General features: G+C 60.7%; 68 protein-coding genes, 1 tRNA gene and 1 pseudogene (1 of these 70 only partly in view). 23 read left to right on the top strand and 47 right to left on the bottom strand.

Going from position 1 to position 52,665, the window contains the following annotated elements:
- The 5 genes from JNB71_RS00350 to JNB71_RS00330 all read right to left on the bottom strand — a co-directional run.
- Positions 1-67, bottom strand: the start of a protein-coding gene (locus tag JNB71_RS00350) for a lysophospholipid acyltransferase family protein (RefSeq protein ID WP_220369897.1). The gene continues 776 nt to the left of window position 1, outside the view; the window shows 67 of its 843 coding nt (coding positions 1-67); the start codon lies at positions 65-67; its stop codon lies beyond the left edge, outside the window.
- A gap of 201 nt (positions 68-268) precedes the next feature.
- Complete coding sequence (thrS, locus tag JNB71_RS00345; RefSeq protein ID WP_220369896.1) at positions 269-2,257, bottom strand: threonine--tRNA ligase; 1,989 nt, start codon at positions 2,255-2,257, stop codon at positions 269-271.
- A gap of 117 nt (positions 2,258-2,374) precedes the next feature.
- A complete protein-coding gene (locus tag JNB71_RS00340; RefSeq protein WP_220369895.1) occupies positions 2,375-2,914 on the bottom strand; it encodes a DUF1697 domain-containing protein in 540 nt (179 codons plus the stop codon).
- Positions 2,911-3,300 (bottom strand): membrane protein insertion efficiency factor YidD, encoded by a 390-nt coding sequence (yidD, locus tag JNB71_RS00335; protein ID WP_220369894.1) that lies wholly within the window; start codon positions 3,298-3,300, stop codon positions 2,911-2,913. The genes JNB71_RS00340 and yidD overlap by 4 nt, the downstream gene beginning before the upstream one ends.
- Positions 3,301-3,302: 2 nt before the next feature.
- Entirely contained in the window at positions 3,303-3,752 is a 450-nt protein-coding gene (locus JNB71_RS00330; protein ID WP_220369893.1) for an iron-sulfur cluster assembly scaffold protein, read from the bottom strand.
- 341 nt (positions 3,753-4,093) lie between these two features.
- On the opposite strand from JNB71_RS00330, the gene folE reads away from it, so the two are divergent.
- From folE to JNB71_RS00315, 3 genes are all read left to right on the top strand, one after another.
- Positions 4,094-4,711, top strand: a complete 618-nt coding sequence (gene folE, locus JNB71_RS00325) for a GTP cyclohydrolase I FolE (protein WP_220369892.1) — start codon at positions 4,094-4,096, stop codon at positions 4,709-4,711.
- 23 nt (positions 4,712-4,734) lie between these two features.
- On the top strand, positions 4,735-5,187 hold the full coding sequence (gene hisI, locus JNB71_RS00320) for a phosphoribosyl-AMP cyclohydrolase (RefSeq protein WP_220369891.1): 453 nt from the start codon (positions 4,735-4,737) through the stop codon (positions 5,185-5,187).
- A 209-nt stretch (positions 5,188-5,396) separates the two neighbouring features.
- Positions 5,397-6,359: a patatin-like phospholipase family protein gene (locus tag JNB71_RS00315; protein WP_220369890.1), complete on the top strand. Its 963-nt coding sequence runs from the start codon at positions 5,397-5,399 to the stop codon at positions 6,357-6,359.
- Between the two features lie 227 nt (positions 6,360-6,586).
- On the opposite strand, the gene JNB71_RS00310 is transcribed toward JNB71_RS00315, so the two are convergent.
- A complete protein-coding gene (locus JNB71_RS00310) occupies positions 6,587-7,039 on the bottom strand; it encodes a CBS domain-containing protein (RefSeq protein WP_220369889.1) in 453 nt (150 codons plus the stop codon).
- Positions 7,040-7,275: 236 nt separating this feature from the next.
- Positions 7,276-8,010: a rhomboid family intramembrane serine protease gene (locus JNB71_RS00305; RefSeq protein ID WP_220369888.1), complete on the bottom strand. Its 735-nt coding sequence runs from the start codon at positions 8,008-8,010 to the stop codon at positions 7,276-7,278.
- 399 nt (positions 8,011-8,409) lie between these two features.
- On the opposite strand from JNB71_RS00305, the gene JNB71_RS00300 reads away from it, so the two are divergent.
- From JNB71_RS00300 to JNB71_RS00290, 3 genes are all read left to right on the top strand, one after another.
- Complete coding sequence (locus JNB71_RS00300) at positions 8,410-9,039, top strand: PAS domain-containing protein (protein ID WP_220369887.1); 630 nt, start codon at positions 8,410-8,412, stop codon at positions 9,037-9,039.
- A gap of 92 nt (positions 9,040-9,131) precedes the next feature.
- Complete coding sequence (locus JNB71_RS00295) at positions 9,132-9,740, top strand: PilZ domain-containing protein (protein ID WP_220369886.1); 609 nt, start codon at positions 9,132-9,134, stop codon at positions 9,738-9,740.
- Positions 9,741-10,386: 646 nt separating this feature from the next.
- Positions 10,387-10,995 carry a transglutaminase-like cysteine peptidase gene (locus tag JNB71_RS00290; RefSeq protein WP_220369885.1) on the top strand — a complete coding sequence of 203 codons (609 nt, stop codon included), beginning with the start codon at positions 10,387-10,389 and terminating at the stop codon, positions 10,993-10,995.
- Between the two features lie 162 nt (positions 10,996-11,157).
- Here the strand turns inward: JNB71_RS00290 and JNB71_RS00285 are convergent, their stop codons facing one another.
- Positions 11,158-11,481: a DUF6949 family protein gene (locus tag JNB71_RS00285; RefSeq protein WP_220369884.1), complete on the bottom strand. Its 324-nt coding sequence runs from the start codon at positions 11,479-11,481 to the stop codon at positions 11,158-11,160.
- A 140-nt stretch (positions 11,482-11,621) separates the two neighbouring features.
- On the opposite strand from JNB71_RS00285, the gene JNB71_RS00280 reads away from it, so the two are divergent.
- The 3 genes from JNB71_RS00280 (at position 11,622) to JNB71_RS00270 (ending at position 14,363) form a co-directional block, all read left to right on the top strand.
- Complete coding sequence (locus JNB71_RS00280) at positions 11,622-12,353, top strand: hypothetical protein (protein ID WP_220369883.1); 732 nt, start codon at positions 11,622-11,624, stop codon at positions 12,351-12,353.
- Between the two features lie 183 nt (positions 12,354-12,536).
- A complete protein-coding gene (locus JNB71_RS00275) occupies positions 12,537-14,021 on the top strand; it encodes a D-alanyl-D-alanine carboxypeptidase (protein WP_220369882.1) in 1,485 nt (494 codons plus the stop codon).
- 75 nt (positions 14,022-14,096) lie between these two features.
- The gene (locus JNB71_RS00270; protein ID WP_220369881.1) at positions 14,097-14,363 is read left to right on the top strand and encodes a hypothetical protein; all 267 of its coding nucleotides are present in this window, start codon (positions 14,097-14,099) and stop codon (positions 14,361-14,363) included.
- Between the two features lie 54 nt (positions 14,364-14,417).
- On the opposite strand, the gene JNB71_RS00265 is transcribed toward JNB71_RS00270, so the two are convergent.
- The 3 genes from JNB71_RS00265 to JNB71_RS00255 all read right to left on the bottom strand — a co-directional run bounded on the left by JNB71_RS00265 (position 14,418) and on the right by JNB71_RS00255 (position 18,809).
- Positions 14,418-14,855, bottom strand: coding sequence for a DUF1489 family protein (locus JNB71_RS00265; protein WP_220369880.1), 438 nt, complete (start codon positions 14,853-14,855; stop codon positions 14,418-14,420).
- 88 nt (positions 14,856-14,943) lie between these two features.
- Complete coding sequence (locus JNB71_RS00260) at positions 14,944-17,034, bottom strand: glycosyltransferase family 2 protein (protein WP_223215711.1); 2,091 nt, start codon at positions 17,032-17,034, stop codon at positions 14,944-14,946.
- A gap of 374 nt (positions 17,035-17,408) precedes the next feature.
- Positions 17,409-18,809 (bottom strand): L-serine ammonia-lyase, encoded by a 1,401-nt coding sequence (locus tag JNB71_RS00255; protein ID WP_220369879.1) that lies wholly within the window; start codon positions 18,807-18,809, stop codon positions 17,409-17,411.
- A 255-nt stretch (positions 18,810-19,064) separates the two neighbouring features.
- Here JNB71_RS00255 and JNB71_RS00250 point away from each other — a divergent pair, with 255 nt between their 5' ends.
- The 3 genes from JNB71_RS00250 (at position 19,065) to JNB71_RS00240 (ending at position 21,320) form a co-directional block, all read left to right on the top strand.
- Positions 19,065-19,757, top strand: a complete 693-nt coding sequence (locus JNB71_RS00250; RefSeq protein ID WP_220369878.1) for a DUF599 domain-containing protein — start codon at positions 19,065-19,067, stop codon at positions 19,755-19,757.
- 79 nt (positions 19,758-19,836) lie between these two features.
- Positions 19,837-20,844 carry a heparan-alpha-glucosaminide N-acetyltransferase gene (locus JNB71_RS00245; RefSeq protein WP_220369877.1) on the top strand — a complete coding sequence of 336 codons (1,008 nt, stop codon included), beginning with the start codon at positions 19,837-19,839 and terminating at the stop codon, positions 20,842-20,844.
- Positions 20,845-20,846: 2 nt separating this feature from the next.
- Positions 20,847-21,320: a methyltransferase family protein gene (locus JNB71_RS00240; RefSeq protein ID WP_220369876.1), complete on the top strand. Its 474-nt coding sequence runs from the start codon at positions 20,847-20,849 to the stop codon at positions 21,318-21,320.
- Between the two features lie 28 nt (positions 21,321-21,348).
- Here the strand turns inward: JNB71_RS00240 and JNB71_RS00235 are convergent, their stop codons facing one another.
- Both JNB71_RS00235 and mgtE read right to left on the bottom strand, forming a co-directional pair.
- On the bottom strand, positions 21,349-21,735 hold the full coding sequence (locus tag JNB71_RS00235) for a MerR family transcriptional regulator (RefSeq protein WP_220369875.1): 387 nt from the start codon (positions 21,733-21,735) through the stop codon (positions 21,349-21,351).
- Positions 21,736-21,899: 164 nt separating this feature from the next.
- The gene (gene mgtE, locus JNB71_RS00230) at positions 21,900-23,327 is read right to left on the bottom strand and encodes a magnesium transporter (RefSeq protein ID WP_220369874.1); all 1,428 of its coding nucleotides are present in this window, start codon (positions 23,325-23,327) and stop codon (positions 21,900-21,902) included.
- A gap of 257 nt (positions 23,328-23,584) precedes the next feature.
- Here mgtE and JNB71_RS00225 point away from each other — a divergent pair, with 257 nt between their 5' ends.
- The gene (locus JNB71_RS00225) at positions 23,585-24,085 is read left to right on the top strand and encodes a peptide deformylase (RefSeq protein ID WP_220369873.1); all 501 of its coding nucleotides are present in this window, start codon (positions 23,585-23,587) and stop codon (positions 24,083-24,085) included.
- A gap of 63 nt (positions 24,086-24,148) precedes the next feature.
- On the opposite strand, the gene JNB71_RS00220 is transcribed toward JNB71_RS00225, so the two are convergent.
- Positions 24,149-24,233 (bottom strand) — tRNA-Leu (locus JNB71_RS00220).
- Between the two features lie 197 nt (positions 24,234-24,430).
- Here JNB71_RS00220 and lipB point away from each other — a divergent pair.
- Entirely contained in the window at positions 24,431-25,174 is a 744-nt protein-coding gene (gene lipB, locus JNB71_RS00215; RefSeq protein ID WP_220369872.1) for a lipoyl(octanoyl) transferase LipB, read from the top strand.
- A gap of 157 nt (positions 25,175-25,331) precedes the next feature.
- Here lipB and JNB71_RS00210 read toward each other — a convergent pair whose 3' ends face one another.
- Positions 25,332-26,243: a DMT family transporter gene (locus JNB71_RS00210; RefSeq protein WP_220371098.1), complete on the bottom strand. Its 912-nt coding sequence runs from the start codon at positions 26,241-26,243 to the stop codon at positions 25,332-25,334.
- Positions 26,244-26,467: 224 nt separating this feature from the next.
- Here JNB71_RS00210 and JNB71_RS00205 point away from each other — a divergent pair, with 224 nt between their 5' ends.
- From JNB71_RS00205 to fghA, 5 genes are all read left to right on the top strand, one after another.
- Positions 26,468-26,863, top strand: coding sequence for a helix-turn-helix domain-containing protein (locus JNB71_RS00205; RefSeq protein ID WP_220369871.1), 396 nt, complete (start codon positions 26,468-26,470; stop codon positions 26,861-26,863).
- An 87-nt stretch (positions 26,864-26,950) separates the two neighbouring features.
- Positions 26,951-28,078, top strand: coding sequence for an S-(hydroxymethyl)glutathione dehydrogenase/class III alcohol dehydrogenase (locus JNB71_RS00200; protein ID WP_220369870.1), 1,128 nt, complete (start codon positions 26,951-26,953; stop codon positions 28,076-28,078).
- A gap of 153 nt (positions 28,079-28,231) precedes the next feature.
- Positions 28,232-28,702, top strand: coding sequence for a YaiI/YqxD family protein (locus tag JNB71_RS00195; protein ID WP_220371097.1), 471 nt, complete (start codon positions 28,232-28,234; stop codon positions 28,700-28,702).
- 26 nt (positions 28,703-28,728) lie between these two features.
- Positions 28,729-29,376, top strand: coding sequence for a DUF1345 domain-containing protein (locus tag JNB71_RS00190; RefSeq protein WP_220369869.1), 648 nt, complete (start codon positions 28,729-28,731; stop codon positions 29,374-29,376).
- A 29-nt stretch (positions 29,377-29,405) separates the two neighbouring features.
- Positions 29,406-30,239, top strand: coding sequence for an S-formylglutathione hydrolase (gene fghA / locus JNB71_RS00185; protein ID WP_220369868.1), 834 nt, complete (start codon positions 29,406-29,408; stop codon positions 30,237-30,239).
- A 52-nt stretch (positions 30,240-30,291) separates the two neighbouring features.
- On the opposite strand, the gene JNB71_RS00180 is transcribed toward fghA, so the two are convergent.
- Positions 30,292-30,603 (bottom strand): DUF1883 domain-containing protein, encoded by a 312-nt coding sequence (locus tag JNB71_RS00180; protein ID WP_220369867.1) that lies wholly within the window; start codon positions 30,601-30,603, stop codon positions 30,292-30,294.
- 186 nt (positions 30,604-30,789) lie between these two features.
- On the opposite strand from JNB71_RS00180, the gene crcB reads away from it, so the two are divergent.
- The 4 genes from crcB to JNB71_RS00160 all read left to right on the top strand — a co-directional run bounded on the left by crcB (position 30,790) and on the right by JNB71_RS00160 (position 33,737).
- The gene (gene crcB, locus JNB71_RS00175) at positions 30,790-31,167 is read left to right on the top strand and encodes a fluoride efflux transporter CrcB (protein ID WP_220369866.1); all 378 of its coding nucleotides are present in this window, start codon (positions 30,790-30,792) and stop codon (positions 31,165-31,167) included.
- A gap of 134 nt (positions 31,168-31,301) precedes the next feature.
- Positions 31,302-32,294 carry an RluA family pseudouridine synthase gene (locus JNB71_RS00170; RefSeq protein ID WP_220369865.1) on the top strand — a complete coding sequence of 331 codons (993 nt, stop codon included), beginning with the start codon at positions 31,302-31,304 and terminating at the stop codon, positions 32,292-32,294.
- Entirely contained in the window at positions 32,294-32,959 is a 666-nt protein-coding gene (locus tag JNB71_RS00165; protein ID WP_220369864.1) for an HAD-IA family hydrolase, read from the top strand. The genes JNB71_RS00170 and JNB71_RS00165 overlap by 1 nt, the downstream gene beginning before the upstream one ends.
- Positions 32,952-33,737 (top strand): ATP12 family chaperone protein, encoded by a 786-nt coding sequence (locus JNB71_RS00160; protein ID WP_220369863.1) that lies wholly within the window; start codon positions 32,952-32,954, stop codon positions 33,735-33,737. The genes JNB71_RS00165 and JNB71_RS00160 overlap by 8 nt, the downstream gene beginning before the upstream one ends.
- 72 nt (positions 33,738-33,809) lie before the next feature.
- Here JNB71_RS00160 and sugE read toward each other — a convergent pair whose 3' ends face one another.
- From sugE to tuf, 31 genes and pseudogenes are all read right to left on the bottom strand, one after another.
- The gene (gene sugE / locus JNB71_RS00155) at positions 33,810-34,124 is read right to left on the bottom strand and encodes a quaternary ammonium compound efflux SMR transporter SugE (RefSeq protein ID WP_220369862.1); all 315 of its coding nucleotides are present in this window, start codon (positions 34,122-34,124) and stop codon (positions 33,810-33,812) included.
- Between the two features lie 148 nt (positions 34,125-34,272).
- Positions 34,273-35,583, bottom strand: a complete 1,311-nt coding sequence (locus JNB71_RS00150) for a replication-associated recombination protein A (RefSeq protein ID WP_220369861.1) — start codon at positions 35,581-35,583, stop codon at positions 34,273-34,275.
- Entirely contained in the window at positions 35,580-36,938 is a 1,359-nt protein-coding gene (locus JNB71_RS00145; protein WP_223215760.1) for a DegQ family serine endoprotease, read from the bottom strand. Before JNB71_RS00145 ends, JNB71_RS00150 begins: the two co-directional genes overlap by 4 nt.
- Before the next feature lie 273 nt (positions 36,939-37,211).
- Complete coding sequence (rplQ, locus tag JNB71_RS00140) at positions 37,212-37,637, bottom strand: 50S ribosomal protein L17 (RefSeq protein ID WP_220369859.1); 426 nt, start codon at positions 37,635-37,637, stop codon at positions 37,212-37,214.
- A gap of 123 nt (positions 37,638-37,760) precedes the next feature.
- Entirely contained in the window at positions 37,761-38,771 is a 1,011-nt protein-coding gene (locus JNB71_RS00135) for a DNA-directed RNA polymerase subunit alpha (RefSeq protein WP_018328262.1), read from the bottom strand.
- A 100-nt stretch (positions 38,772-38,871) separates the two neighbouring features.
- The gene (gene rpsK / locus JNB71_RS00130; RefSeq protein ID WP_018328263.1) at positions 38,872-39,261 is read right to left on the bottom strand and encodes a 30S ribosomal protein S11; all 390 of its coding nucleotides are present in this window, start codon (positions 39,259-39,261) and stop codon (positions 38,872-38,874) included.
- Between the two features lie 232 nt (positions 39,262-39,493).
- Positions 39,494-39,862, bottom strand: coding sequence for a 30S ribosomal protein S13 (gene rpsM / locus JNB71_RS00125; RefSeq protein ID WP_220369858.1), 369 nt, complete (start codon positions 39,860-39,862; stop codon positions 39,494-39,496).
- Between the two features lie 231 nt (positions 39,863-40,093).
- Positions 40,094-40,690, bottom strand: a complete 597-nt coding sequence (locus JNB71_RS00120) for an adenylate kinase (protein ID WP_220369857.1) — start codon at positions 40,688-40,690, stop codon at positions 40,094-40,096.
- Complete coding sequence (secY, locus tag JNB71_RS00115; protein WP_018328266.1) at positions 40,687-42,027, bottom strand: preprotein translocase subunit SecY; 1,341 nt, start codon at positions 42,025-42,027, stop codon at positions 40,687-40,689. Before secY ends, JNB71_RS00120 begins: the two co-directional genes overlap by 4 nt.
- Positions 42,028-42,346: 319 nt before the next feature.
- The gene (gene rplO / locus JNB71_RS00110; protein ID WP_220369856.1) at positions 42,347-42,817 is read right to left on the bottom strand and encodes a 50S ribosomal protein L15; all 471 of its coding nucleotides are present in this window, start codon (positions 42,815-42,817) and stop codon (positions 42,347-42,349) included.
- A gap of 13 nt (positions 42,818-42,830) precedes the next feature.
- Positions 42,831-43,034: a 50S ribosomal protein L30 gene (gene rpmD, locus JNB71_RS00105; protein WP_220369855.1), complete on the bottom strand. Its 204-nt coding sequence runs from the start codon at positions 43,032-43,034 to the stop codon at positions 42,831-42,833.
- 13 nt (positions 43,035-43,047) lie between these two features.
- Positions 43,048-43,617 (bottom strand): 30S ribosomal protein S5, encoded by a 570-nt coding sequence (gene rpsE / locus JNB71_RS00100; RefSeq protein WP_018328269.1) that lies wholly within the window; start codon positions 43,615-43,617, stop codon positions 43,048-43,050.
- A gap of 134 nt (positions 43,618-43,751) precedes the next feature.
- Positions 43,752-44,114, bottom strand: coding sequence for a 50S ribosomal protein L18 (rplR, locus tag JNB71_RS00095; RefSeq protein WP_220369854.1), 363 nt, complete (start codon positions 44,112-44,114; stop codon positions 43,752-43,754).
- A 12-nt stretch (positions 44,115-44,126) separates the two neighbouring features.
- On the bottom strand, positions 44,127-44,663 hold the full coding sequence (gene rplF / locus JNB71_RS00090) for a 50S ribosomal protein L6 (protein ID WP_220369853.1): 537 nt from the start codon (positions 44,661-44,663) through the stop codon (positions 44,127-44,129).
- A gap of 43 nt (positions 44,664-44,706) precedes the next feature.
- Positions 44,707-45,105 (bottom strand): 30S ribosomal protein S8, encoded by a 399-nt coding sequence (gene rpsH / locus JNB71_RS00085; RefSeq protein ID WP_018328272.1) that lies wholly within the window; start codon positions 45,103-45,105, stop codon positions 44,707-44,709.
- A 12-nt stretch (positions 45,106-45,117) separates the two neighbouring features.
- Positions 45,118-45,423, bottom strand: coding sequence for a 30S ribosomal protein S14 (gene rpsN, locus JNB71_RS00080; RefSeq protein WP_018328273.1), 306 nt, complete (start codon positions 45,421-45,423; stop codon positions 45,118-45,120).
- A 31-nt stretch (positions 45,424-45,454) separates the two neighbouring features.
- Positions 45,455-46,015 (bottom strand): 50S ribosomal protein L5, encoded by a 561-nt coding sequence (gene rplE / locus JNB71_RS00075; RefSeq protein ID WP_220369852.1) that lies wholly within the window; start codon positions 46,013-46,015, stop codon positions 45,455-45,457.
- Positions 46,008-46,316, bottom strand: coding sequence for a 50S ribosomal protein L24 (gene rplX / locus JNB71_RS00070; RefSeq protein ID WP_220369851.1), 309 nt, complete (start codon positions 46,314-46,316; stop codon positions 46,008-46,010). The genes rplE and rplX overlap by 8 nt, the downstream gene beginning before the upstream one ends.
- A 12-nt stretch (positions 46,317-46,328) precedes the next feature.
- Positions 46,329-46,697 carry a 50S ribosomal protein L14 gene (gene rplN, locus JNB71_RS00065; protein ID WP_018328276.1) on the bottom strand — a complete coding sequence of 123 codons (369 nt, stop codon included), beginning with the start codon at positions 46,695-46,697 and terminating at the stop codon, positions 46,329-46,331.
- 324 nt (positions 46,698-47,021) lie between these two features.
- The gene (gene rpsQ, locus JNB71_RS00060) at positions 47,022-47,258 is read right to left on the bottom strand and encodes a 30S ribosomal protein S17 (RefSeq protein ID WP_018328277.1); all 237 of its coding nucleotides are present in this window, start codon (positions 47,256-47,258) and stop codon (positions 47,022-47,024) included.
- A gap of 12 nt (positions 47,259-47,270) precedes the next feature.
- Entirely contained in the window at positions 47,271-47,471 is a 201-nt protein-coding gene (rpmC, locus tag JNB71_RS00055) for a 50S ribosomal protein L29 (RefSeq protein ID WP_037133572.1), read from the bottom strand.
- Between the two features lie 12 nt (positions 47,472-47,483).
- The gene (rplP, locus tag JNB71_RS00050) at positions 47,484-47,897 is read right to left on the bottom strand and encodes a 50S ribosomal protein L16 (RefSeq protein ID WP_018239489.1); all 414 of its coding nucleotides are present in this window, start codon (positions 47,895-47,897) and stop codon (positions 47,484-47,486) included.
- A gap of 38 nt (positions 47,898-47,935) precedes the next feature.
- Entirely contained in the window at positions 47,936-48,649 is a 714-nt protein-coding gene (gene rpsC, locus JNB71_RS00045; RefSeq protein WP_220369850.1) for a 30S ribosomal protein S3, read from the bottom strand.
- Positions 48,649-49,038 carry a 50S ribosomal protein L22 gene (gene rplV, locus JNB71_RS00040; protein ID WP_018328280.1) on the bottom strand — a complete coding sequence of 130 codons (390 nt, stop codon included), beginning with the start codon at positions 49,036-49,038 and terminating at the stop codon, positions 48,649-48,651. The genes rpsC and rplV overlap by 1 nt, the downstream gene beginning before the upstream one ends.
- A gap of 2 nt (positions 49,039-49,040) precedes the next feature.
- Positions 49,041-49,319 carry a 30S ribosomal protein S19 gene (gene rpsS, locus JNB71_RS00035; protein ID WP_018328281.1) on the bottom strand — a complete coding sequence of 93 codons (279 nt, stop codon included), beginning with the start codon at positions 49,317-49,319 and terminating at the stop codon, positions 49,041-49,043.
- 15 nt (positions 49,320-49,334) lie between these two features.
- On the bottom strand, positions 49,335-50,171 hold the full coding sequence (gene rplB / locus JNB71_RS00030; protein WP_220369849.1) for a 50S ribosomal protein L2: 837 nt from the start codon (positions 50,169-50,171) through the stop codon (positions 49,335-49,337).
- Between the two features lie 11 nt (positions 50,172-50,182).
- Positions 50,183-50,476 carry a 50S ribosomal protein L23 gene (locus JNB71_RS00025; protein WP_018328283.1) on the bottom strand — a complete coding sequence of 98 codons (294 nt, stop codon included), beginning with the start codon at positions 50,474-50,476 and terminating at the stop codon, positions 50,183-50,185.
- Entirely contained in the window at positions 50,473-51,093 is a 621-nt protein-coding gene (rplD, locus tag JNB71_RS00020) for a 50S ribosomal protein L4 (RefSeq protein WP_018328284.1), read from the bottom strand. Before rplD ends, JNB71_RS00025 begins: the two co-directional genes overlap by 4 nt.
- Before the next feature lie 12 nt (positions 51,094-51,105).
- Entirely contained in the window at positions 51,106-51,786 is a 681-nt protein-coding gene (gene rplC / locus JNB71_RS00015; RefSeq protein WP_220369848.1) for a 50S ribosomal protein L3, read from the bottom strand.
- 155 nt (positions 51,787-51,941) lie between these two features.
- Positions 51,942-52,250 (bottom strand): 30S ribosomal protein S10, encoded by a 309-nt coding sequence (gene rpsJ, locus JNB71_RS00010; RefSeq protein ID WP_003507767.1) that lies wholly within the window; start codon positions 52,248-52,250, stop codon positions 51,942-51,944.
- Positions 52,251-52,539: 289 nt separating this feature from the next.
- Positions 52,540-52,665: pseudogene (gene tuf / locus JNB71_RS00005) on the bottom strand (elongation factor Tu); the annotation flags it as partial.

Genomic DNA, 52,665 nt, shown 5'->3' with positions numbered 1-52,665 from the left:
CGCGGATGAACCAACGCTTCAGCCGCCGATCATTCTCATTGGCGTAGGACAGTTCCTTGAACTGCACTTTGTCCCTCGTTCCGTCAAAGGCGCGTCCGGCGAACGCAGCACAGAAGCCTTTTTGAAATTTCGTCCGGCGGCGCGTATTCGGTGCCGCAGGCTGGAGCTCACTCGGATAGTCCTCGAGTGTTACAGTTTTCTGACAGGCGCCGGGGGCCTGCGCCAGCGCGAACCTCCCGCCCGCCATCGTTCGCGACGCGGCTGCGCTTCAGGCCGCGGCTTTTTTCCGCTGCTCAGCCTTCCGCTTCACATCCGGCGGCGTTGCCTCCGAGACGAGCGAGGCGATCGCCTCGTCGAGCGTCATCGACGTTTGCGCCTGCGACCCGAGCCGGCGGATGTTGACGGTGCGTTCTTCCGCTTCGCGCATGCCGCAGACGATGATCACCGGCACCTTGGTCACCGAATGCTCACGGACCTTGTAGTTGATCTTCTCGTTGCGGAAATCGGTCTCGACGTTCAGCCCGGCATCACGCAGCAGCTCGGCAACTTCGCGGCCGTAGTCGTCAGCCTCCGAGGTAATGGTCGCGACGACGACCTGCAGCGGCGAAATCCACAGAGGCATATGGCCGGCGAAGTTCTCGATGAGGATGCCGAGGAAGCGCTCCATCGATCCGCAGATGGCGCGGTGAATCATCACCGGCTGCTGCTTGTCCGAATTCTGATTGATGTAGAAGGCACCGAAGCGCTCCGGCAGGTTGAAGTCCACCTGCGTCGTGCCGCACTGCCATTCGCGGCCAATGGCGTCCTTCAGGGTATATTCGAACTTCGGACCGTAGAAGGCGCCCTCGCCCGGCAGGATGCCGGTCTTGATGCGGCCTTCCGACTGGGCTTCGATGGTCTTCAGCACCTCCATCATCACGCTTTCGGCGCGGTCCCACAGGGCATCGTCGCCGACGCGCTTTTCCGGACGGGTCGAGAGCTTGACGACGACTTCCTGGAAGCCGAAGTCCTCATAGACCGACAGGATGAGGTCGTTGATGCGCAGGCATTCCGCCGCCATCTGCTCGTCGGTGCAGAAGACGTGCGCATCGTCCTGCGTGAAGCCGCGCACGCGCATCAGGCCGTGCAAAGCGCCTGAGGGCTCGTAGCGGTGCACATTGCCGAATTCGGCAAGCCGGATCGGCAGTTCGCGATAGGACTTCAGACCGTGCTTGAAGATCTGGATGTGGCCCGGGCAGTTCATCGGCTTCAGCGCGAAGACGCGATCATCATCCGTGTCGTCGCCGGCGACCGTCACCTTGAACATGTTGTCGCGGTACCAGCCCCAGTGGCCGGAGGTTTCCCATAGCGACTTGTCGAGCACCTGCGGCGCATTGACTTCCTGATAGGTGCCGGCCAGGCGGCGGCGCATGTAGGCGACCAGCGTCTGGAAGATACGCCACCCCTTGCCGTGCCAGAAGACGACGCCGGGGCCTTCCTCCTGGAAATGAAACAGGTCCATCTCGCGGCCGAGGCGGCGATGGTCGCGCTTCTCGGCTTCAGCCAGAATGTGCAGGTACTGGTCGAGCTCCTCCTGCGTGCGCCAGGCCGTGCCGTAGATGCGGGTCAGCATCGGATTGTTCGAATCCCCGCGCCAGTAGGCACCGGCGACGCGCATCAGCTTGAAGGCGTTGCCGATCTGACCGGTGGACGCCATGTGCGGCCCGCGGCAGAGGTCGAACCAGTCGCCCTGGTAATAGATCTTCAGGTCCTGGTTGTCCGGAATGGCATCGACCAGTTCGACTTTGTATTTCTCGCCCTTGTCGGCAAAGACCTGGCGGGCCTTGTCGCGCGACCAGACTTCCTTGGTGAAGGGCTTGTTGCGCTGGATGATCTCCTTCATCCGCTTTTCGATCTTCGGCAGATCGTCGGGCGTGAACGGCTCGTCCTTGGCGAAATCGTAGTAGAAGCCGTTTTCGATCACCGGGCCGATGGTCACCTGCGTTCCCGGCCACAGCTCCTGGACGGCTTCGGCCATCACATGGGCGGTATCGTGGCGGATCAGTTCCAGCGCGCGGGCGTCCTCGCGGGTGACGATCTCAAACTTGCCGGTCACAACCGGATCGGACAGGTCGCGCAATTCGCCATCCAGCGCGATCGCGATGGCCTTCTTTGCAAGCGACTTGGAGATCGATTCGGCAACGTCACGGCCCGTCGTGCCGGCGGCGTAACCGCGGACGGAACCATCGGGAAATGTAAGGGAAACAGCGTCAGACATGATTTCTTCCTTGTCCAGTCCCGCCAACGAATGCGGGTGGTGTTGATGGCCGGAGACCCGGCAAATTGACGCGCGGGTGATAGAGGGTTTTTGCAGCCGAGTAAAGAACAGGCTCAATCAGGCGCCGATCATAGCCCGCAGGCCGCGCACGGTATTCCAGTTCCGCAACGTGCCGATGCCGAGGCGCTTGGTGGTCAGCGCCGGAACCAGCTTTGATGTGCTTGGCTTGCCGGGGAAATGAATCCAGAGATCACCGTTGACGATGCGGATTTTCTCGCCGTCGCTGCAGTGCCGTTGCAAGCCCGGCAGAACATCCCTGCTCAATGGCGTGCGCATCGCACGCACGATAATGTTTGGTGCCTCCGACGCGCCGGCATCCGAAAACGGGTTGCCGGCGGCAAGCGCAAGCCAGTCTTCGGCCGAGCGTCCGATGATATCGACATGTTTGCCGAAATCGCGAGTGAAGGCCGTTTCCAGCGCTGCTTCCACGTCGGCCACAGCTTCCATATCGGCTTCGAAGACCAGATTGCCGGTGGCGACCAGCGTGCGCGGCGATCGGAAGCCGATGCTTTCGACAGTCGCCCGCAGGTCCGACATGACGACGCGGCGTCCGCCACCGAGAACGATGCTGTGCAGCAAGGCGACGTAGGTCGTCATTTTGTGGCAGTGCCGCTCGTCGCAGAGCCCAGGCGCCAGTAACGCCAAGGCGTCCACCAATGTTTGGTCGCGTCAAGTTTCACGGGCACCGGATCAAGCCCGCTCGTGCCGCCCGGCCCGCAGCGCATGACGCGAAACACGGTCATCCAGCCGCCCGGCCAGAAACCGTGGCGGGCAATCGCCTCGTAGCCATATTCCGAACAGGTGGGGATGTGACGGCAGGAATTGCCGATGAAACCGGAGAGCGTCAGTTGATAGAGCCGGATGAACGCCATGCCGAAGAGCCGCCCGGGCGTCTTGCGAAACGGCCCCGTATAGTTGCGGCCGGAATAAGCCCGATGAACCGCCTGAACGTCGTTTCCCTGGCACCCCGGCTCGCCGCACATTTTCACACCGCAGCCTTGACGAGACGAGCCGCCTCGATCTGGCCGATGGCATCGACCACCGCATCGAAGGTCAGCATGGTGGAGGCATGGCGGGCCTTGTAGTCCTTCACCGGTCTCAGAAACCGCATATCTTCGAAACGCCCCGAGGGGCCCTCGCCGTCCGCCTTGAGCATGGCCAGCATGTCCTCCCGCGCCTGACGGATTTCACCGGCTGTGGCACCGACAACGTGACGCGCCATGATCGATGAGGAAGCCTGCCCCAGGGCACATGCCTTCACCTCGTGGGCGAAGTCGGTGACGATATCACCCTCCATTTTCAAGCCGATGCGGACTCTTGAGCCACACAGTTTGGAATGGGCGCTCGCCTCGGCATCGGGATGCTCGAGCCTGCCGCTTCGCGGGATATTGCCGGCGAACTCGAGAATCCTGCTGTTATAGATTTCATCCATCATTCGACGCGATCCGGTTGATTTTGCGCGTTTTCAGGCAATCCGCGCATGATTTTCTATCGTATCCGGGAAAAAAACACAGTGTCTCCGCCTGCGCCCCTTTCACATGTATCCCAGCATATTATATGGTATGTCGTGTGGAGGCGACAGGTTCGCAAGAGCGAACGGTCGCCTGTTGTTTGGGAAACCGTGCCGGATGATCCAGAGCCCTTAACCTCTGTCAATCTGAAAGCCCCGGAGCCCGCCGACGGTAACCAGGCCTGCAAGCGTCAGGTAAATGGCCAGTGGCGAGTTGTCCGAAAAGATAAAACGTCAAGTAACCGAGGTTACATCAAGGGGCCATCATGGACGCCATAGTCAAGAATTTTCCCGCCCTGCCTGCCTCCGATGGCAGACCGAGCCAGAAGGAGGCTGAGGAGGCCGTTCGTGTCCTGCTGCGCTGGGCCGGTGACGATCCTGAGCGTGAAGGACTTCTCGATACGCCCGCCCGCGTTGCCAAGGCCTACAAGGAACTGTTCTCGGGCTACGAGCTCGCCGCCGAAGACGTGCTTGGACGCACCTTCGAGGAAGTTGGCGGCTATGACGACATCGTGCTCGTCAAGGACATCCCGTTCTTCTCGCATTGCGAACACCATATGGTGCCGATCATCGGCAAGGCGCACATCGCCTATCTGCCTGATGGAAAGGTGCTTGGCCTGTCGAAGATCGCCCGTGTCGTCGACATCTATGGCCGGCGCCTGCAGACGCAGGAAACCATGACGGCTCAGATCGCCAGGGCGATCGACGAAACGCTGCAGCCGCGCGGCGTTGCCGTGATGATCGAGGCCGAACACATGTGCATGGCAATGCGCGGCGTTCAAAAGCAGGGCTCGACAACGCTGACCACCACCTTTACCGGTGTCTTCAAGACCGAGCCTGCCGAACAGGCCCGCTTCATGACCTTGCTCAGGGGCTTCAAATAAGCTCCTTCAACCGGAGCTTTCCCATGACGCTCGAATTTGCCCCGCCGCCCGCCGACAAGGCGGAACTGGAAACCGGTTCCGCCTTCACGCCCCGTTTCGACAGCAACGGACTGATCACCGCCGTGGTTACCGATGCCAAGGACGGCGTCCTGCTGATGGTCGCCCATATGAACGCCGAGGCGCTGGCGCTGACCATCGAGACCGGCATCGCCCACTATTACAGCCGTTCGCGCAAAAGCCTCTGGAAGAAGGGTGAAACCTCCGGTAACCTACAAAATGTTGTGGAATTGCGTACCGATTGCGACCAGGACGCATTGTGGCTGAAGGTTCTCGTTTCCGGTCATGATGCGACTTGCCACACCGGCCGCCGCTCCTGCTTCTATCGTCGGGTTGACGCCAAGGACGGCGTCACGACGCTTAACATTGTTGATACCGAAATTCATTTCCCTCCGGACAGCGTCTACGGCAAAAATTAAGCATCTGACGCTTTTTGGATCAGTTTTCTGGGGGATTCACGATTTCGCAACCAGACTGGGAGCGTAATCTCAACATTCGGACGCGTTCCGTCGGAAACACCGGCGACAGAAGAGTCCAATGTAGATTGTGTCTTACCGATGCGCTTGCAACGCAGCAATGCGAGACGTGACGGCTTGTAACAGTGCGTTCTGCGGCATGGAGGTGCCGGATGTTGAACTGGACATTTAATCGAAGCGGGATCACGGCAGACGCATCGGCGCCCGGTGGCCCTTCCCACGCTCTGACCTCACCTCCTTCCGAACCAATCAAGCCGGCAAAGTCCAAGATCGCTCTTGCCCTCGGCGGCGGTGCCGCACGGGGCTGGGCCCATATCGGCGTCCTCAAGGCGCTGGACGAAGAAGGCATCGAAGTCGGCATGATCGCCGGCACGTCAATCGGCGCGCTGGTCGGCGGCTGCTATCTTGCCGGAAAACTGGATGAACTCGAGACCTTTGCGCGCTCCCTCACCATGCGCCGCATTGCCGGGCTGCTCGATTTCGCCATCGGCGGCGGAGGCCTTTTCGGGGGCTTGCGTCTGACGAAGCGGATGCAGGAACATCTGCAGGATATATCCATCGAAAGCCTCGACCGGCCGTTTGTCGCGGTTGCGACCGAGGTCAATTCCGGCCATGAGGTCTGGCTCAGCGAGGGTTCGATGATCACCGCGATCCGCGCTTCCTATGCGCTGCCCGGCATCTTCGAACCGATCAAGTGCAACAACCGCACGCTGGTCGATGGCGCGCTCGTCAATCCGGTGCCGGTATCGGTCTGCCGCGCCTACGAGCAGCAACTCGTCGTCGCCGTCAACCTCAATTACGATCTCTATGGCCGCTCGGCCGTGATCAAGCATCGCGCCGACAACCAGGCGCTCGACAGCCAGCCGGCGCCCCACCCGACGACGCGCCTTGGCATGACCAGCGTCATGGTCCAGGCCTTCAATATCATTCAGGACCGTATCTCGCGCGCTCGCCTTGCCGGCGATCCTCCTGACCTGGCGCTGCACCCCAAGCTGAATGACATCGGATTGTCGGAATTTCACCGCGCCGGCGAAGCCATCGATCGCGGCTATCATGAGACGAAGGCCAGGCTCAACGAGCTCAAGCGGCTTCAAGACGTCATGGTTCGCGCCTAAAGCGACTCGCGATCTTTCGGATTCGCTTGTCGCGCTTTAGGTCTTTGTTTTTACGCATGTCGTTTGCGCAAAACCGCTGCACACTTTTGCGCGACATGCTTTAGCTACCGCAGTTCCGAAGGACTACAGCGTCATTTGCGCGGGCCGCGTGGCGCTGTTGCGGCGATCGCACGCTGCAGGCGAAGCCTTGGGACCCAACGCTTCGCCGCGCCGTCCGGTTTACCGCGCTATAAGTGGACGGTCTTGCCGTCCTGCCCGGCAATATAGGCCTTGATGTGCTCGGCCTCGCTTTCGATTGCGCGGATATGATGGCGCACGGCATCGCCGATCGAAACGATGCCGACGAGGCGCCCGTTTCTTTCGACCGGAAGATGGCGCGCACGCATGTTGTTCATGATTTCCATGATGTCGTGGATGCTCATCTCTTCCGTGCACCGATGCACCTTGGACCACATCACCGAGGAAACCGGCTTGTCCAGACATGCCGCACCGTACTTGTCGATCGCGGCAACCACGTCGCGCTCGGTCAAAATTCCGGCGATCCGGTCGCCGGGCTTGACGACGACGATGGCGCCGATGCGGTGTTCATGGAGCAACCGGACCGCCTGGCGCACTAGCGAGTGCGGATCGACCGTGTAAACCTGGCGGCCCTTTTCATTGAGAATTGCAGTGACTGACATTCACGACCTCCCGTTTCAGCGACCTCGTCTGACCGGGATAGTGGCAAACCGCAAAGCGCATGTCGCGCCTTTCCGGTCGGGGACCAATCCGCAAGACAGATGTCATTCCTGTCGCGCTATTTGCCCGTCCGGCCGCCAATCGCTCTCCCCTTGATCGGCTGCCCTCGGACGGGAATGGTGCGCTAGGGCCTGGGGAAAATCAAGCGCCGTCGGCGAGATCGTCACTCTTTCCAAGGTCAATTGCGCGGATCGAAAAGGCCAAAGAGAAAAAAACCGAACAGGAAACCGCCGATATGCGCTTCCCAGGCAATGCTTGCGGCGCCGCCGAAAGCAAAGACGCCAAGGCCGATCAGGAAATTCGTCAGGAACCATATGCCGGCAAACACCACCACGGAGCGGTTCGCCAGCGCCTCGCCAATCGTCAGGCGGCGGTTCAGATGGGCAAACTGCCGGCTGATGCGACCGCTGGGAGAAAAGACGAAGCGGGCCGCTGCCCCCATCAGCCCGGCAACGACGCCTGAGGCGCCGACGACAACCGCCATGTCGCCCCAGTGGAATGCGATGTGCAGCGCGACAGCGGCCACGGCCGACAGGCACCAGAAAATCGCAAGGCGTAGCATACCGATCCGGCGAATGACGGGCGCGCCGAAGGCGACCATCCAGAAGCCGTTGAAAATCAGATGCTCCCAGGAACCGTGCAGGAACGAATAGGTTATCGGGCTCCAGATCCAGGCGAGGCTCTGATCGGCCAGCGAATGCGCATAGCGGGCCGGGAGAAAAGCGAAGTTGAAGATCAGTTCGTCATCAATCCATTGCGGCAGCACATAGGTGCGCACGGCGTGGATGGCGACCAGGACCGCCAGGATGCCGACCAGGCCCGCAGGCAGATTGAAAGCCGGTTCGCGCACGCGCACCGGCCTTTCCGTTTCGGCATCCTGCGGCGGCGTCACGCCGTCCGGTTGGTCTGTCATGCTGCTCACTATTCGTTCCGCGGTCCGCTGCCGCATCGCTGATATCCTTGCTCTATACGATTCACACGCGCGCCAAAAGCGCGGCATCTTCGCGCGGATCTCGCCTGGATTTGATATCCCTGCTTGTCCGGAAAGCATCAGACGAAAAAAAGGCCGTCCAGTCAAAAACTGAACGGCCGGTGAGCCCCCAAAAACCCCGAGCCCTGAATTGGTGTGCCGAAGGCAACCCTTCGTGAAGTGATGGCCTTGAATGCCACCGGCGCCCGCGGCTTTCAATCTGAACCAAAGATTAACCTTAATTCCCGCGTGGCACGGAAATCGCTACGTAAATCCTGCGGGGCCCGTTTCCGCCGCCAGTTGTGCCAAAGCGGTACAGAGCGTTTAGAATGGAATAAGGAAATGCGCAGCAAAACGACAATCGAGATCTATGCCTACTGGGACGAGTTGCGCGGACGTCGCGACGTTCCGGCCCGCAGCCAGATCGAGCCTGCTCATGTCCGGCACATTCTGCCGGACATCTTCATCCTGGAGAAAACAGCAAGGGGGGAAATCCGTTTCCGATTGGCCGGCACGCGCATCTGCGCCCTGTTTGCCCGCGAACTGCGTGGCTCGCGATTCGACGCGCTGTGGCTTGGCGAGCAGACCACCTGGATCGAGCGGATCGCCTGCGACGTGATGGCACAAAAGGCCCCCGTCGTCCTGACGGCGGCGGCCATCGCCGGCACGGCCGAGCCTCTCGCGAGCGAACTTGTCCTGCTGCCGCTGAAATCACCCGAAGGCCGCGTCGATCGCATCATCGGCGCGCTCGTTGCGCTATCGCGGCCGCATTGGCTCGGGGCCACCCCCGTCAATTTCCTCGAGCTTGGCGAAATGCGCCGGCTCGACAAGGACGCGGCCGGCGTGCTGCTGCAGAACCGTCCCGCAACCGCCCGGCCCTCTCGTCCGCGCCCTGCTGCGGATACCAGCCTGTCCGGCGCCATCCGGCGCGTCCTTCACCTGCGCGTCTTCGAAGGCGGCCGGCGCGATTAGTCGACCGCCAAGCAACCGGAGGTAGGAAATACTTTCTGTTAACCGGAAGAGTGTAAAGCTGTGACCCGGATGGACATCGCATAAGTGTGGTCATGTATTCGTTTCAGCAAGCGCAGACTGCCGGGCCCAAGCAGCACAACGAAGGCGCGTTTCAACGCGTTTCGGTGAACCTCACCGGCCGGCTCATGCTTGCGAACCACGACGAGTTCGAATGCACCGCGATCGACATGTCACCAGGCGACGTTCTTTTCACCTGCGACGCGCGGCCGCGCACCGGCGAGCGTATCATCGCCTATGTCGACCATGTCGGCCGGCTGGAGGGCACCGTTTCGCGGCTTGCCGAGAATGCCTTCGTCATCCAGATCAATGCGACCGACCGAAAGCGCGAAAAGCTCGCCGCCCAATTGACCTGGATTGCCAACAAGCACGAGCTTGGCCTGCCGGAAGACCGGCGGCATGATCGCCTTGCGCCGCGCAAGACCCGCACTGAAATCACGCTCGACGACGGCAGCAAATATGTCTGCCGCATCATCGACCTGTCGCTGTCCGGCGCCGCCGTCGACATCGAAACCCGCCTGCCGCTTGGCACGGCCGTCCTGCTTGGCAGCATGAAGGGCCGCGTCGTGCGCCACTTCCAGGAAGGCATGGCCATCGAATTCCTCGGGATCCAGTCGCGTGAAGCGCTGAGAGAGTTTCTCTAGCCCCCGTCGAACATGGCGAGCCGCACCTCGGCGGTGCCTCAACCACCACCCAAGATCGCGCGCGCTCCGATACCCGCACCGGGTGGTCATTCCGACCGTAGCGCAAGCCAATCCCACCGCCATACTCAAGCAGCAAATCACGTCACCGGCGCCAGAAGACACGCCGGAACGTCCCGATTTGGCACAGTTCCAGCCTTGCCAGCGTTTCGTTATTTTTGAAACTCGTTATTCGGCCGCATTTTTTTCGTGCCAGGACAAAAAATAATTCCGTCTGTTTACAGGGATTTCGGGGCAAAACCAGCAATCATCCTGGTAAACAAAGTCTATCCGGGACAACACCGCGCCGGTCCCAGCCAGCCGCCATTCGCGCCGGCATTGCTTCCCTCCCCGTCCATCACCGATGAGACGTCCAGAAAACCTCGATTGCTCCGTTGGATAAATGGTTTCCCGTCGCTTAACCGCCGATATGTGCGCGGAAATTCGATCAAAATTTACTCGCATTTGAATCAAATGAGCATCAAGTTTTATTCAAGTTAAATTCGAGTTTTCTACTTATTTCAATAAGTTTTGTACTTTATTTTACTTCCGATTTTCGCGTGCAATAAAAATCTCGGTGTCATTGTCGAACCACAACGGGGAGACACGCATGACAACCAGAACAATCCTGAAGGCAGGCTTCGTCGCCGCACTCTTATCTGCAATCGCCACGCATTCGGCGCTCGCTTTTCCAGCCAACATGACAACCGATGGCCCGACCAATCCGCCGGTCGGACATTACGAATTCTGCCGCAACCTGCCGCAGGAATGCGGGTCCAACCCGGGTAGCCCGGCACCGGCGGTGCTGACCCGGGATGGCTGGAAGACGATTCTTCAGGTCAATTACGACGTCAACCAGGCGGTGGCGCCGATGACCGACAAGGAAATCTACGGCCTCGAAGAGCATTGGGCCTATCCCGACAAGGTCGGCGACTGCGAGGACTATGTGCTCTTGAAGCGCAAGCGGCTGATGCAGGCCGGCTTTTCGCCGTCCGATCTCCTGATCACGGTCGTCCTGCAACCCAATGGCGACGGCCATGCGGTGCTGACCGTGCGGACCGATCGCGGCGACTTCATCCTCGACAACATGCGTAACAAGGTACTGCTGTGGTCGGAGACCGAATACACCTATCTCAAGCGGCAATCGGAGCAGAATTCCAGCCGGTGGGTAAAGCTCGAGGATGGCCGCACCGTCGCCGTCGGCAGCGTATCGCAATAGCCGTCATGACTATCGGACTTTCGCGGATCGGCTCAGGATGCCCGGTCCGCGTCTGAAGAGTGCTTCGGTCAGTCCCCAATCCCCGTCCCAGACCAGGCCCTTCTGGCCGGTTCCGCTGTCCCCGGAACCGGCCTTTTCGTTGCGCAAGCTGCCCCTGCAAAATCAGGGTGCCGGCAGTCCGGCAAGACGCACACACTGGACGACCACAACGCCGTAGCAGCAGGCCCACCCGCAGGCGATCACAACGCCAGCGACACCATCGCCGGCTCGCAGGCCGCCGGACAACAGCATCCGCCGGAGCGCGTGGGCGAGCAAAGCAGGGCCGGCAAACAGTGCCAGGAAGATGGCGAACGGCCGGAAATTGTTCCTCACCATATCGTGCGACGCCGGCCAGTGGCGGTGGCCCGCGACGCGGCTGACATCCAGAACAATGAACGAGACGCCGAATCCGGCGGCGAGCAGAATGAAGATCGTCATGAAATTCATTGAAAATTAACCATGTTGCGGCAGCGTTGAAGTCATCCTGCCAACCAGCAAGTTCCGTGCCGCCCAGGCTGTTTCGTTTCGGCACGCATTCGGCTGGAGCATATACCGCCCGTTAACGAGAGCAAGGTTGCGACCCGCCGATGACAGCCAACCCTGCAGCCACCGCCGAGGATCACGGCCCGCTGATCTCGCCGCGTTTTGTCTATGGACTGACGGCGGTTGTCGCGAGCCTTGCCTTGCTGACCGCAAGCATCAGCGTTGCAGGGCGCTGGTATGGCGAAAACCTGGCGCTGGCGGGACATACGACGAGCACCGAAATCAACGATATTTTCATCGGACAGGACCACCTGCGGCTGCCGTCCAACGTGATCCGCTTCGAAGAGCAACGCCGCACCGGTGCGGCCGAACGCGCCGATCTCTACCTCACATGGCCCGGGATGCAGGGTTACACCGACGGCACCCGTAGCCTCTTCAACGACGTCAACCGCCCGGAATCGCTGATCTTCCTTCAAGTTTCCCAGAGCACGATGTCGCGCGACATGTCCGGCCGGCTGGAACCGATCTACGAGCATCTTTTCGACGGGCCCGCCCTGCCCGGCCCGGCCGGATTGCAGCGCCACGCGATGAAAGAGAGCTCCGGCTACGGCGAGGAAGTTTTCTTCACCGAGGACCGTGGCGGCGACACGCCCTACGCCGTGCGCTGCATCCTGCCAGCGAGTCCGGCAACATCCACCAGCGCAGATTGCCAGCGCGATATCCACGCAGGCCACGATCTAGTTGTGCTTTACCGCTTTTCGAGCCAATTGCTGCCACATTGGCAAGCCATCGACACGGCCGTCCTCAACTACGTGAACAGCAAGCTCGCCCCATGACATTCCCCCCTTCCCGGTCGCGCGTCATTTTCTCGGCTGCGGCTACCTGTCCGAAATGCAATTCAAGCCGCGGAATTCGGAAACCAATCATTCATCATAAACCGATTGGTAACGCTATCCCGATAGAGTTCTGAGAACAGTCGTTTCCGGAGGCCACGCCCGGACGACATCTGTGAAAAAAGAATGAAGAGTAGTGTAGTGTCCAAATCCATATTCAACGGTTCCGTTCAACGCACCATCGCCCCATTCTTTCAAAGGGCTTGCCGGGTGCTGTTGGTCTCGTTGGCTGCGTCGCTGACGACCATTTCCGCGGCCGCTGCTGCGCAATATGCCGGTATCGTGGTCGATGCCAAGACCGGCAAGGTGCTCTACAGCGAGGATGCCGACAGCCTGCGCTACCCGGCCTCCCTCACGAAAATGATGACGCTCTACCTGACCTTCGAGGCTCTTGAAGCCGGCAAGATCAGCAAGAGCACGCCAGTTCCCTTCTCCAAGCGCGCATCCGCCGAACCACCGTCGAAGCTTGGCGTACGCGCCGGCAATTCGATCACCGTGGAACAGGCGATCCTTGCCCTGGTGACGCGCTCGGCGAATGACGCGTCGACCGCGCTCGGCGAACTGCTTGGCGGCTCGGAGGAACGCTTTGGCCGCATCATGACCAATAAGGCCCGTGCCCTTGGCATGACCCGCACCACCTACCGCAATGCCAACGGCCTCCCTAACGACGCGCAGATGACGACGGCGCGCGACCAGGCGCGCCTCGGCATCGCGCTTCGCCAGCATTTCCCGCAATATTATTCCTATTTCTCGACCCGCAGCTTCCGCTTCGGCAAGCAGACGATCGGCAATCACAACCGTCTTCTCGGCAATGTTCGCGGCGTCGACGGGATCAAGACCGGTTACACCCGCGCTGCGGGCTTCAACCTGGTGACATCGGCACAGGTCGACGGCCGCAGCATCGTCGCCGTCGTGCTCGGAGGCAAGTCCGGCGCCGCTCGCGACGCGCAGATGCGCGCCCTCGTCGCCAAATATCTGCCGGCAGCCTCGCGTCGCGGCGGCGGTGACCTGATCGCGCAGACGGCCGATGCGCCGACCATGCAGGCGCAAGCTGCCGAACAACCGGCCGAAGCGGCAGTTGCCGCGACCGGCGGTAGCTTCAACCTGCCCAACAGCGGCCCAGTTCCGGATTTCCGCTACAGCGGCGAAACCACCCAGAGCATCGAAGTCGCCTATGCCGAACCGGCAAAGGTCAGCGCCAATCCGGTGCTGAGCGAAAACATCGTGCCGAACACGCTGGAAGCCCAGAGCCGCAAGATTGCCAAGGCTGCGCCGGTCCCGGCCGCCACTGTCGACAACCAGATCACCAATTCCGTTGCCAAGCCCGCAGCCGAAACGCCGGTCTCCGCCACTGAATCAAAGCCTGCGGGCTGGGTCATTCAGATCGGCGCGACGCCGGACAAGGACCAGGCAATGACACTGCTCGAAAACGCCAAGGACAAGGGCGGCAAGGTTCTGCGCGGCGCGACGCCCTTTACCGCGGCCTTCGCCAGCGGCGACGGCCATCTCTATCGGGCACGCTTCGGCGGCTTCGCCAATCAAGACAAAGCCGTGAATGCCTGCAAGACATTGAAGCGCAAGGGCTTCTCTTGCTGGGCCAGCCTTCAATAGGATTAAAGTTTCGATCCCCGGTGCGTGTTTGCCGGCGGTCCTCCTCGGATTGGGTTTTGCGTAACGAGGTCAGTTATGGGAATGAACGAGAATGGTCCGGGCATGACGCCCGCTTCAGACAGGAAACGGAAGGCGCCGCGCTACGGCCTGCATCCCTTGCATGAAGCGGCGATGCGCATCGCCGAACTCGGCAGCCGCCCGAAATCGAAGACGAAGGATCTGGTGACGCTGCTTCTGACGCATGGCGCGCGGGCCTGGCGCTCGACCCAGCCGAATGCCTCCATCCATGTGCATGTCACCTCGCCCTCGGGGCGCTTTCCGGTCCGGATCAGAATCCGTTAAAACAGACGATATCTGGAAAGCTCGGCATCGCCGGGCTTTCATCGTTCTGCACTGTCAAAGAAGGCCAAGCTCTGCGAGTTCCCGCCGCAGCTCGAGCGGCATCTCGGTTGCGCCACCGCCCAGAGCCGTCAGGTCGCGCGGCGCGTCCTTGTCCTCCAGATAGCGCCACCCCTGGAAGGCCCGGCGCGGCTGGTAGGCCGTTTCGATCACTTCGGGACCGAGAACGAGATTGCAGCGACCGATGCCGTCTGCGTCGGTAAACGTCTCGATGCCGATCAACCGCTGGCGCGCCTGCACCTGCCCTTTGATCACCCAATAGAGAGAGCCGCCATCGAGCAATTCCTCGGTGCGTTTCGGGACCATTCGGGTCGTGTGGGAGGAATGCGGCTCCAGGCCGGCGGCAATCGCCGTCAGGGCCCGCCGCGAAACCCATTCGCGAAGGTCCTCGATCGAATCCGCGCCGACGCAGAGCTTGATGAGATGCAAGGCCATGGCCGGTGTTGAACACCCAGTCGCCCATCGCGGTCAAGCCTGTTCTTGACCGCTCCACAGGACGACCCGCCAGAGCGTGTCGCAACCACTATGCCGTGCGCGTGCGCCCGAAGGCACGCAGCAACAGATTTACCGAGACGGCAACCTTGTCGATATCGGGAATGTCCTGCGAATAGCGCCCCGTATAGAGCTTGACGATCATCTTGTCCCGCTCGGCGCCGTCAAGGTCGAAATGAAGATGGAGGTAGTAACGCCGCATGTCGCCTGGGCGGCTGATGTCTCCCCGCCGCTGGGTTGCCTGCCTGAGCTCCGCCTCAATCGGCGCGAATCCGTCGAGGGCCAACCGCAAGCGTGTGGATTGAAACCGTGTTTGCGCTGGAACCGCGACCACCGCCTTTTCGAGGGACAGGCTCACAAGGCGGCCCGGGGAACCATCGACATTTGCGGGCTCGTCGAGCTTGAACGCTTGAAAGAGGCGCCGCGGCTTCTCGAAGCAGATCAGCGAGGCGATGAGGAGCACCACGATGTTGACACCGGCCCACAGCGCCGCGATCGGCGAAAACGCTCCCTGTATCCGCGCCGTTTCAGGAACGATGTTGACGACCAGGCCGAGCGCGGTAACGACGATGAAGCCCGCGATCCAGCTGAAAGTGTAGGCGTCGTAGACGCTCTCCTCGTTGCCGCTGCCCTTGGGCGTCACTTTGAACGGCTTGCCGAATGGTCGCACCAGACTGGAGATCACCGTCGGCAGCATGCGGAACGCGGCGAAGGTCCCAACAGCGCTGGAGACCACCGGGAGGTAACGGGTCGGCGTAATCCAGAGCATCAAAAGAAAATAGGCGGCCAGGAGTGGCACCTGATGAGAGACATAATCGGCGACCTCGGTGAAATGAAGCGGCAGCGCGCCGAACCAGAAATAGACGATCGGCACGAGCAGGACGACGAAGCGGACCAGATATTGCACCAGCCACGACATCGGCAGGAACATGATGCGCTGGAAGAGGGAAAGCCCAGGTCCTCGCAGAGGGCCGTTGTGCAGGTAGAGCGTCTGGATGCCGCCTTGGCACCAGCGCTCGCGCTGGACGAAATAGCCGGTGAGGTTTTCGGCCGCCAGACCCATCGACAGTCGCTCATTCAGGTAACGGGTCTTGTAGCCTTTGTTGAGCATCGAAAGCGTTGTCAGCAGATCTTCCGTAATGGACTCGGTCGGGAAGCCGCCGATCGCATCAACCGCCTCGCGGCGCGCGATCGAGCAGGAACCGCAGCAGAAGCTCACATCCCAGCCATCTCTGCTCGGTGCAATCTCGTCGAAGAACAGGCGCTGTTCGTCCGGCCATATGTTCTCGAGACCGAGATTGGATTGCACCGGATCAACGTTGAAGAAGTGCTGCGGCGTCTGAACGATGCCGATGGTGCCGTCCGAAAAGAACGGTAATGTTCGCCTGATGAAATGACGATATGGCACGAAATCCGCGTCGAAGATGGCGATGAAATCGCCGGAACTGACGCGCAAGCCATTGTTCATATTGCCGGCCTTGGCATGGGCGTTGTCGCTGCGGGTAACATGGATCGCGCCGTGTCGTTCGCAGTAGGCCTTGAGCCAGCCGCGACGGCCGTCATCGAGCACACCGCCGGTCGCCGCGCCGGCTGCCTGCGCCGACTCGACCATCTTGCGGGCGAAAATACCCCTCGACTCCAAATCCTGCCGGCGGCCGAGATCCACCTTTGCCACCAGATCCTGGGCGCGCGCCACCTCGACCCGCTTGCGCAGGATCTGCAATTCCTGTTCAAGGCTGGCAATGGTCGCGCGCTGGAATATCTCGAGCCGTTCGGCAAGCTGACGACGCAGCCGGGAGAGTTCCTCGCGTTCCCGCTCAAGCGCCTCGACGCGTGCGGCGGCCGTGCGGTGTTCTGAGCGCAGCGACGCGAGAACTGCCCGGTTGACGCGTTCATTGCGAATGGTCGCAAGTACCTCACCCGCGCTTACCGGCGTTCCGATCCGCTGTGGGGATCCGACAACCTCGCCGTCGATCGGCGCGTTTATGACTGCAAGGCGTGCATTGACAGTGCCATCCAGGCTGGTGAATCCCGTCAAGCCCGGCAACAGGGCGACGACCACAAGCCCCAGGAGCAAAATCCCGACTGCTACCCGCGTGATGCGATGGTTCAGGATCCTCATCTCAAGCATCCGTTGTGTCGCAAGCAGGGTCGCGATCACGATTTCGCCCGCGCTGCGCAGGTCTCAGCATTCCTCAGTATTTGACGTTGAACAACCCCCAAATTTTACTGGATTCAGTAAGTGAAATGCAAATATTCCTGTGTCGAAACAGGTTCGATCATTGAATACCGGACTACGCCAAGAGAACAGCCGAGAGAGGATTTTTATTTTATTTATTTCTAATAAGAAAAATCGACAAAATGGACTTGCCCGGTACCGAATGATGCACCCTCCCACGCGATGAACGCAGATCGCGCGAGCAATTGGCGCTCTAGCGGGACAGGCTTTTGAGCCGTGTTCTACTGTCCTGTCGGCGCAAGAGGCTGTGAGAACACTCAGCACTCCACGACATTGACGGCGAGGCCGCCCGTCGAGGTCTCCTTGTATTTGTCGTGCATATCGACCCCGGTCTGGCGCATCGTCTCGATGCAGGCATCCAGCGGCACGAAATGCTGCCCGTCGCCCTTGATCGCCAACGACGCGGCCGTAACGGCCTTGACCGCGCCGAGCGCATTGCGCTCGATGCAGGGCACCTGCACGAGGCCAGCGATCGGATCGCAGGTCATGCCGAGATGGTGTTCGAGCGCGATTTCCGCGGCGTTCTCGATCTGCTCGGGCGTGCCGCCCATCACGGCCGCAAGCCCGGCCGCCGCCATCGCGGAGGCAGAGCCGACCTCGCCCTGACAGCCGACCTCGGCGCCGGAGATCGAGGCGTTGAACTTGATGATGCCGCCGATTGCAGCAGCGGTCAGAAGATAGTCGCGAATGCCATGATGGTCCGCATCGTCGTGAAAATGCAGATAATAGCGGATGGTCGCCGGAACCACGCCGGCTGCGCCATTGGTCGGCGAGGTCACCACCCTGCCGCCGGCGGCGTTCTCCTCGTTCACCGCCATCGCGTAGACGCTCAGCCAGTCGTTGGCGAGCAGCGGATTGACCTTGTTGGAGCGCCATTCCTCCTGCAGCTTGTCGTGGATCATGGCGGCGCGGCGGCGCACCTTCAGCCCGCCGGGCAGGATACCGCCGCCGGTCAGCCCGCGGTCGATGCAGCTCTTCATTGCCGCCCAGATGCGATCGAGCCCTTCGTCAAGCTCCTCCCGCGACATCGAACATTCCTCGTTCGCCCGCTTCATCTGGGCGATCGACAGGCCCGAGCGTTGCGCCATCTCCAGCATCTGCCTGGCGGTCGAGAAGGGATAGGGAACCTTGACGCCGCCCGGCTTTGCCTTGCTCGCCTTCATCGCCTCGAGTTCCGTATCGGTGACGACGAAGCCGCCGCCGATGGAATAATAGACGCGTTTCAGCAGCAACCGCCCGTCCCTGTCGAAGGCGGAAAAGGACATGCCATTGGCGTGGCCCGGCAGGGGTACCTTCTTGTCGAAGACGAGGTCGGTCTTCGGCTGGAAATCATAGGCCGGATGTCCGGGCGGGGTGATGCGGCCGGTGCGCTCGACCGTTTCGATGATGTCATCCATGCGATCGGGATCGACCTGATCGGGGCGCTCGCCCATCAGGCCGAGGATGACCGCCCTGCCCGTTCCATGGCCGATGCCGGTGAAGGCGAGCGAACCATGCAGGCTCGACTTGATGGAGGCGACGGCAGCATTGGCCGGCCGCGGCCAGTCGCTCGACAGGATCAGGTCGAGAAAGCGGTTGGCCGCCGACATCGGCCCCATCGTGTGCGAACTTGAAGGACCGATACCGATCTTGAAGACGTCAAAAACCGAAAGAAACATTCGAACTCCGCCCTGGGCACTGGTTGGCCGGAAACACGCCGACCATGATCACGTCTAAGAAACTAGGCTATCCTGCGCCTGCCATCAGGCGATCGACCGACATCCGGTCCCGCGGGTGCGACACGCTTTGCGGCTCCCGCGCCATCACGGCGATTCTTCACCTATAAGTCGCCATGCGCGGCAGCCGATTTCAAGGGGCACGGTGAACTTTCGCAGCGCCTTGCAATTTCGGCAAACCATGCCAAAAACACAATCATGACACTTACCGATTATATCGCATTGGCGATTTTTGCGCTGCTGTGGACCGGATACAACTGGGCCACGGACGGGAAGGTTCACTTCCAGCGGATCAGCCTGACGCGGCTGATGATGGAGAACCGCCGCCGGTGGCTCCTCAATTCGCTCAATCGCGACCTGAAGATGATCGACACCCAGATCGTTGCCGGCCTGCAGGCGGGTACGGCCTTCTTTGCGTCCACGACGATCTTCGCGCTCGGCGGCTGTTTCGCCTTGCTCGGAGCTACGGACCAGGTCCAGACGATCATGAACGACCTGCCTTACGTCTTTCGTGGCGGGCGCAGTGCCTTCGAACTGAAGGTCGGCGGCCTTGCCTGCCTGTTCGCGTATGCCTTTTTCAAGTTCGCCTGGTCCTACCGCCTGTTCAACTACTGCTCGATCCTGATCGGCGGCATTCCGATGATGTCGGACATGCATGAGGACCGGCCCGGCGCCGAACGCGCAGCCGGACGTGCAGTCAAGATGAACATCCTCGCCGCCAAGCACTTCAATGCCGGCCTGCGCAGCATCTTCCTGTCGATCGGCTATCTCGGCTGGTTCGTCAGCCCCTACGTCTTCATCGCGCTCACCATCTTCGTCATCTTCGTCCTCACGCGGCGACAATTCTATTCTGAAGCGCGCGAAGCCCTTCTTGACGACACAAACCCTTAAGTTTTTGACACAGCACGGCGAATCCTTGCGCCAGACGCAAGCTTGCCGCCGTATGTTCTGAAGATTGGAAAGTAGAGCCATGTCGATTCGCAACGCAGTCAACGCAAGCGACAATGGGACAGCGCCGCCGGCAACCGCCGAAGAACGGGACCGGATCTGGGCGATCGATGCGCTGCGCGGTGTCGCCCTGGTCGCCATGGCGACCTACCATTTTTCCTGGGATCTGGAATTCTTCGGCTATATCGAACCTGGCACCGTCGGGACCGGGGCATTCAAGATGTATGCACGGCTAATCGCCGGCAGTTTCCTGTTTCTGGCCGGCGTCAGCCTCGTGCTCGGGCACTACCCCGTGTTTCGCGCCCGCTCCTTCGCCATCCGCTTTGCCAAAATAGCAGCCGCCGCCCTCGCCATCACCGGCGTCACCTGGTTTGCCTTCCCCGACAGCTTCATCTTCTTCGGCATCCTGCATTCGATCGCCGTGGCGAGCCTGATCGGCCTGATCTTCCTCAGGCTGCCCGCCCTCCTGACCCTGGCGGCAGCAGCCGCGGCCTTCGCGGCACCGTTCTACCTGCGATCACCGGTGTTCGACACGCCGGCGCTGCTATGGGTTGGCCTGTCGCAAACCTTACCCCGCTCGAACGACTATGTCCCCTTGCTCCCATGGCTTGCTCCGTTCCTCGCGGGCATTGCGGCGGCGCGCATTGCAACGGGTTTCGGATGGTTCGAGAGATTGCGCACCGACGGCAGCGCGCGGTGGAAAATGCTGCTGACTACGGCCGGACGCCACAGTCTCGTCATCTATCTTCTGCATCAGCCGCTGCTCTTTGCGCTCGTCTATCTCTTCTCTCTCGGTTTTCCCGCGGCCAAGCCGGATCCGGTCGAGGCCTTCCGCGTCAATTGCGAGATGACCTGCCGCAAGCAGGAAACCGCCGCCATCTGCGCGAATTTCTGCGGCTGCACGCTAGACAAGCTGATGGAGGAGAATCTTTTCGAGCCGCTGAACGCCGGCAAAATCGACATCAATACCGACGAGCGCATTGCGCGCATCGCCGGCCAATGCACCGTGGACGCACAAGCGAAGGAATAGACATGAACGCCTATCGCACCAAGCCGCTGACATATCCCTGGCCGCCCTTTCTTTATGTGCTCGCCATGCTGGGGGCGGTGGCCCTGGGGCGTTCGGCGCCGATTGCCGTAGCTCACAGCCAGGGCTGGATACCGTGGCTTGCCGGCGCGGCCCTCGTTCTCATCGCGCTGTTCCTGGACATATGGGCAATGAAGACGCTGATCGAGCGGCACACCGCCGTCCTGCCGCATCGGGGTTCATCGCATCTCGTCACCTGCGGACCGTTCCGCTTCACCCGCAATCCGATCTATCTCGGTTACACGGTCATGATGGTCGGTTTCGGCCTGATCACGCTCAATCCGTGGTTCTTCATTCTGGCCAGCGCCTCCGTGGCCGTGACGACCGCCTTTGCGATCCGCAATGAGGAACTTCATCTTTTGTCGCGCTTCGGGTTCGAGTTCGAGCGCTATTGCCGCGCCACCAGCCGGTGGATTTGACACAAACCGTGGCGCAAGACCGTGCGCGTCAGGTGCCAACCCCTATCTCGGCCAGCCGTGTCAGACAGGCTTCCTCGACATTGTTCAATTCTTCGAGTGTCTCCTCGATGTCCTTGCGCTTCTGCTGCAGTTCTTCGCGCTTTTCCTCGACACGCTTCATCAGAAGCCGCAGTTGCCCCGCCTCGCCGGGCGGATCCTTGTAGACCTGGATGATTTCGCGGATTTCAGCGATGGTGAAACCAATGCGGCGACCGCGCAGGATTTCCATGATCAACCGGCGGTCGGCCGAGCGGAACAATCGGGTGCGGCCGCGCCGCTCCGGATGAATGAGACCCTCATCCTCGTAGAAGCGCAGCGTTCGGGTCGATATGCCGAATTCCCGTGTCAGTTCCGTAATGGTATAGTATTTTTTCACGCCTGCCTCGCTTGGAACCGCGGCTTGAAGCACCTGAAGCGAGACGCCGGTGCTTCACGATGCGGTTCAAGTGTCGCGCCGGTCACCCATCTGAAAAGGGGCGGTCGCATGTCCCCGGGACAATCTGATTGACTTTGACGTAAAAGTCAACTTTCCCGTAAGCGCTAACTGACATGGAACCACCAGGTTGCGAGGCCGAGGAAGGCAAAAAACCCGGTCACATCCGTCACCGTGGTGACGAAAACCGCCGAAGAGACGGCGGGATCGGCACCGAAACGGTCAAGCAGCAACGGGATCGTGATCCCGGCCAGAGCGGCAGCGATCATGTTGATCAGCATGGCTGCTGCGATGATGCCGCCGATATTGTAGTCCTGGAACCACGCGCCTGCGACGATGCCGATCAACACGCCGAACAGCAACCCGTTCAAGAGGCCGACACCGGCCTCGCGGCGAACGATGCGCCAGGCATTGTGAATATCGAGATCGCGGGTCGCGAGCGCCCGCACCGTGACCGTCATCGTCTGTGAGCCGGCATTGCCGCCCATGCCGGCGACGATCGGCATCAGTACGGCTAGGGCGACAATCTGCTGGATCGTCGCCTCGAAAAGCCCGATGACCGAAGCCGCCAGAAACGCCGTTCCCAGGTTGACCAGCAGCCAGACGACGCGCGAGCGCGACGTGCTGATGACCGAATCGGAGAGTTCTTCGTCCCCGACGCCGCCGAGACGCATCAGGTCCTCCTCGGCCTCTTCCTGGATGACGTCGACGACATCATCGATCGTCAGGACACCGACCAGGCGGTTGTTTTCATCGACGACCGGGGCAGACAAAAGGTCGTATTGCTCGAAGAGCTGGGCAGCTTCTTCCTGGTCCATTTCGGCCGGGATCGGGTGTACCGTCTCGCGCATGATGGTCTCGATCTTGACCGAGCGCTTGGTCCGCAGGATGCGGTCCAGGTCGAGCGCGCCGACCAGCTTGAAGGTCGGATCGATAACGAAGATCTGGGTAAAGCTTTCGGGCAGGTCATCGTCCTCGCGCATATAGTCGATGGTCTGACCGACTGTCCAGAATGGCGGCACCGCCACGAACTCCGTCTGCATGCGGCGGCCGGCCGTGCTTTCGGGATAGTCTAGCGAACGGCGCAGCCGCACCCGTTCCGTGAACGGCAGCTTCGACAGGATTTCTTCCTGGTCCTCCTGATCGAGGTCTTCCAGGATGTAGACGGCGTCATCCGAATCCATCTCGCCGATCGCAGCGGCGATCTGCTCGTTCGGCAGGTGTTCGACGATGTCGAGGCGGATCGCCTCGTCCACTTCGGTCAGTGCCGAAAGGTCGAAATCCTCGCCAAGAAGGGAAACCAGCGCCCGGCGCTGCTCCGGCTGGATGGCTTCCAGCACGTCGCCCATCTCCGACGCGTGCAGGCGGGCAACATGCTGGCGAAGATAGAGCAGATCGCGATCGGCAATCGCGGCGCCGACATGCATCAGGTAGTCGGAACGCACCGACCCGTCTTCGGCATAGATGTCGGAGCCGTCATAGGCATCTTCGCCCACCGCAGTGCGCTCATTTTCCTGATCGCCGGTGCTGCTCATGTGCCCGCCCTCGCAAGAATTGCAGCCATCCAAGACGCCGGCACACGAACCGGCGGGAGCAGGAAGGCCATGTCATATGCCGATGGTCGCGGAGCCCCCCGCGAGAGGAACCGCCCTTCCCTGCTAAACCAACCCACCGGCCAGGTCCACCATCCGATTCGCCCGCGGACCGATCGCGCCATCACTTTTACCCAAGCTGTTGCAAAATCATGAGAATTGTTTAGCTCTGAGGCGGCCTAAAAAACGCGGAGGCGACCTTGCCGATACGACCGATCCTGCGATTTCCCGATGCGCGGCTGAGCATGCCGGCAGTTCCTGTGGAACGGTTCGACAAGGATCTCGCCGCCCTTGCCGACGACCTCCTGGAAACGATGCGTGCAGCGCCGGGCGTCGGCATCACGGCGCCGCATATCGGCGTCCTGCAGCGAATCACCGTCATCGAACTCGACCCCGCATCGGGGCCTAAAATCTACGTCAATCCGGAACTTGTCTGGTCGTCCAGCGACACGGTCTCGCACAGCGAAGGCAGCGTTTCCATGCCGGGAATCACCGAAGACGTCGTTCGTCCCCGCCTGATCCGCCTCCGCTACCAGACGCTTTCCGGCGAGGTGGTCGAGACGGAAGTCGATGGTTTTCTATCCATCTGCCTGCAGCACGAGATCGACCAGCTCGACGGCATCTTCTGGCTGCAGCGGCTGTCCCGGCTGAAGCGCGAGCGCGCGACAAAGCGTTTCGCAAAACTCGGCAGGATTGGCTAAACGCTGTTCAGGACATAAAAAAACCCGCTGGAAGCGGGCTCTTTTGCTTGGCTTGAAAGCCAATGGTGCGGTCGAGAAGACTCGAACTTCCACGGGTTGCCCCACAGCGACCTCAACGCTGCGCGTCTACCAATTCCGCCACGACCGCATCGTGGTAGGTGCCCGATTGCTCCGGCGGGGGTGCATGTAGCAAAAGCATTTGGGGTGCACAAGAGCAGGATGACAGAAAGTTGACGGCAACAGCAACTATTTCAACAAGCCGCTCTCGCGCCCCCTGAGAACGCTGGACTCTTGGCCCTTCGCGTACCATCTAGAAACCACGCACAAACAGGACTGCCGGCGACCATGCAACGCGAAAGCCTTGAAAAGACATTCTTCTCTGCCGAAGGATCAGCGCCGGTGCGCTGGCGAATCGCGCCTTCGCTCGTCGATTATGCCAAGGCTGTCGAAACGATGGAGCGCGAAGCAGCGGCAATCTCGGCCGGCGAAGCGGACGAACTCGTATGGCTCGTCGAGCATCCGCCGCTCTATACCGCCGGCACCAGCGCCGATGCATCGGACCTCGTCATGCCCGACCGATTTCCGGTGTACCAGACGGGCCGCGGCGGCGAATACACCTATCACGGGCCGGGACAGCGCGTCGTCTACGTCATGCTCGATCTCAAGCGGCGCAAGCAGGACGTCCGGGCCTTCGTCGCTGCTCTCGAAGGCGTGATCATCGAAACGCTCGCCAGCATGAACGTGAAGGGCGAGCGCCGGGAAGAGCGTGTCGGCGTCTGGGTGCGCCGGCCGGAACGGCCGGCCCTGCCCGATGGCTCGATGGCGGAAGACAAGATTGCCGCAATCGGTATCCGCCTGCGCAAATGGGTGAGCTTTCACGGCCTTTCGCTGAATGTCGATCCGGATCTCGATCATTTCGGCGGCATCGTGCCCTGCGGTATTCGCGGCTATGGCGTGACAAGCCTGGTCGACCTCGGCCTGCCGGTGATGATGACCGATGTCGACATCAGGCTGCGCCAGGCGTTCGAGGCCATTTTCGGCCCGACAATCGACGACGACGCTCAGGAAAACAGCCGGTCCGTCGCATAGATGATGGCATAGCGATGCAGGAATGGCCTATGCCGCTGTCGCATCCCGCGCCGGCATACCCGCCAGAACGCCGAGCCGATCGAGTGCCTGCTGCTCCTGCGCCAAACGCCTGCGCGATTCATTCAAATTTTGCCATTGCAGCGCCGCGGCCTGTTTCTCAAACCGCTTCCGATTCCAGGGAATTATGCAGTAGCCCCGCCTGCCGCTCCCGCCAGATCATGAAAAGGCCGGAACCGACGATGATCACGATGCCAAGCCATTTCGACGCTGTCGGAAATTCGCCGAAGATCAGGAATCCCAGGGCGGTGCCGGTGATGATCTCGAAATAGTGGAACGGAGCGAGAAGCGATACCGGGGCGGCCTGAAACGCCTTGACGACCAGGAGGTGGCCGTAGCCGGAAATCGTGCCGAGGGCGATGACCAGAACCCAGCCGAGCGGGGAATGCGGCAGCGACGGCACGAAATCCGCTGCTCCCGCGCTGTGGCCGACGGCGATGACCACGATCATGAACAGGGAGCCGCCGATCCCGGCGATCGTCTGCATCGCCAGCGGCGTGTCGGCGCTGCCGACAATCCGGTTCAACAGAAGATAGCAGGCAAACAGGAAAGCGCAGAAAACCGGCAGCAGCGACGTCAAGCCGAAGAGTTCGAAGCTCGGCTGGATGACGATCATTGCGCCGCCGAAACCGATGACGATGGCAAGCCAGCGCCGCCATCCGACTTTTTCGCGCAGGATCAGTGCCGAAAGGCAGGTAAGCATGAACGGTTCGACGAAATAGATGGCGAAGACGTCGGCAAGCGGCATGTATTTGACCGAAACGAAGAACAACAATGCCGCCCCGGCAAGCAGCACGCCGCGCAGCAGATTGAACCACAGCCGCCTGGGTTTCAGCGCCCGCAGGCCACCCGTGGTCAGCAAGAGGGGCAGCACAGAAACGAGCTGGAAGAAGAACCTGTAAAACGTCACCTGCCCTGGCGACATGCCCTGATAGACGGCCATGTATTTGGCGATCGCATCCATGCAGGGCAGGATGATCATCGCAAACAGCATGATCGCAAGGCCCTGCATGACGGTGGTGGCGGGGGTTATACGCGATGGCGTGCTCAAGCTGTCGTTCCATTTCATTGTTGTCGGACCGGCGAAACGAAAGGCGTTTTTGGCGGTATTTTTGGCGTGCTGAAGTGTCCGATCGAGTGGAGGTCAGTATAGACTGTCTGGGTGAACCATCCGACCGCATTCGCGGCCGCCCCGGAACTCGACCACCCAAGCCAGCAAGGCAAAAGGAGAGACCGATGCGCTTATCAACCGATACCTTTCTAGAGATGATTCGTCGCCCAAGCGACAATGATACGCTTGGCGGCCGCATCTGGCGTGCGCGCGATGCGATGAATCTCTCTGTCCAGGAGCTGGCAGACCGGCTGGGCGTTCGCAGCGACACGATTTCCGCGTGGGAGCGCGACCGGTCGGAACCGCGCACCAGCCGGTTGTTCACGCTGGCGGGCGTGCTGGGGGTCAGCCCGGCCTGGCTGATCGCCGGTATCGGTGAGGCGCCGAAGGACGATCTTTCCAACAGCGTTGCCGGCCAGTTGCGCGACCAGCTGGCGCACGTGAAGAAACTGCACGAGCAGACTGGGAAAGCGATCTCTGCCCTCGAGCTGGAGATCAACCGCGTCCTACAGGACATATGACAATCACGACTTAAAATAGCCGATTGCGGCTTGAGCGCCGCACGCCACTCTGCGATTGTGGCGCCAAATCATTCAGGGAGAAGAACCATGGACGTACGCGCCGCTGTTGCCGTTCAGGCCGGCAAGCCATTGGAAATCATGACCGTTCAGCTCGATGGCCCGCGCGCCGGCGAAGTGCTGGTCGAGGTCAAGGCGACCGGCATCTGCCACACCGACGAGTTCACGCTGTCGGGTGCCGACCCGGAAGGCCTGTTTCCGGCGATCCTCGGCCATGAGGGCGCCGGCATCGTCGTCGATGTCGGACCGGGCGTCACGTCGCTGAAGAAGGGCGACCATGTCATTCCGCTCTACACGCCGGAATGCCGCGAATGCTACTCGTGCCTGTCGCGCAAGACTAACCTGTGCACCTCGATCCGAGCCACCCAGGGCCAGGGCCTGATGCCGGACGGCACCTCGCGCTTCTCGATCGGCAAGGACAAGATCTTCCATTACATGGGTTGCTCGACCTTCGCCAACTTCACCGTGCTGCCGGAGATCGCGCTTGCCAAAGTCAATCCCGACGCGCCGTTCGACAAGATCTGCTACATCGGCTGTGGCGTCACCACCGGCATCGGCGCCGTCATCAACACCGCCAAGGTCGAGATCGGCTCGACCGCGATCGTCTTCGGCCTCGGCGGCATCGGGCTGAACGTGCTGCAGGGCCTGCGTCTTGCCGGTGCCGACATGATCATCGGCGTCGACATCAACCCCGACCGCAAGGCCTGGGGCGAAAAGTTCGGCATGACGCATTTCGTCAATCCGAAGGATGTCGGCGACGACATCGTGCCCTACCTCGTCAACATGACCAAGCGCCATGGCGACACGATCGGCGGCGCCGACTACACCTTCGACTGCACCGGCAACACCAAGGTGATGCGCCAGGCGCTGGAAAGCTCGCATCGCGGCTGGGGCAAGTCGGTGATCATTGGGGTTGCCGGCGCCGGCCAGGAGATCTCGACGCGCCCGTTCCAGCTGGTCACCGGCCGCAACTGGATGGGTACCGCTTTCGGCGGCGCCCGCGGCCGCACCGACGTGCCGAAGATCGTCGAGTGGTACATGGACGGCAAGATCCAGATCGACCCGATGATCACCCACACCATGCCGCTCGAGGACATCAACAAAGGTTTCGACCTGATGCATGCCGGCGAAAGCATTCGCAGCGTGGTGATCTATTAAGGCTATGCCTGGGTACCGCGTCCCGCTCAGGGGGCGCGGACCTATTGACAACGGCAACATCCGCATGCGGCCTGCTTCTGCTGCGGCCATGACAGCGGTCAGCAATCTGATGAAGCGGACGGGAAATTCGGTCGCAGACGAAGTACAGTGGCTATGTCGGAAGAAACACCCCACCCCAGCACCATCTATGTCGATGCCGACGCCTGCCCGGTAAAGCCTGAAATCCTCAAGGTCGCCGAGCGCCACGGCCTGCCGGTCGTGCTGGTCGCCAATTCCGGTCTGCGGCCGTCCCGCGACCCGATGGTGCGCAATGTCATCGTCTCGGCCGGCTTCGATGCGGCCGACAACTGGATAGCGGAGCGAGCCGGCCAAGGCGACATCGTCGTCACGGCTGACGTTCCCCTGGCCGGCCGCTGTGTTGCCGCCGGTGCGCAGGTGACCGGGCCAACGGGACGCATCTTCGACAAGGCCAACATCGGCATGGCGACCGCGATGCGCGATCTCAGCGCTCACCTGCGCGAAACCGGCGAAAGCAAGGGCTACAACGCCGCCTTCTCGCCGCGCGATCGTTCCGCTTTTCTCGAAACGCTCGATCGGCTTTGCCGCCGCGCCAAACAGCGCTAGTGATACAGAAAGCGCCGGGAGCGTTCATGAGCAAGGCAGACAGAAAGATCGCCCATCGCCGCCATGCCCCCTTTTATACCGGTGGCATTTGCGCCGTCCTCACCGCTGTTGTTTGTCTGTTTGTGGCGCCCGAACTCGCGGTCGGACTGTCGGCGGTCGTGTTCTTTGCCGCATATCTCGCTTTCATCGCATATCGTCTGCCGAAATTGACGGGCAACTATCTGAAGCGCAACGCTGCCGGCACCGACGAACCCGCGATCGTCATTCTTGCGGTCACGCTCATCGCCGTCGGCGTTTCCATTGGCTCCCTGTTCCAGGCGCTCAATGCCGAGGAGACAGTGATCGAGCTCACCATCGCCTTTGCATCGGTCGTGCTCGGCTGGTTGACCATCCATACGATGGCGGCGATGCACTACGCCCACCGCTATTGGAGCCCGGAAATGGGGGACAACCAGGGCGACGGCCACAGCCTCGAGTTCCCGGGCACGACGGAGCCGGGGGGCTACGATTTCCTTTACTTCGCTTTCGTCATCGGCATGACGGCACAAACTTCGGATGTTGCCGTCACCTCGACCGCCATGCGAAAGATCAATCTCCTGCACGCGGTCGTATCCTTTTTCTTCAATACGGTGCTGGTGGCGGCTGCGGTCAATGCGGCCGTGTCGCTGGCATGACGCGCTATTCAGCTTCAAAGGAGCACAGCTTGAAAGTCCTTTCCCAGAACACCGCCTTCGGTGGCATGCAGGGCGTCTTTTCGCACGATTCGCAGGCCTGCAAGACCGAAATGACTTTCGCGGTCTATGTTCCGCCGCAGGCGATCTCAGCCCCCTGCCCGGTTCTCTGGTATCTCTCCGGCCTGACCTGCACCCATGCGAACGTCATGGAAAAAGGCGAGTATCGCCGCATGGCCGCCCAACTTGGCCTGATCATCGTCTGCCCCGATACCAGCCCGCGCGGCAACGATGTTCCCGACGAGCTGACCAACTGGCAGATGGGCAAGGGTGCCGGCTTCTATCTCGATGCGACCGAGGCGCCCTGGGCCGAAAACTACCAGATGTACACCTACGTCACGCAGGAGCTGCCCGCCTTCGTCGGCCAGCATTTTCGCGTCGACATGAGCCGCCAGGGCATCTTCGGGCATTCGATGGGCGGCCATGGCGCCATGACCATCGCGCTGAAGAACCCCGAACGCTTCAAGAGCTGCTCGGCCTTCGCGCCGATCGTCGCGCCCTCAACGGCTGACTGGTCAGTCGGCGCCTTTGAAAAATACCTTGGCGCCGACAAGGCCGCCTGGCGGCAATATGACGCCTGCGCGCTGGTGAAGGACGGCGCCCGGTTTCCGGAATTCCTGATCGACCAGGGCAAGGCCGACAATTTCCTCGAAAGCGGCTTGCGTCCCTGGCTGTTCGAGGAAGCGGTCAAGGGCACCGGCATAGACCTGACGCTGCGGATGCATGAACGCTACGACCATTCCTACTATTTCATTTCGTCCTTCATGGACGATCACCTGAAATGGCACGCCGAGCGGCTGGGCTGAACTTCGGTCGGAGACGTCGGAACAGCGTCGTGCACCACGGCGCGGTTCTTCTTCAGGATGCGGATTGGAAACGGGGCGCAGTGGCGGTCTCGACGACCCGTATGCTCGATTCGCTCTGGCCGTGATGGCCTTCCATGTCGACGACGACGTGCCAGTGGCCGGATTGCGGGATGGTCAGCCGGATGGGCGACTTGCGCGCCACGCCGCCGACGAACTGATGCTTCATGGCCTGCTTGTAGAGGGCGAAATTGTTGTCCGTCATCAGCCGGACATTGGCCACGGCCGTCAGCGTGATCTCTATCGTCACCCCGGCGCGTTGCTGCTTGAGGTCGTAGTGCGTGAAGCTGAACTTCAGTTTCGTCATTCGGTTCTCGTTGAAAAGCTCTGCATCGGAAGCCGTTATATTAGGTCTTGCGTGTTAAGGAATGGTTTTGCGCGGCCGTCTCAAAGCGGGACAGGCCGGTCCGAAATCGGCTTCCGCTCCTGCTGAGAGCGCATCCGGCGAGACTACGCCTTCCCTGTCCGGCCGGTTTCGGCTATGGCCTTTTCCATGACACATATCCTCCTCGTTGCCGCCGGTGGCGCTTTCGGTTCCGTGCTCCGCTACCTTGTCGGGCTCTGGGCACTGCGCAATTTCGGACCGGCCTTTCCTTGGGGGACGCTTGCGGTCAATGTTACGGGATCCTTCCTGATCGGCTTTCTGGCGGAAGTGATCGCACGAAAATTCGGCGCATCGGCGGAGATGCGGGTTTTCATGATCACCGGCATTCTCGGCGGCTATACGACCTTCTCGGCCTTCTCGCTTGACGCCATCGGCCTCCTCGAACGCGGCGAGCCGGTCACAGCAGCCATTTATGTCGGCGCCAGCGTGCTTCTTTCGGTAATCGCCGTGTTTGCCGGGCTGGCCCTTATGCGCGCAATGGTCTAAAGCGTCCGTCTCAGAGCGCCGCGCGTCCACAATGGACCGGCCTGCTCTGTCATATCAGTTTGCGCACGGATTTCCGGTCGGCACCCTTGTCGAGGCAGGCGCGATCGCAATTGGATGCAGGTAAGAACACGATCATGGCGGGCATTGAACACAGACAAGTGGAATCCGACGAAGCTGGCATGCGGCTCGACCGCTGGTTCAAGGTCCATTATCCCGGCCTTGGTTTCGGTCCCCTGCAGAAGCTTCTGCGCTCCGGCCAGGTCCGCGTCGATGGCGGCCGCGTCAAGTCGGATACGCGGATCCAGCCGGGCCAGGTCATCCGCGTCCCGCCGATGGATGTGGATGCCAAGACCAAGACTGGGCCGATCGCCGGCCGTGACCTGCGCCATGCCTCCGATCACGAACTCCTGTCGCGTATGCTGCTGCATGAAGATGCCAAGGTGATCGTTCTCAACAAGCCGCCGGGCATCGCCGTCCAGGGCGGCTCCGGCGTCAACCGCCATATTGACGAGATGCTGGAAGCCTGGACCAGTCCCAAGGGCGAGAAACCGCGCCTCGTGCATCGGCTCGACCGCGATACGTCCGGCGTACTGGTGATCGCCCGCACCCGCGGCGCGGCACAGAAGCTGACGGCAGCGTTCCGCGAGCGCGATACCAAGAAGACGTATTGGGCGCTGGTGAAGGGCGTGCCGCGCAAGCGCGAAGACAAGATCTCCACCTGGCTCGTCAAGGAACAGACGCCGGACGGAGACCGGATGCGTATTGCCAAGCACGGCGAGGAGGGCGCCGACCACGCCGTTTCTTACTACCGCATCGTCGAACAGGCCGGCCAGAACTTCGCCTGGCTCGAGATGGAGCCCTATACCGGGCGTACACATCAGCTGCGCGTACACGCCGCCCACATCGGCCATCCGATCCTGGGCGATCCGAAATATTTCGAGGCGGACATCAACTGGAATTTTCCGGGCGGCGTGCAGAACCGCCTGCACCTGCATGCGCGCCACATCGACATTCCGCACCCGGACGGCGGCCGGCTGAGAGTCAGCGCACCGATGCCGCAGCACATGATGCAGACCTGGAACTTGTTCGCTTTCGATCTCGAAAGCGCCGAGGAAGACGAAGACTGATGAAGCTCGTTCTTTTCGATTGCGACGGCACGCTCGTCGACAGCGCCGGCCTCATCCATGAGGTCATGGCGCGAACCTTCGAGGACTTCGGCCTTGCCCGCGTCTCCCTCGACGCCACCAAGGGCATCATCGGTCTGACGCTCGATATCGCCATCGCCCGGCTGATGCATCAGCCGCATGTGGACGATCGCGCGCTTGCCATGACGGCGCACTACAAGAAGATCTATGGTGGCGTCCGGGCCGAGATGGACTTTCGCGAGCCGCTTTTTCCGGGCATTGAAGCGCTCATCGCCACGCTTTCGGCACGCGATGCAGTTATCCTGGGTGCCGTTACGGGAAAGTCACGCCGCGGACTTGATCAGATCTGCGCAAGGCACGGTTATGAAAAGACATTCTTCGTTTCCAGAACCGCCGATGACTGCCCGTCGAAGCCACATCCGGCGATGGTGACGGAGTGCTGCTCGCAGGCCGGCATCGACCCGAAGGACACGATCGTGGTCGGCGACGCGATCTATGACATGCAGATGGCCAGGAGCGCCGGTGCTGCCGCGATCGGCGTTTCCTGGGGCTATGCCTCGGTTTGCGAACTCATCGAGGCCGGGGCGGACCACATAGCCCATGTTCCGATGGATATCCTGGACTGGATGGAGACCTATCATGGCTGATATTCGCGACGATCTGACAGGGGCGCTCAGCGATCCGGATCCCGTGCGCCGCGCGCAGATACAGATGCTGAAGCCGCTGCCCAAGCGATTCTACTCGACCGTCGGGATCGGCCCTGCCGAAGACGGCGGCTACGCCATTCTGCTTGACGGACGCACCGTCCGCACGCCGGCAAAGCAGCCGTTGACTGCGCCGACGGCCCGCGTCGCCGAACTGCTGGCGGCCGAATGGGATGCACAGAAGGAAGTGATCGACCCGGCGACAATGCCCGTCACTCGGCTTGCCAACACCGCAATCGACGGTGTCGCGAAGGATATTCGTGCCGTCTTCGAAGACATTCTGAATTTTGCCGGGACCGATCTCCTCTGCTACCGCGCCAGCGAGCCGGAAGGGCTCGTAGCGCGGCAGACCGAACGATGGGATCCGGTGATGTCCTGGGCCGCCGAAAAACTCGGCGCGCGCTTCATCCTCGCCGAAGGCGTGATGCATCAGACGCAGCCAAGCGCGGCGATCAACGCCTATGCCGACGCATTGCGCGCCCATGCGACGCCGCTCGGCCTTTCCTGCCTGCACACCATCACTACCCTCACCGGGTCCGCCCTGCTCGCCTTGGCTTTCGCCGAGAAACGGCTTTCCGCTGAAGAAGCATGGGCACTCGCCCATCTCGACGAGGACTGGCAGATCGAGCATTGGGGCACGGATGACGAAGCCTTCCAACGTCGCGAGAACCGCTGGCGGGACATGCAGGCGGCCACCGCGACGCTCGACGCGTTGCGCTGAAAATTGAACACCTCGGAATGGCCCCAAAAGACCGGGCTGCGCCCGTTTTGACGCAGCCCGCTCGCGCCTGCTTCAGGCCGTCAGCTTCAGCCCGGCGATGCCGGCGATAATCAACGAGATGCAGCCAAGGCGCATGGCGGTGGCCGGCTCTGCGAAAAGCACGATGCCGAGAATGACCGTTCCCACCATGCCGACACCTGTCCACACGGCGTAAGCCGTACCGAGCGGCAATGTCCGAACCGCAATACCGAGCAGAACGACGCTTGCCACCATGGAGGTCGCGGTCAAGACCGTCGGCGTGAGCCTGGTAAAGCCGTCGGTGTATTTGAGGCCGATCGCCCAGCCGATTTCGAGAAGTCCTGCGAGGAAAAGAATGATCCAGGCCACGATTTAACCCCGTTCAACGGAGCGAGGCCGTCCTCGCGGATGTTCGGTTATCAAACGATGGCTTGATCCCGTGCAGCCGTCTGCATTGGCAATCCATGCCATCCGGACCTGACGCTGGCAAGAGCCCGGCATGCATGGCTGGTGTGCCCTACTGGCCACGCTCCTTCCGGAGCTTTGCCCACCACTCGAGGCGTTTGCGGATATCGCGCTCGAAGCCGCGCTCGGGCGGATCGTAGAAAATCTTGCGGCCCATCTTCTCAGGGAAGTAGTCCTGCCCCGAAAACGCATCCGGTTCGTCGTGGTCGTAGCGATAGCCGTCGCCGTAGCCCTCGCCCTTCATCAACTTGGTCGGGGCATTGAGGATGTGCTTCGGCGGCAGCAGCGAGCCGTTCTCCTTGGCGGCGCGCATCGCTGACTTGTAAGCGGTATAAACGGCGTTCGACTTCGGCGCGGTGGCGAGATAGACGCAGGCCTGCGCCAGCGCCAGTTCGCCCTCCGGCGAGCCGAGATAGTCATAGGCATCCTTGGCGGCATTGCAGATCACCAGCGCCTGCGGATCGGCAAGGCCGATATCCTCGACCGCCATGCGCACCAGCCGCCGCCCGAGATAGAGAGGGTCCTCGCCGGCATCGAACATCCGGCAGAGATAATAGAGTGCCGCGTCAGGGTCCGAGCCGCGCACCGATTTATGCAGGGCGGAGATCAGATTGTAGTGGCCGTCCTGCCCCTTGTCGTAAACCGGCGCGCGCCGCTGGACGATCTCCTGCACGGCGTTGGCATCGAACACTTCATCCTTGCGCGCCGCCCGCCAGACCTCCTCGGCGAGCGTCAGCACCGCCCGGCCGTCGCCATCGGCCATGCGCACCAGGCTGGCGCGTGCATCGGCATCGAGCGGCAGGGGCTTTCCCTCCACCTGTTCGGCACGCGCCAAGAGTTCGGCAAGGCTCGCCTCGTCATGCGGTTTGAACGTCAGGACACGGGCGCGCGACAGAAGAGCGGCATTGAGCTCGAAGGACGGGTTTTCCGTCGTGGCGCCGACCAGAATGACCGTCCCGTCTTCCATGACGGGCAGGAAACTGTCCTGCTGGGCGCGGTTGAAGCGATGGATCTCATCGACGAAGAGCAGCGTCTGACGACCGGACATGCGGCGGGCGCGGGCCGATTCGAACACACGCTTCAAATCCGCAACGCCCGAGAAAATCGCCGATATCTGTTCAAACGCAAGCCCAGCTTCGCCCGACAGCAGCCGGGCAACCGTCGTCTTGCCCGTTCCTGGCGGCCCCCAGAAGATCATCGAGCCGAGCGAGCCGGACGCGATCATGCGCGCAAGAACACCGTCCTCGCCCGTCAGATGCTGCTGGCCGGTGACCTCGGCCAAGGTTTGCGGCCGCAACCGATCTGCCAGCGGTCGTTTTTCGCTCATGCCTGCCGGTTCGATCGGAGAAAACAGGTCGCTCATCGGAAGAACTGGCGAATACGCTGGCCGTCGCGTTCGATCTCGACGCGCCACAGCGACGGATCGTCCTTCGTGATGGCTTCGAGCGTGGCTGACTTGTCGATCGGCGTGCCATTGACGGCGAGGATGATGTCCTTTGGCTGGAAACCCACCCGGGCTGCCGGCGAGCCGCGATTGATCTGCGTGATCACGACGCCCTCAGACGATGCCGGCATGCGCAGTTCATCGGCAAGGCGCGGCGAAAGATTGCCAACGACGGCGCCGGCCAAGGGATTGCGCCCCTCGATCAGCCGCTCGTCGCGAGGCGATGTTTCCGGAGCCTCGGCAAGCGTCAAATCGATATCGTGGCTCTTGCCGCTGTCGATCACGGTGATCTTGGCATCATGGCCGATACCGACTGTGGTCAGCCGGTAGCCCAATGCATCCGGATGCTCGACGGGGATGCCATTGACCGCCACGATCACCTGCCCCGGCTTGATGCCCGCCTTTTCCGCCGGCCCGCCCTCGATCACCGAACTGACCAGCGCGCCCCTTGCCCTGTCGAGCCCGAGCGCATCGGCGACCTCCGACGTTACCGGCTCGAAGCTTGCGCCAATGAACGGGCGCGTGAAGCTGCCATTGCCCCCCTCGGCCGATGCCAGGAAGACCTTCACGAGATTGGCAGGGATGGCAAAGCCGACGCCGTTGGAGCCGCCGCCGCGCGAAAAGATCGCGGTGTTGATGCCGATGAGTTGGCCGTTCATGTTGATCAGGCCGCCGCCGGAATTGCCGGGATTGATCGCCGCGTCCGTCTGAATGAAGAAGCCGAAATCGCCCGAGACGACCTGGTTGCGGGCGAGCGCCGAGACGATGCCGCTGGTAACGGTCTGGCCGACGCCGAAGGGGTTGCCGATCGCCAGAACGAGATCGCCGACTTCGACAGCATCGGAATCACCAAGGGGAACGGTTTCAAAGGGGCCGTCCGACTTGATCTTCAGGACGGCCAGATCCAGCCGATCGTCCTTCAGCATGATCGTGCTCTCGAATTCCCGCCCGTCGGCAAGCGCCACCTTGATGTCGTCGGCGTCAGCGATCACGTGATTGTTGGTGACCACCAGGCCGTTCTTGCCGACGATGACGCCGGAGCCGAGCGACGACTGCTTTTCCGAGCGATTCGGCATCTGCTGGCCGAAGAACTGCTCGAAGAACGGATCATCGCCGAAGGGTGAGCGGCGCTCGACGGTCTTTTCGGCATAGACGTTGACCACTGCGTTCGCCGTCTGCTTGACCAGCGGCGCGAAGGACAGTTGCATTTCGGTGCGACTTTGCGGCAGCGCCTTCTGCGTATCGGCCTGCGCAACAACCGAGCCGGTCGTCATCCTTTCCACACCGTCGGAGGTGTCCGCACGAGGCACGATGAAATGCACGGCGCCGGCAAACAGAGCCAGCCCGGCCATGGTGGACAGGACAAGAGTACGGGGCGAACGGGTCATGCGGGGCATCCTGCCAAATCGATTGTCGGGAAAGACAGATAGGATGTCAGGGACAAAAAGCAAAGACGACCGGAGACAGAAAAACGGTCACCGATCCGCGCAACGCAAAACAGCCGGGCTTTCGGCCCGGCTGTCCCATCTTCCGATCAAACGGAAAGCTTATGCAGCGTCGGCAGCTTCTGCTTCGGCGGCAACGCGAGCGATGTCCTTGGCGCCCTTGGCCGAGGTGTCGCGGTCAACGAATTCGATGACGGCGAGAGCCGCGTTGTCGCCGTGGCGGAAGCCGGCCTTCATGATGCGCAGGTAACCGCCGTTGCGGGTGGCGTAGCGGGATGCGATGGCATCGAACAGCTTGCCCACGACAGCAACGTCGCGGATCTGCGAGATGGCCTGACGGCGGGCGTGCAGGTCACCGCGCTTGCCGAGCGTGACGAGCTTCTCGACGATCGGGCGGATTTCCTTTGCCTTCGGCAGGGTGGTGACGATCTGCTCATGTTCGATGAGCGATGCGGCCATGTTGGCGAACATTGCCTTGCGGTGGCTGGCGGTCATGCCCAGCTTGCGACCGGCCTTGCGATGACGCATTGGTTTTCTCCTTCAATGCAGGTTCCCCTTCTCTTATTGGGGCCTGCCGTTTCCTGGCACATACAGGCGCAATGCCTGCTGTTTGACGGGGAAAGGCAGAGGGTTAACCTGCCTTTTGTTTGCTCAATACTGGTCTTCGTAGCGCTTGGCGAGATCTTCGATGTTCTCGGGAGGCCACGCCGGCACTTCCATGCCGAGGTGCAGGCCCATGGAAGCGAGAACTTCCTTGATTTCGTTCAGCGACTTGCGACCAAAGTTCGGAGTGCGAAGCATTTCGGCCTCGGTCTTCTGAATGAGATCGCCGATATAAACGATGTTGTCGTTCTTCAGGCAGTTGGCCGAACGTACGGAAAGTTCCAGTTCGTCGACCTTCTTGAGGAGCGCCGGGTTGAACGCCAGTTCGGTAACGGCTTCTTCTTCGGCTTCCTTCTGCGGTTCGTCGAAGTTGACGAAGACGCCGAGCTGGTCCTGAAGGATGCGGGCCGCGAAAGCGACTGCATCTTCACCGGTGACGGAACCATCGGTTTCAATCTGCATGGACAGCTTGTCGTAGTCGAGAACCTGGCCTTCGCGGGTGTTTTCCACCTTGTAGGACACTTTCTTGACCGGCGAATACAGGCTGTCGACCGGGATGAGGCCGATCGGCGCATCTTCCGAACGGTTGCGATCGGCCGGCACGTAGCCCTTGCCGTTGTTGACGGTGAATTCCATGCGGATCTCGGCGCCCTCGTCGAGGGTGCAGATCACGTGGTTCGGGTTGAGGATTTCGATATCGCCAACCGTCTGGATGTCACCGGCGGTTACAACGCCCGGACCCTGCTTGCGCACGACCATGCGCTTGGAATCATCGCCGTCCATCTTGATGGCGATTTCCTTGATGTTGAGCACGATGTCCGTCACGTCTTCCCGAACGCCCGGGATCGAGGAGAATTCGTGCAGCACGCCGTCGATCTGCACTGCGGTTACCGCAGCGCCGCGAAGCGACGACAGAAGAACGCGGCGAAGCGCGTTGCCGAGCGTCAGGCCGAAGCCACGCTCCAGCGGCTCGGCAACAAGGCTAACCTTGGTGCGGCCGGAGGAGGAGAACTCCACCTTGTTCGGCTTGATCAGTTCCTGCCAGTTTTTCTGAATCATATGTCTTGCCTTCCGTTCGTTGCCACCATCCAATCGTGGCAACCGAGCCTTGAAGCGCCGGAGGAAGCATGGCCTCCACCGGCTTGATGAATGTCACTGATCAGACGCGGCGCTTCTTGCGCGGGCGGCAGCCGTTGTGCGGGATCGGGGTCACGTCACGGATCGAGGTGATCATGAAGCCGGCAGCCTGCAGAGCGCGCAGAGCCGATTCACGGCCGGAACCCGGACCGCAAACTTCGACTTCCAGCGTCTTCATGCCGTGTTCCTGGGCCTTCTTGGCCGCATCTTCAGCAGCCATCTGCGCTGCGAACGGGGTCGACTTGCGCGAGCCCTTGAAGCCCTTCGAACCAGCCGACGACCAGGCGATCGCATTGCCCTGTGCGTCGGTGATGGTGATCATCGTGTTGTTGAACGACGAGTTGACGTGCGCAACGCCCGTGGAAATGTTTTTACGCTCGCGACGGCGAACGCGTGTGGCTTCCTTGGCCATGGTATACCTTTCGTTGATCTCTGCACCGCCGTAACACCAGCGGCTCCACCGGACAGAGGAACACCCCCGCCCTGAATTTCACTATGCGCGAACGGAGAGCCCGAACCGCGCGGCGATATCGTCACTGCCGTAATTCCAGCAGCTCCACCGGAGGCCGCATTAAGCGCCCTTCCGAAACCACAAAAGAGGCCGGCGCCGGGCGCCAGCCTCTGCACTTCCCCTTTCAGGGAAATTACTTCTTCTTACCTGCGATCGCCTTTGCCGGGCCCTTGCGGGTGCGGGCATTGGTGTGCGTACGCTGACCGCGAACCGGCAGCGAGCGACGATGACGCAGGCCGCGATAGCAGCCGAGGTCCATCAGGCGCTTGATGTTCATCGAGGTCTCGCGACGCAGATCGCCTTCGACCTGATAGTCGCGGTCGATGGTTTCGCGGATCTGAAGAACTTCAGCATCCGTCAGCTGATGCACGCGACGTTCGGCCGGGATACCGACCTTCTCGACGATTTCCTGTGCGAATTTCGGACCGATCCCGTGAATGTAACGGAGCGCGATTACCACGCGCTTTGCCGTCGGGATGTTGACGCCAGCGATACGAGCCACGCCTGTTCTCCTTGCTTCCAGTTGCCATCCGGCAATAGGTGCTTCGTTATGCAGCCTTAAAAAAGACCGACTGTTAAAGTGGTGTTCGGAACACGTCAAAAGAATCGCGCCCGGACTTCGTTGTTTTGAAATCCGCGCCGATCCCTTGCATGCAGCGAGTTAGCGCGGTCTTTGAAGGAATCGGCTGAAAAAGTCAACTCCCCGCCCGTCCTTTTTCAAGAAAGGGCCTTTTTAGGCGTCGGCCGAAGCCGTTGCCAGTATCCTGTTGATTTCCGATGTCACCGTTTCAACCGATGCCATCCCGTCAACCGTCTTGAGCTCGCCCGTTGCCGCATAGTGCTCAGACAGCGGCGCCGTCTTTTCACGATATTCGACGAGGCGCTTCTTGAACGCTTCCGGGTTGTCGTCGGAGCGAACCTTGCCGCCAGCGGCGAGTGTTTCTGCTACGCGATTCTCCATGCGCCGCACAAGGGCGCCTTCATCGACCTTGAGCTCGATTACGGCATCGAGGCGGAGCCCCTTGCCTTCGAGCATCTTGCCGAGCGCGACCGCCTGCGGAACGGTTCGCGGATAACCGTCGAGGATGAAGCCGTGCGCACAATCCGGCGCGTCGATGCGATTCGAAACGATTTCATTGACGATCTCGTCCGAAACAAGCTGGCCGGCATCCATGACAGCCTTGGCGCGCTTGCCGACGTCGCTCTGCTCGGCGACGGCGGCACGCAGCATGTCGCCTGTGGAAAGCTGAGGAATACCGTACTTCTCGGTCAGAAGCTTGGCCTGAGTACCCTTGCCGGCACCTGGCGGTCCCAAAAATATCAGTCTCATCGGCCCCTCTTTCCTCCACGCAGCTTTGATTTCTTGATCAGCCCCTCATACTGCTGAGCAATCAGGTGACCCTGTACCTGTGCTACAGTATCAAGGGTCACGCTGACAACAATCAAAAGCGACGTACCACCAAGGTAGAACGGCACACCGGTCTGCGCGATCATGACTTCGGGCAGAATGCAGACGAACATCAGGTAAATGGCGCCAAGCACGGTGATGCGCGTAAGGACGTAGTCGATGTATTCGGCGGTGCGTTCACCCGGACGGATGCCGAGAATGAAGCCGCCGTGCTTCTTCAGATTGTCGGCCGTGTCCTTCGGATTGAAGACGATCGCCGTGTAGAAGAAGGCGAAGAACGCGATCATGCCGCCGTACAGTACCATGTAGAGCGGCTGGCCGTGGCCAAGCGCGGCAACGACCGTTGTTGCCCAGGACGGCAGAGAGGCGGTGTTCGCGAAACCTGCAAGCGTTGCGGGCAGCAGCAGCAGCGACGAGGCAAAGATCGCCGGGATGACGCCGGAGGTATTGAGCTTCAGCGGCAGGTGCGACGTATCGCCCTGGAACATCTTGTTGCCGACCTGGCGCTTCGGATACTGGATCAAAAGCCGGCGCTGCGCGCGCTCGACGAAGACGATCAGCGCGATCACAGCGACGACCATGACGATGATGGCGAGAATGAGCGGCGTCGACAGCGCGCCCGTGCGGCCGAGTTCGAGCGTTCCGGCAAGAGCCGTCGGAAGATGGGCGACGATGCCGGCGAAGATGATCAGCGAGATGCCGTTGCCGATGCCGCGCGAAGTGATCTGCTCGCCGAGCCACATCAAAAACATCGTGCCGCCGAGCAGCGAGATGACCGTGGAGACCTTGAAGAACCAACCCGGATCGACGACCAGGCCGTTGCCGCTCTCGAGGCCGACTGCGATGCCATAGGCCTGCAGCGTACCGAGCAGCACGGTACCGTAGCGGGTATACTGGTTGATGACCTTGCGGCCCTGCTCGCCTTCCTTCTTCAACTGCTCGAGCGAAGGAACCACGGAGGTCATAAGCTGAACGATGATGGAGGCGGAAATATAGGGCATGATGCCGAGAGCGAAGATCGCCATACGCTCGACGGCGCCGCCGGAAAACATGTTGAAAAGGCCAAGGATGCCGCCGCTCTGCCCCTGGAAGGCCTGCGCAAAGGCTTCCGGATTGAGGCCGGGAAGCGGGATATAGGTGCCGAGACGGTAAACCAGAAGGGCGCCGAGGGTAAACCAGAGGCGCTTTTTCAGATCTTCCGCCTTGGCGAACGTCGAAAAATTGAGATTAGAGGCAAGTTGTTCCGCTGCCGAGGCCATGCATTTCTCCGCGTAACCATCTCCGGCGGCGGGAGCCCGGCCAACTGCGGCGATGGTCAATCCGTTGGCATTATCTTTCTAAGAGGCGCTGGTGCCTTTGAGAAAGACAATGCTAGAAGTTTGGTGCCACCCTGCCCTGCAGGACAAAGCGACGGAGGGAGCCTAAACCGGTTGAAACGCGGATTGTCAAGCAATCTTGGCCTCACCGTGGCTTTTCTTCCAGAAACCGGCGCGACATTGGTATCCGTCTCCGGCGTGAGGCTCACATATGGGAGCAAAATCGCCCGGTGTGAAGCACACCGGGCGATCAAACAGCAAATTATTCGGCAGCGCCCGAAAGCAGCTTGATCGAGCCGCCGGCCTTTTCGACCTTTTCGATCGCAGGCTTGGAAGCACCGGCAACTTCGAGCGAAAGCTTCGCCTTCAGTTCACCGTCGGCCAGAACGCGGATGCCGTCCTTGGCGCGGCGGATGACGCCGGCAGCCTTGAGGGCAGCAGCATCGACGGTCTTCGAGGCGTCGAGCTTCTTGGCGTCGATTGCGGTCTGGATACGGCCGAGCGATACGACAACGAAGTCCGAACGGAAGACGTTGTTGAAGCCACGCTTCGGCAGACGGCGGTAGATTGGCATCTGGCCGCCTTCGAAGCCGTTGATGGCGACGCCCGAACGAGCCTTCTGACCCTTGACACCGCGGCCGGCAGTCTTGCCGGAGCCCGAGCCGATACCGCGGCCGAGGCGCTTGCGGTTCTTGGTCGAGCCTTCGTTGTCCTTGATTTCATTCAGTTTCATGATGGTATCCCCCTCACTTCTCGTCGACGACGCGAACGAGGTGCTGGACGGCCCGGATCATGCCACGAACGGAAGGCGTATCTTCCAGCGTGCTGACCCGATGCATCTTGTTGAGACCGAGACCGATCAGCGTCGCGCGCTGTACGGCAGGCCGGCGAATGGGGCTACCGGTCTGAACGACCGTAACCGTCTTCTTTGCAACTTCTTTCTTGGCCATTGTTCAGACTCCCTTATTCTTCGGAAGCGACGCCGGCGGACGCACGACGGGCCTGGAGCGTGGCGTATTTCAGGCCGCGCTGTGCGGCGACGTCCTTCGGATGCGCCTGGTTCTTCAGGGCATCGAACGTCGCGCGAATCATGTTGTACGGGTTCGACGAACCGGTCGACTTTGCAACGACGTCGTGCATCCCGAGCGTTTCGAAAACGGCGCGCATCGGACCACCGGCAATGATACCGGTACCCGGCTTGGCGGAGCGCAGCAGAACCTTGCCGGCGCCGTGACGGCCGTGAACGTCGTGATGAAGCGTGCGGCCCGAGCGCAGCGGAACGAAGATCAGTTCGCGCTTGGCGGCTTCGGTTGCCTTGCGGATGGCTTCCGGCACTTCGCGTGCCTTGCCATGACCGAAGCCAACGCGGCCCTTCTGGTCGCCGACGACGACGAGAGCAGCAAAGCCGAAACGACGGCCGCCCTTCACCACCTTGGCGACGCGGTTGATTGCTACGAGCTTGTCAACGAATTCGCTGTCGCGCTCCTCGCGGTTCTGGCGATCTTCGCGAGAACCTCTTTTTTCTTGTGCCATTGTCCTTGTCCTTTTTCTTTTCCGGGTGCAATCGGCAGATTGACAAAAGTCGCTTCGGTTTCTGTAAACCGAAGCGACGGGGTATTATCCGTGCAATCTCTTCAAGTCCAGACGGTAACGCCTGGAAAATTGCATCAGAAGTTCAGGCCGCCTTCGCGAGCTGCCTCGGCGAGCGCCTTGACGCGGCCGTGATAGATGTAGGCGCCACGATCAAAGACGACGTCCTTGATGCCGGCCTTCGAGGCGCGCTCCGCCAGGAGCTTGCCGACGGCAGCCGCGGCTGCCGTGTCAGCGCCCGTCTTCAACGACGAACGCAGATCCGTGTCGAGCGTGGAGGCAGACGCAACGGTCTTGCCTGCAACGTCATCGATAACCTGTGCGTAGATGTTCTTCGACGAGCGATGAACCGACAGGCGCAGGCGGCCATTGGCGACTGCCTTGATTTGACGGCGCACGCGGCTGGCGCGGCGCACAAGTGTATCTTTCCTTGTAGCCATTTCGCGTGATCCTTACTTCTTCTTGCCTTCTTTGCGGACAATCCGCTCGCCGGCATACTTGACGCCCTTGCCCTTGTAGGGCTCGGGGCCACGATATTCGCGGATTTCCGCGGCAACCTGGCCGACCTGCTGCTTGTTGATGCCGGTGACGACGATTTCCGTCGGCTTCGGCACAGCAATCGTGATGCCTTCCGGCGTCTTGTAGATCACGTCGTGGCTGAAGCCGAGCGCCAGCTGCAGGTTCTTGCCCTGCATGGACGCACGATAGCCGACGCCGTTGATTTCGAGCTTGCGCTCGTAGCCGTCCTTGACGCCCTTGAAGATGTTTTCGATCATCGTGCGGGACATGCCCCACTTCGAACGAGCATCCTTGGACTGGTCAACCGGGGTCACCGACACCGCATTGTTGTCTTCCAGCTTCACGACGACTTCGTCGTTAGCAACGAAGAAGAGTTCACCTTTCGGGCCCTTTGCAGTCACCGTCTGGCCATTAACCGTGGCCGTGACACCTGCAGGAACCGGAACGGGCTTTTTACCGATACGAGACATATTTCAAACCTGTCTGTCCGTTATGGAGATCACTGCTGCCGTATTAGAATACGGAGCAGAGAACCTCGCCACCAACGTTCTGTTCGCGTGCCTGATGATCGGCCATCACACCCTTCGGAGTCGAAAGGATGGTGATGCCGAGACCGTTCGCGACCTGCGGAATGGACTTGACCGAGACATAAACCCGGCGGCCCGGCTTGGATACGCGGCCGATCTCACGGATCACCGACGCACCTTCGTAGTATTTCAATTCGATGTTGATCTCGGACTTGCCGTTACCAAATTCGACTTCGGAGTATCCGCGGATGTAGCCTTCAGCCTGAAGGACATCCAGAACGCGTGCGCGCAGCTTGGAAGCCGGAGTGGAAACACTCGACTTGCGGCGTGCAGCACCGTTGCGGATACGGGTGAGCATATCGCCCAGCGGATCTGTCATTGCCATGTGCCCGTCTCCTTACCAGCTCGACTTAACAATGCCCGGCACCTTGCCGAAATTGCCAAGTTCACGAAGCGCAATACGCGACATCTTGAGTTTGCGATAATATGCGCGCGGACGACCGGTGACTTCGCAACGGTTGCGAACGCGGGTCTTGGATCCGTCGCGCGGGAGGCTCGCCAACTTCAGGGTCGCCTTGAAGCGATCTTCGATCGGAAGAGACTGGTTCATGATGATTGCCTTCAGGGCTGCCCGCTTGGAGGCATCCTGGGCAACCGACTTACGGCGGCGATTGTTCTTTTCAATTGCGCTCGTCTTCGCCATTCAACTTAATCCTTCTGCTTGTCGTTACGGCTTACTGGCGAAACGGGAAGTTGAACTCTGTGAGCAGAGCGCGCGCTTCGTCGTCGTTCGTTGCCGTCGTGCAAACGATGATGTCCATGCCCCACATCTGATCAACCTTGTCGTAGTTGATCTCAGGGAACACAATGTGCTCCTTGATACCCATGGCGAAGTTGCCACGGCCATCGAAGGACTTCGGATTCAGGCCGCGGAAGTCGCGAACACGCGGAAGCGCGATGTTCACCAGGCGGTCCAGGAATTCGTACATGCGAGCGCCGCGAAGGGTAACCTTGGCGCCGATCGGCATGCCTTCGCGCAGCTTGAAGCCGGCGATGGAGTTGCGGGCACGGGTGATGACCGGTTTCTGGCCGGCGATCGCTGCGAGGTCTGCCGCAGCAACCGAAGGCTTCTTCGAGTCGCCCGTCGATTCACCAACACCCATGTTGATGACGATCTTGTCGAGGCGCGGGATCTGCATGACGTTTGTGTAGGAGAACTTCTCCTGCATCGCCTTGCTGATGCGCTCAACATATTCCGTCTTCAGACGGGGCTCATACTTCTTGGTGTCAGCCATCGATCACTTCTCCCGAACGCTTGGCCACACGGACCTTCTTGCCTTCGACAACCTTGAAGCCGACGCGGGTCGGCTTGCCATCCTTGTCGGCAACAGCAATGTTGGACAGGTGGATCGAAGCTTCCTTGTTGATGATGCCGGCTTCCTGGCTCTGGGTCTGGCGCTGGTGACGCTTCACCATGTTAATGCCACGCACAACAGCCCGGTCTTCCTTAGGCAGCACCTGGAGAACCTCTCCGGAGCGCCCCTTGTCCTTGCCGGTCAAAACGACGACCTTGTCGCCCTTGCGAATCTTTTGCATCTCAATCGCTCCTTACAGTACTTCTGGAGCCAGCGAGATGATCTTCATGTGGTTCTTGGCGCGGAGTTCGCGCGGAACCGGTCCGAAGATACGGGTGCCGATCGGCTCTTTCTTGTTGTCGATAAGAACAGCTGCGTTGTTATCGAACCGGATGACGCTGCCATCCGGACGACGGATGTCCTTGGCGGTACGAACGACAACCGCCTTCATCACATCACCCTTCTTGACGCGGCCGCGCGGGATCGCTTCCTTGATCGAAACGACGATAATGTCGCCGACCGAAGCGTATTTGCGCTTGGAGCCGCCCAGCACCTTGATGCACATGACACGACGTGCGCCGGAATTATCCGCCACGTCGAGGTTTGTTTGCATCTGAATCATGTCAGGTCGCCTTCTTGTTGTTACCGGACCGGTTGGGCAACTGCCCCCTTCTCCGGCTTATGAAAACTTTGTTCCGCAGCGCCGCGCGCCGAACGGGCACGCAGTGACGCTACAGCACTTTGAATAGCTGCACGTTTCGTCTTCGAATCGATTCCGAATGAGGGAATCGTACAGTCGCGCGGGATGGATCGTTGCCAGGGTGGTTTCCCAGACGGGACCTTCCGTGCGCTCAAAGCAAAAGAACGCTCGACACCGGAGCGTTCTGACGCTGCTTCATACAGATTTTTACGCCCGGCGCAAGAGCCAGGCGCAAATCAATCGGAATTAGGCCTGAACGGAAACGACCGTCCAGGTCTTGTCCTTCGAAATCGGCGCGCATTCCTCGATGGAAACGACATCGCCGACCTTATACTGGTTGTTCTCGTCATGCGCCTTGTACTTCTTCGACCGGCGAACGGTCTTCTGGAAGATTGGGTGCGCAAAGCGACGCTCGACGCGGACCACTACGGTCTTGTCGTTCTTGTCGCTGACGACTGTGCCCTGCAGAATGCGTTTTGGCATATTCTTCGGTCCTTAAGCCTTGGCTTCTGCCGCCTTCTGGCGGGCAATGGTTTTCACGCGCGCAATATCCTTGCGGACTTCATTGATGCGCGACGATTTTTCGAGCTGGCCGGTGGCCTTCTGGAAGCGCAGGTTGAACTGCTCTTTCTTCAGCTTGGCAAGCTCTTCGTTGAGCTGGTCGGCGCTCAGAGCGCGAACGTCGTTGGCTTTCATGGGCTTTACTCCTTACTCTGCAATGCGCTGTACGAAGCGCGTCTTGACAGAGAGTTTCGCAGCACCAAGGCGAAGCGCCTCGCGGGCGAGTTCTTCGCTGACGCCGTCGATTTCGAACATCATTCGGCCGGGCTTGACCTTGCAAGCCCAGTATTCGACCGAACCCTTACCTTTACCCATGCGGACTTCGGTCGGCTTTGCCGTCACCGGTACGTCTGGGAATACGCGGATCCACACGCGGCCGGCACGCTTCATGTGACGGGTGATCGCGCGGCGGGCCGCTTCGATCTCGCGCGCGTTAACGCGGTTCGGCTCCTGAGACTTCAGGCCGAATTCACCGAAAGCAAGGTCGGAACCGCCCTTGGCAACGCCCTTGATGCGTCCCTTGAACTGCTTGCGGTACTTAGTACGCTTTGGCTGCAACATTTTTTTACTTCTCCGATATTAGCTGCCAGGAACGACTGTTACGCGTTTTCGCGACGGCGGCTGCTGCTGCTCGGGCCTTGTGCATCACTCTCGGACGCGCGACGCTCGGACGCCATCGGATCGTGCTCGAGGATTTCGCCCTTGAAGATCCAGACCTTGATGCCGCAGATACCAAAAGCGGTCGAGGCTTCGGCTACACCGTAGTCGATGTCGGCGCGAAGCGTGTGCAACGGCACGCGGCCTTCGCGGTACCATTCGGTACGGGCGATTTCTGCACCGCCGAGGCGGCCGGCGCAGGTGATCTTGATGCCTTCGGCGCCAAGACGCATGGCCGACTGAACAGCGCGCTTCATCGCACGGCGGAAAGCAACGCGGCGTTCCAGCTGCTGGGCGATCGACTGGGCAACGAGCGTCGAGTCAACTTCCGGCTTGCGAACTTCAACGATGTTGAGGTGCGTTTCGGAGTTGGTCATCTCGGAAAGCTTCTTGCGGAGCTTTTCGATGTCTGCGCCCTTCTTGCCGATGATCAGGCCCGGACGAGCCGAGTGGATCGTGACGCGGCACTTCTTGTGCGGACGCTCGATGACGACCTTGGCGATACCGGCCTGCTTCAGTTCTTCCATCAGGTAAGCGCGAATCTTCAGGTCTTCATGAAGAAGCTGACCGTATTCGGCGTTGTCTGCGAACCAGCGGCTGTCCCAGGTGCGGTTGATGCCGAGGCGGAAGCCGACTGGATTGATCTTCTGACCCATTATGCGGCCTCCCCTTTGGCTTCGACTTCGCGAACAACGATCGTCAGATGCGCGAAGGGCTTTTCGATACGCGATGCACGGCCACGGCCACGAGCGTGGAAACGCTTCATGACAATGGACTTGCCGACGTAAGCTTCGGCGACGATCAGGCTATCGACGTCGAGATCGTGGTTGTTCTCTGCGTTTGCGATCGCCGACTCGAGGGTCTTCTTGACCGTGTCCGAGATGCGCTTGCGCGAGAATTCCAGTTCGGCCAGAGCCCGGTCGACCTTCTTGCCGCGGATCATCGCCGCAACCAGGTTGAGCTTCTGGGGGCTGACGCGGATCGTGCGCGCAATTGCCTGCGCCTCATTATCCTTCAGCCGGCGTTCGGCTTTTGCCTTGCCCATAATTACTTCCTCTTTGCCTTCTTGTCCGCACCGTGACCATAATAGGTCCGGGTCGGAGAGAATTCACCGAACTTGTGACCGACCATGTCTTCGGACACGGAAACCGGCACATGCTTGCTGCCATTGTAGACGCCGAAGGTCAGACCGACGAACTGCGGCAAGATCGTGGAGCGACGGCTCCACATCTTGATCACTTCGTTACGACCGCCTTCACGAACCTTCTCAGCCTTCTTGAGAAGATAGCCGTCAACAAACGGACCTTTCCATACTGAACGAGCCATTGGAGACTTCCTCTCTTACTTCTTACGCTGATGACGCGAGCGCATGATGAACTTGTCGGTCGACTTGTTCGAACGCGTGCGCTTGCCCTTGGTGGGCTTGCCCCACGGGGAGACCGGATGACGGCCACCCGAGGTACGGCCTTCACCACCGCCGTGCGGATGATCAACAGGGTTCATGACGACGCCGCGAACGTGCGGACGCTTGCCGCGCCACACCGAACGGCCGGCCTTGCCGTCGTTGATGTTGCCGTGATCGGGGTTCGACACAGCGCCGACCGTTGCAAGGCACGAGCCGTGTACCAGGCGCTGTTCGCCGGAGTTGAGGCGAAGGATCGCCATACCCTGGTCGCGACCGACGAGCTGGACGTAGGCGCCAGCCGAACGGGCGATCTGGCCGCCCTTGCCCGGCTTCATCTCGACGTTGTGAACGATCGAACCAACGGGCATAAACTGAAGCGGCATGGTGTTGCCCGGCTTCACGTCAACCTGCTTTTCCGAAGCGATCACCTTGTCGCCGGCAGCAAGACGCTGCGGAGCAAGGATGTAGGCCTGCTCGCCATCGGCATAGTTGATCAGCGCGATGAAGGCGGTGCGGTTCGGGTCGTATTCGATGCGCTCGACCGTGCCCTCGACGTCGAACTTGCGACGCTTGAAGTCGATCAGACGGTAGGTCCGCTTGTGACCGCCGCCCTGAAAGCGCACCGTGATGCGACCGGTGTTGTTACGACCGCCCTTGGAGGACAGGCCTTCGGTCAGCGCCTTGACAGGCTTGCCCTTCCAGAGGCCGGACCGGTCGACGATGACCAGCTGACGCTGGCTCGGGGTCGTCGGATTGAAACTTTTCAATGCCATTGTTCTATTCCTCAGAGTCCGGTGGAGACGTCGATGGTCTGACCGTCAGCAAGTGTGACGATCGCCTTCTTGACGTCCTTCTGCCGGCCGGCGAAGCCGCGGAAACGCTTCAGCTTGCCCTTGCGGAGCAGCGTGTTCACAGCCGTGACCTTGACGCCGAACAGTGCTTCGACGGCAGCCTTGATTTCCGGCTTCGACGCACCCTTGGCGACGTTGAAGATGATCTGGTTCTGTTCAGAAACCAGCGTCGACTTTTCGGTGATCGAAGGAGAAACGATCACATCATAGTGGCGAAGGTCAGTCATTTGAACCGCTCCTCGAGAGCTTCAACTGCAGCCTTGGACAAGACGAGCTTGCCGCGGCGCAGAATATCGTAAACATTGATGCCCTGGACCGGCAGAACGTCCACATTCGGGATGTTCTGGGCTGCGAGCTTGAAGTTGCTGTCGAGTTCGACGCCACCGATGAACAGTGCATTGGTCAGGCCGAGCGTCGCGAATGCGCCAGTCAGCGTCTTCGTCTTGGCTTCGGCGGCAACCAGGTTGTCGACGATGATCAGCTCTTCAGCGCGAAGCTTGGCCGACAGCGCATGCCGCAGGCCGAGAGCGCGAACCTTCTTCGGCAGGTCATGAGCGTGGCTGCGAACAACCGGGCCATGAGCCTTACCACCGCCGCGGAACTGCGGAGCGCGCGCCGAATGGTGACGAGCACGGCCCGTACCCTTCTGCTTGAACATCTTGGCGCCGGTGCGCGAAACTTCCGCGCGGCCCTTGGCCTTGTGCGTGCCCTGCTGCTTCTTGGCGAGCTGCCAGCGAACGACGCGGGCAATGATATCTTCACGAGGCTCGAGACCGAAGATCGCGTCGGACAGGGAGACCTGGCCGGCTTCTTTTCCCTCGAGGGTGGTGACTTTGAGATCCATGATCTGGCCCCCTTACTTGGCTGCGCGCACGGCGGCCGGACGCGGAGCGTCAGCCGGGGTGCCGGACTTGATGGCGTCGCGAACGACGATCCATGCGCCCTTGGAGCCGGGTACGGCGCCCTTGACGAGGATCAGACCGCGGTCTTCATCGGTGGAGACCACTTCCAGATTCTGGGTGGTGATGCGCGTCTGGCCCATGTGACCAGCCATGCGCTTGCCCTTCCAGACGCGGCCCGGATCCTGGTTGGAACCCGTCGAACCATGCGAGCGGTGTGATACGGACACGCCGTGCGTTGCACGCAGACCGCCGAAGTTATGACGCTTCATCGCACCGGCAAAACCCTTACCGGCAGATGTACCGGTAACGTCGACAAGCTGGCCCGCGACGAAGTGGCTTGCGGTCAGTTCGGCGCCGATGTCGATCAGATTGTCCGACGAGACGCGAAATTCAACGACCTTGGCCTTCGGCTCGACGCTTGCGGCAGCAAACTGGCCGCGCAGCGCCTTGTTGGTATTCTTGACCTTGGACTGGCCGGCACCCAGCTGAACTGCGGTGTAGCCATTCTTGTCTTCCGTGCGATGGGCAACTACCTGGCAGTTCTCCATCCGCAATACTGTTACCGGGATATGCTCCCCGGCGTCGTTGTAGACGCGGGTCATTCCCACTTTCTGTGCAATCACACCTGAACGCATTGGTTCATTCCTCTTGAGAGTTAGTGACGGAGAAACTCCCTCACATCTCTGGTTTAAGGTCTCCCTTTTTCATCCGATCCAAAATGGATCATCCGATCAAAGGGTCGCCCGTTTTTGGAAGCCGTTGGACAAAAGTCCACGTACCTTCCTTGTTTTTAAAGCTTGATTTCCACATCCACGCCGGCAGCCAGATCGAGCTTCATCAGCGCGTCAACGGTTTGCGGGGTAGGATCGACGATATCGAGGAGACGCTTGTGGGTGCGCATCTCGAACTGTTCACGGCTCTTCTTGTCCACGTGGGGCGAGCGGTTGACCGTAAATTTCTCAATCCGCGTCGGAAGCGGCACCGGACCACGAACCGAAGCGCCTGTGCGCTTGGCCGTCGAAACGATTTCCCGCGTGGAGGCATCAAGAATCCGGTGATCAAACGCCTTGAGGCGGATACGGATATTCTGGCCGTTCATTCGAGTTATCCTTGTTGTTAAGCGGACGCCCCAGGTGAGGCAGTTCGTTATTCGTTTCCGGGTGCTGATGCTTCAAAGAGCACAAAGAGCAAATCGCTCTCTGTCCGATTCTGCAATTCGACCCGCCACATATACGGAATCGGCGTCCGACACAATGACCGAACGCCTACGGAAGCACGATTTTTCGCGCTTCCGTCAATTCGAGAGGCATACGATTTTATTCGCATGCTTCGACCAACAAATGATCGAGGAAGCGGCGCCTATGGCGCGCCGCTTCCAACCGAGTTTATTACTCGACGATGGATGCGACGATGCCGGCGCCGACGGTGCGGCCGCCTTCGCGGATGGCGAAGCGCAGCTTTTCTTCCATCGCGATCGGCACGATCAGCTCGACGTCAACCGTGACGTTGTCGCC

Origin of the sequence: Rhizobium herbae (genome assembly GCF_019511375.1) — a bacterium.
Classification (GTDB): domain Bacteria; phylum Pseudomonadota; class Alphaproteobacteria; order Rhizobiales; family Rhizobiaceae; genus Pararhizobium; species Pararhizobium herbae_A.
Note: the sequence above shows the minus strand (reverse complement) of the source record. Positions and strands in the feature narration are given on the sequence as shown.

What these genes read in the sequence shown, in the direction of transcription:
- rpsQ (WP_018328277.1), bottom strand. Translation starts at nt 47,258, where the DNA reads ATGCCAAAACGCATTCTGCAGGGCACAGTCGTCAGCGACAAGAACGAC.
- folE (WP_220369892.1), top strand. Translation starts at nt 4,094, where the DNA reads ATGGACGCCATAGTCAAGAATTTTCCCGCCCTGCCTGCCTCCGATGGC.
- rpsC (WP_220369850.1), bottom strand. Translation starts at nt 48,649, where the DNA reads ATGGGTCAGAAGATCAATCCAGTCGGCTTCCGCCTCGGCATCAACCGC.
- thrS (WP_220369896.1), bottom strand. Translation starts at nt 2,257, where the DNA reads ATGTCTGACGCTGTTTCCCTTACATTTCCCGATGGTTCCGTCCGCGGT.
- JNB71_RS00165 (WP_220369864.1), top strand. Translation starts at nt 32,294, where the DNA reads ATGAAGCTCGTTCTTTTCGATTGCGACGGCACGCTCGTCGACAGCGCC.
- JNB71_RS00150 (WP_220369861.1), bottom strand. Translation starts at nt 35,583, where the DNA reads ATGAGCGACCTGTTTTCTCCGATCGAACCGGCAGGCATGAGCGAAAAA.
- JNB71_RS00170 (WP_220369865.1), top strand. Translation starts at nt 31,302, where the DNA reads ATGGCGGGCATTGAACACAGACAAGTGGAATCCGACGAAGCTGGCATG.
- JNB71_RS00275 (WP_220369882.1), top strand. Translation starts at nt 12,537, where the DNA reads ATGAAGAGTAGTGTAGTGTCCAAATCCATATTCAACGGTTCCGTTCAA.
- rplQ (WP_220369859.1), bottom strand. Translation starts at nt 37,637, where the DNA reads ATGCGTCATCGCAAGGCCGGTCGCAAGCTGGGCATGACCGCCAGCCAC.
- rplE (WP_220369852.1), bottom strand. Translation starts at nt 46,015, where the DNA reads ATGGCTGACACCAAGAAGTATGAGCCCCGTCTGAAGACGGAATATGTT.
- mgtE (WP_220369874.1), bottom strand. Translation starts at nt 23,327, where the DNA reads ATGAGCAGCACCGGCGATCAGGAAAATGAGCGCACTGCGGTGGGCGAA.
- JNB71_RS00190 (WP_220369869.1), top strand. Translation starts at nt 28,729, where the DNA reads ATGAGCAAGGCAGACAGAAAGATCGCCCATCGCCGCCATGCCCCCTTT.
- rplO (WP_220369856.1), bottom strand. Translation starts at nt 42,817, where the DNA reads ATGAAACTGAATGAAATCAAGGACAACGAAGGCTCGACCAAGAACCGC.
- JNB71_RS00255 (WP_220369879.1), bottom strand. Translation starts at nt 18,809, where the DNA reads ATGTTTCTTTCGGTTTTTGACGTCTTCAAGATCGGTATCGGTCCTTCA.
- JNB71_RS00280 (WP_220369883.1), top strand. Translation starts at nt 11,622, where the DNA reads ATGACAGCCAACCCTGCAGCCACCGCCGAGGATCACGGCCCGCTGATC.
- JNB71_RS00245 (WP_220369877.1), top strand. Translation starts at nt 19,837, where the DNA reads ATGTCGATTCGCAACGCAGTCAACGCAAGCGACAATGGGACAGCGCCG.
- rpsS (WP_018328281.1), bottom strand. Translation starts at nt 49,319, where the DNA reads ATGGCTCGTTCAGTATGGAAAGGTCCGTTTGTTGACGGCTATCTTCTC.
- rplR (WP_220369854.1), bottom strand. Translation starts at nt 44,114, where the DNA reads ATGGCTACAAGGAAAGATACACTTGTGCGCCGCGCCAGCCGCGTGCGC.
- JNB71_RS00120 (WP_220369857.1), bottom strand. Translation starts at nt 40,690, where the DNA reads ATGAGACTGATATTTTTGGGACCGCCAGGTGCCGGCAAGGGTACTCAG.
- JNB71_RS00135 (WP_018328262.1), bottom strand. Translation starts at nt 38,771, where the DNA reads ATGATTCAGAAAAACTGGCAGGAACTGATCAAGCCGAACAAGGTGGAG.
- JNB71_RS00310 (WP_220369889.1), bottom strand. Translation starts at nt 7,039, where the DNA reads ATGTCAGTCACTGCAATTCTCAATGAAAAGGGCCGCCAGGTTTACACG.
- JNB71_RS00315 (WP_220369890.1), top strand. Translation starts at nt 5,397, where the DNA reads ATGTTGAACTGGACATTTAATCGAAGCGGGATCACGGCAGACGCATCG.
- rpsH (WP_018328272.1), bottom strand. Translation starts at nt 45,105, where the DNA reads ATGGCAATGACAGATCCGCTGGGCGATATGCTCACCCGTATCCGCAAC.
- rpsN (WP_018328273.1), bottom strand. Translation starts at nt 45,423, where the DNA reads ATGGCGAAGACGAGCGCAATTGAAAAGAACAATCGCCGCCGTAAGTCG.
- JNB71_RS00340 (WP_220369895.1), bottom strand. Translation starts at nt 2,914, where the DNA reads ATGACGACCTACGTCGCCTTGCTGCACAGCATCGTTCTCGGTGGCGGA.
- rplN (WP_018328276.1), bottom strand. Translation starts at nt 46,697, where the DNA reads ATGATTCAGATGCAAACAAACCTCGACGTGGCGGATAATTCCGGCGCA.
- crcB (WP_220369866.1), top strand. Translation starts at nt 30,790, where the DNA reads ATGACACATATCCTCCTCGTTGCCGCCGGTGGCGCTTTCGGTTCCGTG.
- rplV (WP_018328280.1), bottom strand. Translation starts at nt 49,038, where the DNA reads ATGGGCAAGGCAAAAGCCGAACGCCGGCTGAAGGATAATGAGGCGCAG.
- secY (WP_018328266.1), bottom strand. Translation starts at nt 42,027, where the DNA reads ATGGCCTCGGCAGCGGAACAACTTGCCTCTAATCTCAATTTTTCGACG.
- rpsE (WP_018328269.1), bottom strand. Translation starts at nt 43,617, where the DNA reads ATGGCACAAGAAAAAAGAGGTTCTCGCGAAGATCGCCAGAACCGCGAG.
- lipB (WP_220369872.1), top strand. Translation starts at nt 24,431, where the DNA reads ATGCAACGCGAAAGCCTTGAAAAGACATTCTTCTCTGCCGAAGGATCA.
- JNB71_RS00290 (WP_220369885.1), top strand. Translation starts at nt 10,387, where the DNA reads ATGACAACCAGAACAATCCTGAAGGCAGGCTTCGTCGCCGCACTCTTA.
- rpsJ (WP_003507767.1), bottom strand. Translation starts at nt 52,250, where the DNA reads ATGAACGGCCAGAATATCCGTATCCGCCTCAAGGCGTTTGATCACCGG.
- JNB71_RS00295 (WP_220369886.1), top strand. Translation starts at nt 9,132, where the DNA reads ATGTATTCGTTTCAGCAAGCGCAGACTGCCGGGCCCAAGCAGCACAAC.
- JNB71_RS00330 (WP_220369893.1), bottom strand. Translation starts at nt 3,752, where the DNA reads ATGATGGATGAAATCTATAACAGCAGGATTCTCGAGTTCGCCGGCAAT.
- rplC (WP_220369848.1), bottom strand. Translation starts at nt 51,786, where the DNA reads ATGCGTTCAGGTGTGATTGCACAGAAAGTGGGAATGACCCGCGTCTAC.
- rpsK (WP_018328263.1), bottom strand. Translation starts at nt 39,261, where the DNA reads ATGGCCAAGGAAGCCACACGCGTTCGCCGTCGCGAGCGTAAAAACATT.
- JNB71_RS00260 (WP_223215711.1), bottom strand. Translation starts at nt 17,034, where the DNA reads ATGAGGATCCTGAACCATCGCATCACGCGGGTAGCAGTCGGGATTTTG.
- rplX (WP_220369851.1), bottom strand. Translation starts at nt 46,316, where the DNA reads ATGCAAAAGATTCGCAAGGGCGACAAGGTCGTCGTTTTGACCGGCAAG.
- JNB71_RS00025 (WP_018328283.1), bottom strand. Translation starts at nt 50,476, where the DNA reads ATGACTGACCTTCGCCACTATGATGTGATCGTTTCTCCTTCGATCACC.
- JNB71_RS00305 (WP_220369888.1), bottom strand. Translation starts at nt 8,010, where the DNA reads ATGACAGACCAACCGGACGGCGTGACGCCGCCGCAGGATGCCGAAACG.
- JNB71_RS00160 (WP_220369863.1), top strand. Translation starts at nt 32,952, where the DNA reads ATGGCTGATATTCGCGACGATCTGACAGGGGCGCTCAGCGATCCGGAT.
- JNB71_RS00145 (WP_223215760.1), bottom strand. Translation starts at nt 36,938, where the DNA reads ATGACGACCGGCTCGGTTGTTGCGCAGGCCGATACGCAGAAGGCGCTG.
- rplP (WP_018239489.1), bottom strand. Translation starts at nt 47,897, where the DNA reads ATGTTGCAGCCAAAGCGTACTAAGTACCGCAAGCAGTTCAAGGGACGC.
- JNB71_RS00195 (WP_220371097.1), top strand. Translation starts at nt 28,232, where the DNA reads ATGTCGGAAGAAACACCCCACCCCAGCACCATCTATGTCGATGCCGAC.
- JNB71_RS00205 (WP_220369871.1), top strand. Translation starts at nt 26,468, where the DNA reads ATGCGCTTATCAACCGATACCTTTCTAGAGATGATTCGTCGCCCAAGC.
- JNB71_RS00240 (WP_220369876.1), top strand. Translation starts at nt 20,847, where the DNA reads ATGAACGCCTATCGCACCAAGCCGCTGACATATCCCTGGCCGCCCTTT.
- JNB71_RS00250 (WP_220369878.1), top strand. Translation starts at nt 19,065, where the DNA reads ATGACACTTACCGATTATATCGCATTGGCGATTTTTGCGCTGCTGTGG.
- rpmD (WP_220369855.1), bottom strand. Translation starts at nt 43,034, where the DNA reads ATGGCCAAGAAAGAAGTTGCAAAGAAGACGGTTACGGTCGTTCAGACC.
- JNB71_RS00300 (WP_220369887.1), top strand. Translation starts at nt 8,410, where the DNA reads ATGCGCAGCAAAACGACAATCGAGATCTATGCCTACTGGGACGAGTTG.
- JNB71_RS00285 (WP_220369884.1), bottom strand. Translation starts at nt 11,481, where the DNA reads ATGAATTTCATGACGATCTTCATTCTGCTCGCCGCCGGATTCGGCGTC.
- rplB (WP_220369849.1), bottom strand. Translation starts at nt 50,171, where the DNA reads ATGGCATTGAAAAGTTTCAATCCGACGACCCCGAGCCAGCGTCAGCTG.
- JNB71_RS00265 (WP_220369880.1), bottom strand. Translation starts at nt 14,855, where the DNA reads ATGGCCTTGCATCTCATCAAGCTCTGCGTCGGCGCGGATTCGATCGAG.
- rplD (WP_018328284.1), bottom strand. Translation starts at nt 51,093, where the DNA reads ATGGATCTCAAAGTCACCACCCTCGAGGGAAAAGAAGCCGGCCAGGTC.
- JNB71_RS00180 (WP_220369867.1), bottom strand. Translation starts at nt 30,603, where the DNA reads ATGACGAAACTGAAGTTCAGCTTCACGCACTACGACCTCAAGCAGCAA.
- JNB71_RS00200 (WP_220369870.1), top strand. Translation starts at nt 26,951, where the DNA reads ATGGACGTACGCGCCGCTGTTGCCGTTCAGGCCGGCAAGCCATTGGAA.
- yidD (WP_220369894.1), bottom strand. Translation starts at nt 3,300, where the DNA reads ATGTGCGGCGAGCCGGGGTGCCAGGGAAACGACGTTCAGGCGGTTCAT.
- JNB71_RS00270 (WP_220369881.1), top strand. Translation starts at nt 14,097, where the DNA reads ATGGGAATGAACGAGAATGGTCCGGGCATGACGCCCGCTTCAGACAGG.
- rplF (WP_220369853.1), bottom strand. Translation starts at nt 44,663, where the DNA reads ATGTCTCGTATCGGTAAAAAGCCCGTTCCGGTTCCTGCAGGTGTCACG.
- hisI (WP_220369891.1), top strand. Translation starts at nt 4,735, where the DNA reads ATGACGCTCGAATTTGCCCCGCCGCCCGCCGACAAGGCGGAACTGGAA.
- rpmC (WP_037133572.1), bottom strand. Translation starts at nt 47,471, where the DNA reads ATGAAAGCCAACGACGTTCGCGCTCTGAGCGCCGACCAGCTCAACGAA.
- JNB71_RS00210 (WP_220371098.1), bottom strand. Translation starts at nt 26,243, where the DNA reads ATGCAGGGCCTTGCGATCATGCTGTTTGCGATGATCATCCTGCCCTGC.